Source organism: Bradyrhizobium sp. CCBAU 45321, from assembly GCF_028128975.1.
In the GTDB taxonomy this organism is placed as follows: Bacteria; Pseudomonadota; Alphaproteobacteria; order Rhizobiales; family Xanthobacteraceae; genus Bradyrhizobium; species Bradyrhizobium yuanmingense.
Genome location: NZ_LFKZ01000125.1, coordinates 1 through 56,775 on the forward strand (window position 1 = coordinate 1; position 56,775 = coordinate 56,775).

Consider the following 56,775-nt stretch of genomic DNA (forward strand, 5'->3'; position numbering starts at 1 on the left):
GAACTCCTAGGCCACATGCGATAGCCCTGCCCTGGAGGGGGAGGGTCGATCGCGCGCAGCGCGAGCGGGGTGGGGTGATCTCTCCCCTCGGGCGGTGTCGGATGTGGCGAGACCGTCACCCCACCCCGCGACGCATTCCGCTTCGCTACATGCGTAGCGATCCTCCCCCTCCAGGGGCCTGGAGGGGGAGGGTAAGTCACCTCACCTTGCCGCCCCTTCCGTGAACGCCGTCTCGATCACGTCCCCGAACGGCTGCCACGACCGCCCGTCGAACTGCACCAGCCGCATCTGCCGGATCGGCAGGTAGCGGTTGGGCGAGGTGTTCATCCTGATGTTGGGCAATGCGACCGAAGGCTGATAGTCCCTGAGCGAAGCCGCCTGGCGCATGATGTTGTCGCGTGAAAAATCGTCGCCGCATTGCTTCAGCACCTGCGTCAGCGCCTCGGCCGCGGCGTAGCCATAAACGGCCGCACTGTTGTTGGTGCTTTCGACCCGATGGTATTTGTCCATGAAGGCGAACCAGTCCTTCATGCCGGGATCGTCCTTCCAGGCGGGATCGCTCGGATCCTTCAAAAAGGCCGCCGAAATCACGCCGGCCGAGTTTTCCAGCCCCGCGGGTGCCATCGCGTTGGCGATCGAGGCGGAGGCATCGTTGACGATGAAGACGGGACGCCAATTCAGGGACGCTGCCAGCTTGATCACCTTGGATGCGGTCGAGGGCACGCCGAGGAAGACGAAGATATCGGCGCCGGCGCGCTTGAGGATCGAGACGTGCCCGTCGAGATGCTCGTCGGCAAGGTCAAAGGCGATGTCGACCAGGACGTGACGGTTGAGATCACCGAGGCCCTCCTGGATGCCCTTGTAGAGCATGCGCCCGAACTGGTCGTTCTGCCAGAGCACGACGATCTTCTTCCTGGGGTAAGAGGCCTGGATGTAGTTGGCGTAGATGCGCCCTTCCGACCGGAACGACGGCTGCCAGCCCATGGTCCAGGGAAACGCGCTCGGCTGGCTCAGCTCCTCGTCGCCGGAGGCGACGAACAGTTGCGGGATTTTCTTCTCGTTCAGGTACGAGCGCGTGACGAGATTACCGGGCGTGCCGAACGAGCCGAACATCAGGTGCACGCCGTCCTTCTCGACCAGCTTGCGCGTCAGCTCCAGCGCGGTTGCCGGATCGGAATTGTCGTCGCGGGTGATGAAGCGGATCTTGCGGCCGTTGATGCCGCCGCGCGCGTTGACCATGTCGAAATAGGCCGCTTCCGCCTGGCCGATCGCGCCGAACTCCGACAGCGGCCCCGAATACGGCATGACATTGCCGATGCGGATTTCCTCATGGCTTGCGGGTTGATCCGCGTGCTGCTGCAGCGACATCGCGCCCAGCGATGCGACGGCAATCACGGAAACGAACAGCATCCTGCCGATGAAGCGCATGTTCGACGCCTTGTGGTTGGCCCCCAACGAGGTCGGCTCAATCCCCACCAAGGCCGATTGATCTAGGTCAAGCGTTTGGCAATCGTGTGGCTGTCGCGCTTCGATGCGACGCATGGGCCGGAAGCGAAATGGCAGGCGTGTTGACGCGCTGCTTTGATTTCTGATCGAGAGTGTGTGTCGTGTGGCAACCTGCTCTTACCCTCCCCTGGAGGGGTCCGGGACGAGCGTAGCTCGCCCGTGGTCGATCGCGCGTAGCGCGAGCGGGGTGGGGTGATCTCTCGACCCGGGCAGTGTGCGACGCTGATAGACCGTCACCCCACCCCGTCTCACATTGCGCTTCGCTTCCCCCTCCAGGGGAGGGTACCGACCGCCCACGACGCGAGAAGTGTGCTCCTGCGGCGGAGGGCGGGGGATTGGCCCAGCAAACGGTCAGAGTAGAAACCGCGCTACCGCAGCCCCTACGGCAATCCCCGCGCCTCCAACTGCCGCACCAGCAGCAGCGTCGGCTCCGCCAGGCTCTCGCCGGAGCCGTCGAGGCCGAAGGCGTTCGCGATGCCGTCGCGGCTGCGCAGCAGCGTGCTGCGCGGGCAATGGCCGGCGCCGCACAGGGTCTTCTTCAGCGTCTCGCCCTGCGCCACGAGGCCGGCGGCATCGTCCGCGGCCCAGGCCAGCACGATCGGCACGTCGACATTGAGGATGCCGGGGAATACCGAGCGTTTGTCATACTGGGCGGCATCACCGCCGAGATAGGCCTTCTCGCTGTCGCTTGCGTCCTTGCCGACGCGGTAGATCCCGGACACCAGCACCACGCCCGCGACGTCGGCACCGGCGGTCTGCAGCTCGGGATGTGCCAGCATGGTCGCGACGTGGAAGGCGCCGGCGCCGTAGCCGACCGCGACGATCTCGCGGGCATCGCCGTTGAAGAGGTCGATATTGCCATGAACCCAGGACAGCGCTGCGGCCACATCGGCCGCGCCGGCCGGCCAGGTCGCCGCGGGCGCCAGGCGATAATTGACGCGCACCCCGATCATGCCGTTGCGCGCAGCAAAGCACATCGCCTGGTCCTGGATCTGGCGGGACAGCTCCGGCGCTCCGCGGTCGCCGGTGAAGGTATCTCCCGTCACGAACAGCAGCACCGGCCGCGGCGTGTCGGCCTTGGTCGCGCTGGTCGCGACATCGAGCACGTTGGCCTCGCTCTCGCCATAGCGCAGGCCGCGCGAGAAGGTGACCTGCTCGCATAGCCGTGCGGTGCCGCCTGCGGTGGTGTCGGAATCGGTGAGGCCTGCTCGCACGAGATCGGAGGGCGGCAGCCGGCCCGGCACGGGTCCGTGCGCGGAGGCCGCGGTCATGGTCAGAAACAAGAAAAATGTCAGATAATTCTTCATGGGTGTGGCGGCCTTGCGGGGCTCATCTTGGCTCGCTGATCTGGCCAGAATTCGCCTCATTAGTCAGCCGGCCTTGAGGCGAATTCGCGGCACCTTGGCGGGCAGGTCGCGCCGCCGCCGTTTTATCCCGATCCGTCATGCGGTTGTCCAGCCCAGCCGAGGCTCGCGCCGGCAACGGCTCGCTACTGTGCATGCGGTTGTTTTCGCGGTTTTGACGATTCGTCAGGCCCGCTTCATCGTTCGGAAGGTGATGGAATAGCGCCGCGCCGCGACCGGGGGGATGCTGTGCTCCCACTGCGACCGGGCCTCGCCGTCCATCATGTAGAGCGAGCGCGGCAGGGCGGCGAGCGTATGGCGCTCCCACTTGGCGCCGTTGCGGCGGCGGAAGCGGAAGTTGCACGGCGAGCCCAGCGACAGGCCGAGAACCTTGTCGAAATGCGGCTTGTCGCGATGCCAGCCGATGCCGACGCCGACCTCGTATTCAGTGCACAGCACCTGCCGGACGCTGCCCTCCGGCAGCGCCGCCCAGGCCTCGGCCTGCCGCGCGACCGGCCGGACCCAGTCCGGGATCGGATCGGCCTCGGCTAGACGCTGCAGCGTGTAGTCGTAGCGATAGCCGAACGACGCCACCCGGCGGTTGCCCTCGAACGCGCCGAACTGAAAGCGCTGGAGCGGCAATGCTGCGATGCGGCCGATCAGATCCTGCTCGGCGGCGTGATCGATAAAGTCCTCCGTGGTGCGAAGGCCGGCCGGGCCTTCCTGCGGGTCGGCGAACAAACCTAGCTGCGTCATGCCTCGCATTTCCGTGATGGAACCTCTTTGCGGCTGATGCGACTTATCTATGACGCGGGAAGAAACGTGCGAGGCTGTCATGGCAGAGAAGCATACCGCCGATCCGGTTGAGATCATGCGGGCGACCGGTCATCCTGAGTTGGAATACGCCGCCGGTTGGACCATCGCCGGTCTCGCCACCATCGGCACCATCGTCGCCGTCTGGGTCTTTGCGATCTAGGCAATCGGAAACTGGAGCTCGAAGGCTGCGCCCTCGTCGGTCGGCTTAAGCCTGATCGAGCCGCCATGGCTCGCCATCACCGCGCGCGCGATCGCCAGCCCCATCCCGGTGCCGCCCTGGTCGCGGCGGGTGGTGAAGAACGCATCGAAGATCCTGTCGCGGTTCGGCGCCGAGATCGGCTCGCCGTCATTGCTGACCGTCACAAGCACGGTCGTCCGTGCGTCGACCGCCTCCAGCCTGATCGTCCCGGCCTTGTGCCGCACCGCATTGTCGGCGATGTGCGACAGCACGATCAGCGCCTTCTCCAAGGACATTCCGATCGCCTGGTCGAGGCTGCCGCTGGCCTCGATCGAGCTTGCCGGAAACCGGCTCCTGAGATCGGCGATCACGGGCGCCAGCTCGGTGCGCTCGTTCTGCGGCAGGCTCTCGGCGCGGGCGAGTTCCCGCAGCCGCTGCGCCATCGCCTCCAGCCGCTGGGTATCAGACAGGATGTTGGCGATGAAGGTGTTCTGCTCGGCCGGCGTCAGGCCCTCGGCCTTGCCTTGCACCGAATCCTGCAACAGCTCGGCTGCGCCCTTGATCGAGGTCAGCGGCGATTTCAGCTCGTGGGTCAGATGGGCCGAGAAGGTTGCGATATAGTCGGAGCGCCGCGCCAGCTGCTCGGCCATGCCGAGAAAGCTGTGCGAGAGCTGGGCGAACTCGCGCGTGCCGTAATGCTTCAGCGGCTGGAACGCCTCCCGGTCGCCGCGGCCGATTCGGGCGGCGCGGTCGATCAGCTCGCGCATCGGCAGCGTGATGGTGCGCGAGAACACGAGGCCGATCGCGATGGTGCCGAGGATCACGGCAAGTCCCGCCAGCACGAACTTGGCGCGTTCCTGATAGAGATGGTCGAAAATGTTGTTCGGCGTCCGCGTCGTGTAGATCACCCCGGCGACGTGGTTGTTGACGATGACGGGCATCGCCGAGAACACGTGCACGCCGAGGCCGCGGCTGAAGGAATAGATCGGCGGCGGCGGCTTGTCCGGCACGCGGTTGCGTAACGTCGCGCGGTATTGCCCTTGCAGAGCGTCCGCGACTTCCTCGATATGGGCGAGCGACTGCCCGACCTCCTGCCGCGCGGCAATCACCACGCCTTGCGGATCGAGGATGCGAAAGCCGGCCAATGTCACCTTCTGGGTCTCGCGGATGATCGGCGTCAGCCTGGCCCCGATCTCGACATAGGCTGCTTGCGCCTGCCTGGGCGCGGGCAATGCGTCGGGCCGCCGCCGCAACAGGTCGTTCGCGGTGAGGTCGAGCGCGGGGCGGATCGGTGTTACCTGGTCGCCGGGATCGGGCAGCACGCCCGGCGGCACCTCGGCGCCGAGCACGAGGCCGCTGTCGAGCCGGGCCGCGACCTCCTGCGCATAGATCGTCGCCAGCACGCGGCTCTGTGCGATCAGCTCGGCCTGGGTCTGGCGGATCAGCTGGTTGTCGTAGAGACGGAAGAAGAACAGGCCGACCAGCGGCAATATGCCGACCGTCGCCAGCACCGTGAAGATCACGAGGGTGAGCGACGGCCGCCATTTGTCGGGCGCAGCGCTCATGCCTCTTTCTCGCAGCGGCCGAGCTTGAAGCCGACGCCGTGGATGGTCTCGATCACGTTGTCGCAAGCAAGCGCCGCGAGCTTGGCGCGGATGTTGCGGATATGGCTGTCGATGGTGCGGTCGGAGACCTGGATGTTGAGCTGGTAGGCCGCGCGCATCAGCTGCTCGCGGTTGAACACCGATGTCGGCCGTGACAGGAACGCGCGCAGGATGCCGAACTCGATCGCGGTCAGCTTCAGCGGCGTGCCGGCAAAGGACGCGACATGCTGTTCGGGATCGATCAGCAGCCCGCCTTGCGTCAGCGCGGTGGGCCCGGCCTTGGCCTCGCCGTTGCGCGGGCTGAGGCGGCGCAGGATGACATTGACCCGCGCCACCAGCTCGCGCGGGCTGAACGGCTTCGTGACGTAGTCGTCGCCGCCGATCTCAAGGCCCAGGATACGGTCGATCTCCTCGTCGCGCGCCGACAGGAACAGGATCGGCACGTCGGAGCCTTTGCGAATCTCGCGGCAGACGTCGAGGCCGTCGAACTCGGGCATGCCGATGTCCAGCACGATGAGATCGGGCCTGTCGGCGGCAAAGCGGAGAAGCGCCTCCTTGCCGTCGCGGGCCTCGATCACGTCCATGCCGGCCTTCTTCAGGGCGACGCGGATGACCTCGCGGATGTGGCCTTCGTCGTCGACGATGAGAATGCGATGCGCCAAGTAACTCTCCGTGTCCTCGTCAACTCGCCGGCTGGCTGCCGGCCTGAGCTTTCGCCTCGGCGTCCAGCCTGCGCTGGAGTCGCCAGTTGCGAAAGCCCCAGCTTCGCCAGGCCAGGTCCTGACGCTGCTGTTCTACAAGGCGGTCGCGGCGTGACACAAGGCAGCCCTCTTTGACCGCGGGCCGTAGCGCGATCGCCTTGTCGATGGCTGGCACCGCCTGCGGCCCGAGCGTCAGGAGATAATCGATGTCGACCTGCACGCCTTTTCCCGAAACTTCCCGGCTGTGGACGACATTGTAGTCGGCGATGAAGGCGTCGAAGTTCACGAGCGAGCAGCCATAGAGCACGATCGCCAATGCGGCGAGATTGGCGCCGATCAGCCATTGATTGGACCTGTCGAGCACGATGCGCGCGACGATCAGGATCAGGCCGAGCGCTACCAGTCCCATCCAGACGAACGCTGCAATCCGCCAATAGGTCAGCATGTAGATGTCGACATAGAGATCGAGCCGGCGGATGGAGGAGACGACCAGCAGCACGTTCTGTCCGACCCAGAGATAGACCAGCGGCCGGATCACCTTCGATTTCTCGGCCGGCCCGCCCGGACGCATCGCCACCAGCACGAAGGCAGCGGCGAGGAGGGCGGTCGCGATCAGCGGATAGGCGCCGCGATGGGAGTAGGTCGCATAAGTCATGTTGTCGGGCAGCGCCACGTGGCCCCAGAGATAAATGCCGTCGAGAATGGACTGCGCCGCGAACAGCAAGTTGAACAGGATCAGCGAGCGCAGGATGGTGGAGGGGCCGAGAAATTCCGCCGAGACCATGGGCGGCAGCGGCGGTGGCACGGGGCCCTCGGCCACGGTGGCGATGTCTATCGTCTTGCGCCGCCAGCTCACATGGATGAACGGCCAGATCAGAGCCAGCATCAAGGTCCAGAACAGAACGCGCCACATGTTGACATGGTCCAACATGACCTTGGGATTGAGCAGCGACACCCATTGCTCGATCACCGGATTGGCGGCGGCGAACAATGCGATGAAGACGGTGCCGAGCGCCGCAGGCATCAGCCAGAGCGCGATGCCGCGGGTGAACGCCGACATGTTGAAGGCCTGGGGCGCATCGAGGAAGAACCTGAAGGGACCGAGCAGGAGGAAATTGCGCAGCGCGCGGGCGCGGTCGGTGAGCCCGGTCGTATCGGGATTGGTCGCAAGCAACAGCGCAATCGTCAGCGACGCGACGAGGATCAGGAAGGACAGCGTGTTGAGCTCTTCCATGGCCGGCACAAGGCCGAGCACAAGGATCGCGCCGCTGATCATCGCCCGCCGCCAGTCCAGGGTCGCGTGATTGAACAGCACCGACACGCAGGCGGTCGCGACCGCAAACAGCGTCAGCGACAGCCCGATCCGCTGACCATAGAACAGCCAGTCGGCGAGCCCAGCCAGCAGCAGCGCCACTGCGAGCTTGGCCGACAGCGCAGAAGGCCTGATCGGTTGGATGTCCGTCGTCGAAGCCAGGCTCGTCATGTCCAGAGAGTCTCCGTGAATGGTGGCATCACGAATTCTGAACGGCATTCGTGCAGACGGCGGGATCATCGTCTGCACGGCTTCAGGAGTTTTTTGCAGTTTTCGTGCAGGCGCGCTTTTGCCTCTCGCGCAGCGTGATTCGCTTTGCTAGGTGCGAAACATTCATCGCCCATCGCACCTGGTGCATCATGCAATTGCTCAACCGCATCGGTCTCGTCCTGCTCTGGCTCGCCGCGCCGCTCGCTGCATTTGTCGCCGCGAACAAGAACGATCCCTATCTGCTCGTGCTGCGTGGCGCCGGGAACATCTCCCTTGTCGTCGCAAGCATCGCAATCGTCGCTCTTTTGCTGTGGGGAGGTCGCTGGCGCACCATCGCCGGCAAGGCGCTCGTCGTGCTCTGGTGCCTGCCGCCGCTCTTGATGTCGGCTGCGCATCTGAAGTTCGAGCTGCGCAAGCACGACGTTCTCAACGCCAGCGCCGCCGAGGCGCGGCAGCTCGGGCCGCACTTCATGGTCGGCTATTCCTCCTTTCCCGAGGTCGCGCGTCTTGCCGAGAAGGGGCTGATCGGCGGCGTCTATGTCACCCGGCACAATATACGCGGCCGCGCCATCGAGACGTTGCGGGCGGAGATCGCGGCGCTGCAGGCTCTCAGGCGCGCGGCCGGCCTGCCGCCACTGATCGTCGCCGCCGATCAGGAAGGCGGCATCGTCGGGCATCTTGCGCCGCCGCTGACGAAGGTGCCGGCGCTGGCAACGCTGACGGGGCTGGCTTCCGATGAGCAGCAGGCCAAGGCCGAGGAGTTCGGCCGCATCCACGGCCGCGAGCTCGCCCACGTCGGCGTCAACCTCAATCTCGCCCCGGTGCTCGACCTCAAGCCGCCGGCGCGGCGCAACCGTCTCGATTTCCACACGCTGATCGGCAAGCGCGCGATAGCGAGCGATCCCGCCGTCGTCAGCACCATCGCGAGCGCGTATGTGCGCGGGCTGGAAGAGACGGGCGTCGGCGCCACGCTCAAGCATTTTCCCGGCATTGGCCGCGTGCGCGCCGACACGCATCATTTCAGCGCCAATCTCGACACGCCGGTGAAGGACCTGGAGGCAACCGACTGGCTCCCGTTCCGCGAGGTGCTGTCGCGTTCGCGCAGCGCCCTCATGGTCGGCCACGTCACGCTCACAGCCGTCGATCCCGATCGCGCCGCCTCGCATTCGAAGCGCGTCGTCGAGGGGATCATTCGTGGGACGTGGGGTTACCAGGGCGTGGTGATGACCGACGACCTCATCATGGGCGCGATCTACCAGAACGACGTCTGCAAGGCCGCGGTCGAGGCGATCAATGCCGGCGTCGATCTGCTGCTGGTCGCCTATGACGGCGCGCAGTTCTACCGTGTCTTTGCCTGCGCCCTGGAAGGATCGCGACAGGGTAGGCTCGACGCGGCGATGCTGCATGCGAGCGCCGCGCGCCTGGAGCGCGGCTTTTCGACCATGCAGGCACGAGCTGCCTCACGCGCCATCAGCGTCGCCCGGCAGAACTAGCCCTTCGCAAACTGGCGGTAGTCCGGTTCACGGTGAAACCAGAATTCGTAGCCGGAGACGCTCTTTTGCATGGCAACGTCGTGGATCGGCTGGTTGAGCGGAACCACGGGGACGTCGCGCATACAGAGCGCGATGAAATCCTTCACGGTCTTGTCGTACTCGGCGGCATCGGTGGTGAAGCGCGCTTTGTCGATCAGGACGTCCATCTCCTTGTTCTTGTACGAGGAGATGTTGAAGATCGAGTTGTTGCCGTGGAAATTCCAGTAGAAGTAATATTCGGGATAATCGAGCCAGCCGCTGAAGCGGTTGAGCGCGAGCGGCAGCTCTTTCTTGTTCAGCGTCGTACGCCAGTTCGCGCCGGGAATCTTTTCGATTCCCGCCTTGATGCCGATCTTGGCGAGATTCTCCTGGATCAGGATCGTGGTCGGCTCGCCGACGGTGGCGGTGCCGGTGTCGAGCGACAGCGTCGTCTCCAGGCCGGATTCGAAGCCCGCTTCCTTCAGCAGAGCCTTGGCCTTGTCGAGATCGGTGACGTAAGGAAACGGCTGCGGCCAGACCGGCTTTGAGACTTCGGCGGCGCCGCCATACATGGGAACCGCGCGCCCGAAGAAGGCGCTGGTCTGGATCTGCTCGTAGGGCATGGCCCAGGCGATGGCCTGGCGCAGCTTGACATTGTCGAACGGCGGCTTCGCGGTGTTCAGCGCGACGTACCACAGCGCGTTCGGGATCGGCACGCCCGAGACCTTGACCTTGCCCTCCTTGATGATCTGCTCGAAATCGCGCGGGGCAAAGCCGCTGGAAATATCTGCGTCGCCCCGCTCCAGCATGGCCCGGCGCGTGCCGGCGGAGGGAACGTCGCGGGCGATCACGCGCTTCACTTTCGGCAGCGGCCCGCTCTTCCAGTCGTCGAAGCGCGTCAGCACGGTCTCGCTGCCCGGCTTCCAGCTCTCGATCTTGTAGGCGCCGCCGCCGGCCTCGTTGTTCTTCAGCCAGGCCAGCGCCCACGGGTCTTCCGGCGTCGCGTTCTTCCTGGCGAGCTCGGAATTGATGATGAAGGGCACGACGACGGCGACGTTGAACAGCAGCATCTTGTCCTTGCGGACATAGTCGATACGGAAAGTGTGGTCGTCGACCACCACGAACTGCTCCGGCTTCTCCAGCGATCCCGCCGACATCTGGAAGGTCGGAAACCCGCCGACCTTCACGGCGCGGTCAAACGACCATTTGACGTCCTTGGCGGTCACAGGCGTGCCGTCGTGGAATTTGGCGTCCCTGCGAAGCTTGAAGGTGCAGGACATGCCGTCGGCGGCGACCTCCCAGCTCTCGGCGAGCTCGGGCGCGAGCTTCTCGCGGTCATACGACAACGTGCCGTCCGGCAGTGTCTTGGAGGCGTAGGTGAGCAGGCGGTCGTAACAGTTCCAGGACAGGCCATTCACGGTCTGGTTGGAGCCGACGCCCTGCATGTCCAGCGAGTTCGGCCCGAGCTCCTGCACCACCAGCAACGTCTCGCTGCGGCCCTGCGCCCGGGCGAGACGTGGAGCAAAGGCTGCCATACCGGCGACACCGAGGCCGCCGAGCACGACGCTGCGGCGGTTCAAATCGAGGGGTGAAATGCTCAAGGGTGCCTCCCGTTCCGGAATTGTCCGGCATCGAGAGGCAAGCTGTATGCCACAGCCAGGAAGCACCAAGCCGCCCCGCGAACGCGAGGCGGCGTGGGTTGATAGGTGTTGCGCGTCGGCGCGGACTACTCGGCCTGCTCCAGCGCGGCGGGCATCTTCGCCACCGACATCAGCGATCGCGCGACCTGGTTGAGCAGGAGGTCGGCATTCTCTTCCTCGGCGAGAGATTTGGAGAGCAGGGCGACGATCGCGCTGTGGCGCAGCTGCTGCGCGAGGTTGCGCGCGGTGGTGTAGCCGGCCATCTCGTAATGCTCGACACGTTGCGCCGCAGAGATCAGCGCGAGGTCGGCGGCTGCATCCTCCTTCTCTTGGCTTTCCTTCATGACCTCCTGGCCTTCCTCGATCAGGCCCATCATGCCCTTGCAAGGCTTGGCGCGCGCGTTCTCGCCGAGCAGCTCGAAGCACTCGTTGATGCGCTCGACCTGGTTTTCGGTCTCGGCCAGATGCTGCTCGAACAGTTCCCGCAACTGGTCGAAGCGGGCGGACTGCGCCATCTTCGGGAGCGCCTTCGTCAGCTGCTTCTCGGCATGGAGGATGTCACGCAGCTCATGGAGCAGCAGATCGGTCAGGCCGGCCTCGTCGACAGGCGGTGAGCTCTCCGCGACGATCGGGGTGGCCGCGCCGGGATCGGCGGATTGCAGCGCAGGCGATTCCGTGAACACCCAGTCCTCGCCCTCGTTCCAGGGGCCGCGGGTATCGATTTCGCCGTGGTCGCCGCTGCCGGTGGAATCGTTGAAGTACTGGTTCACGAGGCCGGGCGTCGGCGCGATCCGGCCGATGCTGAAGGCCGGCTTCGACAGGCTCTCGAGTGCGCGCGCGAACGCCTTCATATGCGTGATCTCGCGCGTCATCAGGAATTGCAGCGCGTCCTTGCTGCCGGCATCGTCGCAAAAATTGATCAGGCGCTCGTAGACGATCTTGGCACGCGCTTCGGCGGCGATGTTGCTGCGGAGATCGACGTCGAGCTCGCCCGTGATCTTGAGATAGTCCGCGGTCCAGGGATTGCCTTGCGAGTTGAACAGATTGACGCCGCCTCCGCCGGCAATCGCGATCAGAGGATCGGCCTCTGCCGCCTGGCGGTCGTTCCGCGAGGGCGCAAGATGCATCCGGGCGAGGCAACCGACGACCTCGAGATGGCTGAGCTCTTCGGTGCCGATATCCATCAAGAGGTCCTTGCGGTCGGGATCCTCGCAATTCAGTCCCTGAATCGAATATTGCATCGCAGCCGCAAGTTCGCCGTTGGCGCCGCCGAACTGCTCGAGGAGCATATTGCCGAAGCGCGGATCGGGCTCGTCGACGCGCACGGTGAACATCAGCTTCTTGACGTGGTGATACATGGGAGACTCGCGTGCTGGAGAGAAACTACGCGACAACGAGGCCTCCAGCCGTTCGTTCCTAAGTCTCTCCGAGATCGAGGCTGTCGTTGCCCGGATGTCTGCCAGGGAGCGCGATGGCTTACGGCGTCACCGCACCGCGTGCGACGGCGCGCGGAGCCGTCAGTTCCTTCCAGGCCGAGTTTGCCACATGCACCGGCGAGAATGCGGGACGTTCGACGTATCGCCCATCGCCGGCCTCGGCGCGCAGATCGCCATCCTTCCAGACGATACGGCCGCGCGATAGCGTCGCGGCCGCACCGCCGGTGCAGGCAAAACCCTCGAACACGTTGTAATCGATCCGGCTCATCTGCCGCTTGGCACTGATGGTCTTGCTCGCCTTGGGATCCCACACCACGATATCGGCATCCGAACCCACGGCGATCGCGCCCTTGCGCGGATAGATGTTGAGGATGCGGGCGATGTTCGCCGAGGTCACCGCGACGAATTCCTCTTTGGTCAGCCGCCCCGTGGCGACGCCCGCGGTCCAGAGCAGCGCCAGGCGATCTTCGAGGCCGCCGGTGCCGTTCGGGATCTTCCTGAAATCGCCGCGCCCGAACCGCTTCTGCTCGGTGGTGAAGGCGCAATGATCGGTCGCAACCACCTGGAGCGAGCCGGCTTGCAGGCCGGCCCAGAGGCTGTCCTGATGCTGTTTGTCGCGGAACGGCGGCGACATCACGCGCTGTGCGGCATGATCCCAGTCCTTGTTCTGATATTCACGCTCGTCCAGCAGCAGATGCTGGATCAGGGGCTCGCCATAGACGCGCTTGCCGGCGGCGCGTGCCCGCGCGATGGCCTCATGCGCCTCGCGGCTGCTGGTATGCACGATATAGACCGGCGTGCCGGTCATGTCGGCGATCATGATGGCGCGGTTGGTGGCTTCGCCCTCGACCTCCGGCGGCCGCGAATAGGCGTGCCCTTCCGGCCCCGTGACGCCGCGCGCGATCAGGGCGTCCTGCATCAGGGCGACGACGTCGCCGTTCTCCGCATGGACAACCGGTATGGCGCCGAGATGGGCGCAACGCGCGAACGAGTTGTAGAGCTCGTCGTCGTTCACCATCAGCGCGCCCTTGTAGGCCATGAAATGCTTGAAGGTGTTGATGCCGTAGGTTTTGACCACAATCTCCATCTCGTCATGGATTTGCTTCGACCATGACGTCACCGCCATGTGGAAGCCGTAATCGCCGGCCGCTTTCTCGGATTTGTGCCGCCACTCCTGATACGCTGCCAGCATGGATTGGCCGGGATCGGGCAGGCAGAAATCCACCACCATGGTGGTGCCGCCGCTCAGCGCCGCCTTGGTTCCGGATTCGAAATCGTCGGCGGTGACGGTGCCCATGAACGGCATTTCGAGATGGGTGTGCGGATCGATCCCGCCCGGGATGACATAGGCGCCCCCTGCATCGATGACCTCGCTACCCGTCGGCGCATCGAGCGCTGCGCCGATCGCGACGATGGTCTCGCCGTCGATCAGCACGTCCGCGCGGCGCGAATGATCGTGATTGACGACGGTGCCGCCGCGGATGAGGAGGGGCATGAGGTGCTCCGAGAGGTGAGGGACGGCTCGAAGGCTAAGCGCGCGACTGGCGATGCGACAGGTGAAATTTTAGTCAGCCGCCGCCGCTCCTTTCACGTCGTGCGCGATCAGCCCGTCGATCATCGCACGCACGAGGCCCGTGATCTCCTTGCGCAGCGCCGGCAGCGGCACGGCCACCAGCTTCTGCTCCAGCCCGAGCGCCACCATGCCATGCACGGCCGAGAACAGGCTGCGTGCGGTGATGCCGAGTTCCTCCGGGCTGCGCCCAGGAAACAGCGCGGCCAGCGGCTGGTAGATATGACGGAACAGCTGCATCTGGTCGTGCACGGACCAGTCCGGCACCAGCTTGCCCGTCTCCATCCGGTGCTCGAACAGCGCGCGCCAGAGCTGGAGGTTTTCGGCGGCGAAATCGCAATAGGCGAGGGCGATGCGGACCAGGGATTCCCGTGGCGATGGCTCGCCGGCATTTGTTGCGAGAGTCAGCGCCTCGTCGAGCCGGAGCAGCGTGCGCGAGCCGACCCGCAGGATCAGTTCGTCGACATCAGCGACGAGATTATAGACCGCGCCATTGGCACAGCCGATCTCGCGGGCCAAATCGCGCGTCTTCAGACCTGCCAACCCCCGCTCGGCGATCATCTGTTCTGCCGCCTGGATCAGGGCGTCGCGCAATTTCTCTCGCCGTTCCAAGGCCTTAGTCATTCTTAATCAAGTTTGTGAGCGCCGCTCAAAATAATATTGAACGATGTTCACGTTTCCTGCTACAAAGCTTTTGTGAGCAACGCTCATAGACAGGGAGCAACCAATGTTCAAGACCGTCGTGACCCTCTTCCGCGGCAGCGTCGCCGCTGCGGGCGAGGAACTGGAAGACCGCACCGCCCTTCTGATCCTGGACCAGCAGATGCGCGATGCGGCCGCAGCCGTCGAGCGCAGCAAGCGCACGCTGGCGCTGGCGATCGCGCAGGACCAGCAGGAAGGCCGCAAGCTCGAGGCCACGAATGCGCGCATCGCCGATCTTGAAACCCGTGCCGTTGCGGCGCTGGATGGCGGCCGCGAGGACCTCGCCAAGGAGGCCGCCGAAGCCATTGCGGCGCTGGAGGCCGATCGCGATGCGGCCATGACGGCGCGCGCGCTGTTCGCGACCGAGATCGCGCGGCTGAAGCGCCACGTCGCCAACGCGCAGGCCCGCATCACCGAGCTCGATCGCGGCCGCCGCATCGCCCGCGCCTCGGAAGCGGTGCGCTCGCTTCGCCGCAGCGGCATCGAGGCCGCGCGCCCCTATGAATCGAAATTGCCGGAGGCGGAGGGGACCTTGAAGCGTCTGCGCGAGCGGCAGATGGAGGCGCAAGCGGCCGACGATGCCCTGGTCGAGCTCGACGCGGCCACCGGTCCGCTCGCCACCGCCGAACGACTCGCCGAGCAGGGCTTCGGCCCGCGGCTCAAGACGACCGCAGACGACGTGCTGGCGCGGTTGAAGTCCAGGCGCATGCCGGCGGCCTGATCTCAAGTTCGAACCCGAACACCATCATCATTCCAATCGACAGGAGACTATCATGAACCAGAACGGCCAGCCCCACAGCGGTGCCTGGGTGAGCTTCACCTACGCGTCCTTCGCAGCGTCCGCCTTCCTCGTTGCCATCGGCATCTTCTTCCTGCCGATCGACCTCTGGATGAAGGGTTATCTCACCATGGGGATCGTGATGATGATCCAGACCTGCGTCACCCTGACCAAGACCGTGCGCGACAATCATGAGAGCAGCCGCCTCGTGAACCGCATCGAGGATGCCAAGGCCGAGCGGCTGCTGATGGAGGTCTCCAAGGCGGCGTAAGGCGAACGGTCGCAGCGCGCCCTCTGGGGCGACAGGGGCGCGCGCGGCAGGCAGGGTGCATTGTGCTTCGCGTGCAGGTGCGATATGGCTCTCGCGCTTTCCAGAGGCGGAGACTAGCTTTGTCGAAACAATCCCTGCGCGAGGAGGCCGAGCGCCTGATCCGCGAATCGATGGAAAAGAAGACCATCGTGGTCAAGCAGGGCACGACCCGCATCGAGGCCGTCTGCGGCAAGTGCGGAGCGCCGAACCGGGTGCAGGCGGAGAAGGGCCAGACCCGCGTCAAGTTCGCCTGCAAGAACTGCGGGCATAAGCAAGAGACGTTGTAGGCGTCTTCACCTCATCCGGGTCGCCCCCGGCGATGCGCAGCATCGTCCGGCGCGATCCGGCTAGAGGCCCTACGGCCTCTCCCTCACATCACCTGATGCACGTCGATCACGACGCGATCCGCATGGCGCGCCGCAGACGCCACGAAGATGTGCTCCATCAGCCAGCGGTACTTTTCGTGCCCGGTCTCGAACCTCGGCACGGTGCGGAAATAGATCAGTTTCGGATCGACCGGCTCGCCGCGCTTGAGCTTTTGCAACAGCTCGACCGGGCCGAAGCGCATACCTCTGTTCTCGACGTAGACGGTCGCACCGTCCTCGGTCTCGAAGGCGTATTTCGCTTCGAGATCGATCAGCTCGTTGGGCCGGATGGTCTGGAAGTCGGCGCCGAAGGGGAGCACCTTTCCGCTGACCGCGCCCGTCACCTCGCCGCCGATGATCGGAATGATCCGGCGGACGCCGATCCCGGTCTCGCCCGCGGTCACGACGTCGCCGATCCGCGCGGTGATGGTGAAAACGTATCTTGTTTCGAGGGTCGGGGTGGTCATCGCTTCACCTCTTAATTGACCATGACGAACGATACCCGCGTCTTACCCTCCCCTGGAGGGGGAGGGTCGGCGCGAAGCGCCGGGGTGGGGTGATCTCTCCGCTCGGGCAGTCTTCAATGTGGAGAGACCGTCACCCCACCCCGCTCGCGCTATGCGCGATCGACCCTCCCCCTCCAGGGTCCCTCCAGGGGAGGGCAAGTAACGGTCTTCGCCAAGCTAATGCGCCATCATCCGCGTCGGTAGCCAGGTCGCCAGCAGCGGCAAGGCGATCAGGATCACGAGGCGCACGAGGTCCGTTGCCACGAACGGGCTTACGCCCCGGAAGATGGTGGAGAAGGAGACGTCCTTCACCACGCTTTTTATGACGAAGACGTTCATGCCCACCGGCGGAGTGATCAGGCCGAGCTCGACGGTCACGACGATGATGATGCCGAACCAGATCGGATCGAACCCCAGATGCATGATCACCGGGAAGATGATCGGCACGGTCAGGATGATCATCGCCATGGCATCCATCAGGCAGCCGAGCACGAGATACATCACCATGATCAGGGCCAGCACGCCGTAGGGGCCGAGGCCGAGCCCGGTGAGGAATTCCGTCACCTTCTGCGGCGTCTGCGTCACCGTCAGGAAATAGCCGAAGATCAGCGCGCCGATCAGCACGGTGAACACCGCAGCCGCGGTGCGCGTCGCCTGCAGCAGCGAGGCCAGCACCTTCTCGCGGTCGAGGCGGCCGGTCAGCACGCCGATGATGAAGGCCCCAGTCGCGCCGACGCCGCCGGCTTCGGTCGGCGTGAAGCGCGGCAGGAAGGGCAGTCCGTAGAGGCCGCCGATGACGAAGATGAACAGCAGCACCGGCGCCCAGATCTCCTTCAATCCGGCAAAGCGCTCGCGCCACGGCGTCACCTTGCCCTTGGGCAGGAAGTCGGGGCGGAAATAGCCGATCAGGGAGATCGTGATCATGTACATGGTCATCGCGAGCAGGCCCGGGATGATGCCGGCGATGAACAGCTTGCCGATGTCCTGCTCGGTGATGATGCCGTAGACCGCAAGAACAGTGGATGGCGGTAGCATCGCGCCCAGCGTGCCGCCGGCCGCGATGACGCCGGTGGCGAAGGACTGCGGATAGCCGAAGCGCCGCATCTCGGGATAGGCGACGGCAGAGAAGGTCGCCGCGGTCGCGACAGACGAGCCGCAGATCGCGGCAAAGCCGCCGCAGGCGCCGACGGTGGCAATGCCGAGTCCGCCGCGCAAATGTCCGACGAAACCGTTGGCGGCGCGGAATAGCTCGCGGCTCATGCCGGAATTGCTGACGAAGGAGCCCATCAGCAGGAACATCGGGATGACGCCGAAGGTGTAGTCGGTCACGGTCCGCATGGTGACCTGACCGACCATCTTCAGGGCCGGTGTCGAGCCCACGAGATAGCTGAAGCCGCACACGCCGACGAGGCCCATGGCCATGCCGACCGGCACGCGCAGCAGCATCAGGGCGAACAGGGCGACGAAGCCGATGACGGCGACGGCGTCGGTACTCATGGTCACTCCGTCACCTTGATCTTGGGTTCATGCATGTCTTCGGGGTGGAAGATCAGCCGGTACGTGCGGATCGCGATCAGCAGCACGGCGCAGACGTCGCCGATCCACGCGACGAGGAAGAACGGCCATGTCGGCATGTGCAGGTCGAAGGTCTGAACGTTGTCGTTGTAGGTCAGCCGGACCTTGTCGAACAGCGTCCAGGTCTGCACGGTGACGACGAACAGCAGCACCAGGGTCGCGAACACGTCGATCCAGCGCTGATGGCGCGGCCCGACATTGCCCCAGACCAGGTCGACCGTGATGTGGGTGCCGCGATAGGAGGTTGCCGCGATTCCCCAGAAGATGAGGATGCCGAGCAGCATTCGGCCGATGTCGAAGCTGTCGGGGATCGAATAGTTCAGCGTGTTGCGCAACAGCACCGACAGGAAGATGTCGAGCGCGACGATGCCGACGAAGCCGGCCGCGATCCATTCGATCGAGTCGATCACGCGATCCATCCAGGAGCGCTTCATGGGGGAAGATTCCTATCTAAATCCAGCGAAGCCGGGTTCAGTTTGTCCGCGAGGGAGGTGCGCTCCCTCCCCCGCTTGCGGGGGAGGGTTGGGGAGAGGGTGCTTCCACAATCGAGAACCCCCAAGAGGAGAGAGCCCTCACCCGCGCCTTCGGCGCGACCTCTCCCGCAAGCGGGAGAGGTGCAGTGAGCGCGTGCCACTGCTGGGCGTCACTCCGCCAACGCGTTGTACTTCTTCAGCGAGGCCTTGAGCTCGGCGAGCGCCGCATCCGGATCGGCACCGGCCTTCTTGGCGCCGTCGCCCCAGGTCTTGACCAGCGGCTCGGCGGCCTTCTTCCAGGCCGCGATCTGCTCGGGGGTCAGCTTGTAGACCTCATGGCTGGATTCCGCCTTCACCTTGGCGATGCCGGCGTCCTCGAACTTGCCCCAATGCTCGCCGACCGCGCCTGCCATCTCGACCGTGCAGTTCTTGTCGATCGCGGCCTTCTGCTTGTCGGACATCGCATTGTACTTGTCCTTGTTGATCACGAACACGAAGGTCGTGGTGTAGAGCGGCGCCTCCATGTCGTACTTGGTCACCTTGTCGATGCCGAACAGCACCAGGGAGCCCCAGGGGAAGGTGACGCCGTCGGCGACGCCGCGCTCGATGATGTCGCGCACTTCCGGCGCCGAGGATTGCACGTTGGTGCCGCCGAGCGAGGTGACGAAGTTCGCCATGGTGGCGTGGGCGGGGCGGATCTTCATGCCCTTCACGTCCTCAGGGTTGACGATCTTCTTGGTGCGGGAATGGAACGAGGAGGGCGAGTGGACGAAGGCGAGGCAGTATTTGACGTCCTTCATCTCCTTCTCGGCATATTTGCGATACCACGCGTCGAGCCCCATCGAGCCGCCCTTGGCATCCGAGATCAGGAACGGCAATTCCCCGGCGCCGATGATCGGGAAGCGGCCAGGCTGGTAGCCGGGATTGACATAGGTGACATCGGCGATGCCGTCGCGCGCCATGTCGTAATGGTCGAAGGCCTTGCCGAGCTGCTGGGCCGGAAACACCTTGCCGGTAATGGTGCCGCCGGAATCCTTGTTCACCGCAGCCACCCAGTCTTCCAGCGATTTCTGCAGCGGATGCGATGCCGGCACCCAGTGCGAGACCTTCAGCTCAAATGTCTTGTCCTGCGCGAGCGCAGGGCTCACGCTTGCTGCCAGCAGCAAGGCCAGACAGGCTTTCCTCATCACGCGTCTCTCCCTTTTGCGACGGCGGGCTTCGTTGGCCCGGTCTCGTTAATTAACATGTTATCTAATTCGCCGACGCATTCAAGCCGGAACTGAGGCGCGCCGTGTCGCGCCATCTACGTCAGCCATGTTGCATGGATTTGTCGCTGCTCGGGCGACCACCGCTCTCCCTTTGCGCAAACGTTATATGGTATAATTATCGCCTGCGAGCCTTTGCCACAAGCAGGCTGCGACCAAAGCCTAACAGGATCGGAAGCAGCATGTATTGCGGACAAAGGTCGCAATCGTCGGGCCGTTGCGGCGATGGCGGGGCTCGTTTCAAACATCTGCACAAATTCCGTTTAAAGCTTTGTAGGTGATGCATTCCTCGCGTCATTCGCTTCCAATGCAGCCAAGGCAATGAAGCGAGACCGCCATGACCCGCACCGACATCCCCGCCGGCTACGAGCCGCATTTCCGTAAAGCGCCGCTGACCGATCCCTGGGAGCCGCTCTATTCGAAGAAGACCGACAAGGGCGTCACCGTCGGACTGCGCCTGGCGACGCCACACACCAACGCCCGCGGACTGATCCATGGCGGGCTGATCGCGGCGCTCGCTGACGCCGCCATGGGCTACAGCTGCGCCCAGGCGACGGGCTGGACCACGTCGTTCGTCACCATCTCGCTGTCGGTCGATTATGTCGGCGCTGCCGAGATCGGCCAATGGCTCGCGGTCGAGGGCGAGGCGATCAAGACCGGGAACACGATCTGCTTCGCGCACTGCCTGGTGAAGGCCGACGACGCCGTGATCGCGCGGGCCAGCGGCACGTTCCGGGTGGTGCCGAAGAAAAGCTAGTTGGCATTCCGGGGCTGGCGAAGCGAGAACCCGGAATCTCGAGATTCCGGGTTCGGTCCTGCGGATCGTCCCGGAACGACAGTCCTCACCCAAACCTCCACTCCGCCGTCTCCACCACGAGATCGACGAACGCGCGCACCTTGGCCGAGAGCAGGCGCGAGGTCGGGTAGACGATGTGGATCGGCAGCGCCGGCTGCTCGTATTGCGCCAGCACGATCTTCAGGCGTCCGCGCTTCAGGCCCTCGGCGGCCTGATAGGCCAGCACCCGCGTCACGCCGCCGCCGGCCTCGGCATATTGCAGGGCGGCGTCGGCGCTGTTGCTGATGAAGCGAGGCGACAGCGGCAGCCCGATATCGCGGCCGTCGCGCAGGAAGCGCCATTCGGACCAGGGGCCGAACTGGATGGTCTGGTGCGTGGCGAGCGCTTCCGGCGTCTTCGGCTCGCCGTTGCGCTTGAGATAACCGGGCGCGGCCACCACGATCCGTCGCATCTCGCCGACCTGGCGTGCGACAAGCGAGGAATCGGCGAGATGGCCGATCCGCACCGCGGCATCGACGGCGTCCTCGACGAGGTTGACGAGATGGTCGGACAGCCTGAGCTCGGCCGTGACCTCGGGATAGCGCTTGAGATAGGCGGTCATGACCGGCCCGACATGCAGGCGGCCGAAGCCGACCGGCGCGGACACGACGAGGCGCCCGCTCGGCCGATGGCGTTCCTCCCGCGCCGAGCCGTCAGCCTCCTCGACGTCGGCGAGGATGCGCCGCGCGCGCTCCAGATAGCGCGTGCCGACGTCAGTCAGCGCCACCTGCCGCGTGGTCCGCTGCAGCAGCCGCGCGCCGAGATGCTCCTCCAGCGCCGCGATCATCCGCGTCACCGCCGACGGCGACAGCCGCAGTTTGCGTGCGGCCGGCGCAAAGCCGCGCAGGTCGGCGACCGTGACGAAGACTTGCATGGCTTCCAGGCGGTCCATGGGCATTATTGCATATATCGCAATGATGAAGTGTCAAGCTGCTCAATTGTTTTAGACGCCGAAGGGCCCAGATTAGGCGCGGAAGACGCAGCAATGCGCCGGAATTTCAGGAGACGTTCCGATGACGGCAATTGATACTTATGCCAGCGACGTGGCCTTTTCGCCGGCGGTGAAGACGATCCAGGCGCGCAAGGGCTCGCGCGAGGCCTATGCGCGCAGCGAGCAGCGCGGCTGGCGCACCGAGGTCGACGACAATCTCGCCGCGTTCCTGGCCGACGCCAACAGCTTCTATTTCGCCACGGCCTCAGCCGACGGCCAGCCTTATATCCAGCACCGCGGCGGCCCGAAGGGCTTTCTCAAGGTGCTGGACAAGCAGACGCTCGCCTTCGCCGACTATGCCGGCAACCAGCAGTTCATCACGCAAGGAAATCTCTCGGAGAATTCCAAGGCCTACATCTTCGTGATGGACTACGCCCACCGCCGCCGTGTGAAGATCTGGGGCGAGGCGCGCGTGGTCGAGGACGACGAAGCGCTGACCACGTCACTGATGCCGAAAGGCTACCGCGCCCGGCCCGAGCAGGTGATCCTGTTCAAGATCGCAGCCTGGGACACCAACTGCCCGCAGCACATCCCGCAGAAGTTTGATGCAGCCGATGTCGCGGCCGCGCTGGCGGCGAGGGATGCGAGGATCGCAGAGCTGGAAGCGGAGGTTGCGGCGCTGAAGGGGGAGAAGACAGCGGGTGTAGCTCCGTAACCACTTCTTCTTTTACCCTCCCCTGGAGGGGGAGGGTCGATCGCGCGAAGCGCGAGCGGGGTGGGGTGATCTCTCAACACGGGCAGTCTACGACGCGGAGAGACCGTCACCCCACCCCGCTTCGCATTCCGCTCCGCTACATGCGAAGCGACCCTCCCCCTCCAGGGGAGGGTAGGCGACACTAAATCGCACTTTCGCCTTCGTGCTGGAAGCCGAGATAGCTTGCCGCGACCCGTTCGTTGGCGGCGATGTCGCTGGCCTTGCCGCTGAGCACGAACTCGCCGAGCTCCATGACGTAGGCGTGGTCCGCGATCTTCAGCGCGGCCTGTGCGTTCTGCTCGACCAGCAGCACGGAGACGCCGGCGGCGCGGAGCTCGGTGACGATACGGAAGATGTCGGCGACGATGATCGGGGCAAGGCCCAGGCTCGGCTCGTCCAGCATCAAGAGCTTCGGCTCGCCCATCAGCGCGCGGCCCATCGCGAGCATCTGCTGCTCGCCGCCGGAGAGCGTACCGGCGAGCTGCTTGCGCCGCTCCTTCAGCCGCGGAAACAGCGCATAGACCCGCTCCATCGAGGCTTTGGCCTTGCTGCGCTCGATCCGGAACGCGCCCAGCTCGAGATTGTCCTCGACATTCATGGTCACGAACAATTCGCGATGCTCGGGAACGAGACCGAGGCCCATCGCGACACGGTCCTCGATGTCGAGGCGGGCGAGATCCTGCCCGGCAAAGGCGACGCGGCCCTTCAGCGGCAGGATGCCCATGATGGCCGAGAGAAGCGTGGTCTTGCCGGCGCCGTTGGCGCCGACGATGGTGACGATCTCGTTGGCGCCCACTTCGAGCGAGACCGAACGCACCGCCTCGACCTTGCCATAGGCGACATGCGCGTCGGTGACGGACAACAGCGTGCTCATGCCGCCACTCCGAGATAGGCCTTGATCACTTCGGGATTGGTCTTGATCGTCGCCGGCGTGCCCTCCGCGATCTTGGTGCCGAAATCGAGCACCACGATGCGGTCGGCAAGGTTCATCACGAAGCCCATGTCGTGCTCGACCAAAAGGACGGACATGCCGCCGTCGCGCAGCTCGCGGAGCAGTGCGGCCAGCCGTTGCTTTTCCATGTGGCGCAGTCCGGCTGCCGGCTCGTCGAGCAGCAGCAGCATCGGATCGACGCAGAGCGCGCGGGCGATCTCGACGATGCGCTGCTGGCCGAGCGAGAGCGAGCCTGCCAGCTGGTGCATCTGCTCGGCGAGGCCGACGCGCTCGATCTGGCGGGCGGCCTCGGCGAGAAGCTTGGCCTCGTCAGCGCGGTCGAGCCGCAGCATCGAGGAGATCGGGCCGGAATGGCCGCGCAAATGTGCGCCGATCGCGACGTTCTCCAGCACGGTCATGTCGGGGACGAGCTTGACGTGCTGGAAGGTCCTGCTGATACCGAGCTTGACGATCCCCTGCGGCGGCGCGTTGTCGACCTTCCTGCCGAGCACCGAGATCGAGCCCGAGGTTGCCGACAGCACGCCGGTAATCAGGTTGAAGGTCGTGCTCTTGCCGGCGCCGTTCGGGCCGATCAGCGCGACGATCTCGCGGGCCTGCACGTCGAAGGACACGTTGTTCACCGCGACCACGCCGCCAAACTGCTTTCGCGCCTTCTCGACCTGAAGCAGGACGCCGGTCTCGGCGGGCGCGCGGGTGCGATGCTCCAGCTTCAGCGAGGTGTCCGGCTTCTTGCCGTCGGTGCGCTCGGGGAAGAACGACATCAGCCAGGGCCAGAGGCCGCCGGGCGCAAGCTGCAGCAGCGCCACCAGCATGATGCCGAACACGATGGTCTCGACCTGGCCGGAGCCGGGCAGGATCAACGGCAGATAGCTCTGCAGCACCTCTTTCAGGATCACGACGATCGCGGCGCCCAGCACGCCGCCCCAGACATAGCCGGCGCCGCCGACCACCGCGATGAAGAGATATTCGATGCCCATATGCGCGCCGAACGGCGTCGGGTTCACCGCGCGCTGGAGATGGGCGTAGAGCCACCCGGACAGGCCCGCGAGCACCGCGGCATGGATGAACACCAGCAGCTTTGCCCGCGGCGTGTGGACGCCGAACGCTTCGGCGGCGACATGGCCGCGGCGCAGCGCGCGGATGGCGCGGCCGGTGCGGGAGTCCAAAAGGTTCATCGTCAGCAGGGCCGAGAGGATCACGGCGACCCAGATCGCGTAATAGATCGAGCCGGGCGAGAGCATCTTGAAGGCACCGATCGACAGCGGCGGGATCGCCGAGATGCCGTCGTTGCGTCCCAGAAACTCCAGCTTGCTGAACAGGTAGAACAGCCCAAGCCCCCAGGCGAGCGTGCCGAGCGGCAGGTAATGCCCCGAGAGGCGCACGGTGATCAGCCCGAGCAGCACCGCGAGCGAGCCGCTGACCACGAGCGACAGCGGCAGCGTCAGCCAGGGCGACAGGCCATAGGCCGTCGTCAGCACGGCGGTGGTGTAGGCACCGAAACCGACGAACGCGGCCTGGCCGAACGAGGTGAGGCCGCCGACGCCGGTCAGCAGCACGAGGCCCATCGCGACCAGCGCGGCAAGGCCGATATTGTCGAGCAGCACGATCCAGAACGGGGGCACGCCCGGGATGAGCGGGATCGCCGCCATGAGAATCGCAAAGACGAGGATGGGAAACCGGCTCTGCATCGGGCTCAGTCCTTCTCTTCCTCGACCGCGGGCGCGGCGAGCGAGCGCAGCAGCAGCACGGGGATCAGCAGCATGAAGACGATCACCTCCTTGTAGTTGGAGGCATAGAAGGACGAGAACGCCTCGACGATGCCGACCACCAGCGCCGCGACGGCGGTGAGGGGATAGCTGACGAGGCCGCCGATGATCGCGGCAACGAAGCCCTTCAGCCCGATCAGGAAGCCGGAGTCGTAATACAGTGTCGTGATCGGCACGATCAGGATGCCCGAGAGTGCGCCGATCACGGAGGCCAGCAGGAAGGCGATCTGGCCCGACAGCGTCGTGCGGATGCCGGCAAGCCGCGCCCCGAGCCGGTTGACCGCAGTCGCGCGCAGCGCCTTGCCGTAGAGCGTCAGGCCGAAGAACAGCCAGAGCGCGACGATGAAGGCGATGGTGATGGCATAGACGGTGATGCTCTGGCCGGTGAAGCGCAATGCGCCGGCGGTGAAGGCGCCGGACAGCACGGCAGGCCCGCGCTGGCCTTCGGCTCCGAAGAACAACAGGCCGAGGCCCTGCAGCGCGAGATGGACGCCGACGGAGGCGATCAGCAGCACCAGCACCGAGGTGTGCGCCAGCGGCTGGAAGGCGATGCGGTAGAGATAGAGGCCGATCATCGCCACGATCACCAGCGACAGCGCGATGCAGACCGCGACCGGCGGTTTCTGCGCCGCGAGCGACAGGGTCAGCGCCAGCACGATCGCCGGCAGCACGACGTTGGCGATGAAGCTGCGAACGACCAGCCGCCCGTGCAGCGCCTTGCGCGCCACGAACAGGTCGAAGCCGAACGCGCCGATGCCGAGCGCCAGCGCCAGCTTTGCCGTGCCCGGCATCTGGCCGGCGGCCAGCGAGGCATAGGTCAGCGCGCCATAGGTGACGAATTCGCCCTGGGGAATGAGGATGACCCGGGTGACGGCGAACACCAGCACCAGCGCCAGGCCGAGCAGCGCATAGATCGCGCCATTGGTGATGCCGTCCTGCACCAGGAACAGCATGATGGTGGTATTCAAGACCGGACGCTCCCCCTAATCCGGACCGGTCCCCTCGATTGCGGTGGACGGTCCGTTCACAGCCATTGAAAAACGCAGGCGATATTTGGTATGGTCCATAACAATTATCAAATATAACTTCAAGGGTGGGAACGACCCGCCCCGGAATTTAGCGGGATTACGAGCACGAGGCGATGACCGTTTCCAAAACCGCTGAAAAGTCCTCCGACAAGCCGGCCGACCCGGCCAAGGGCCGCAAGGACGCAGGCGAGCCGCAGGCGGAGGCCCTCCAACTCGGCGAGCTTTCCGAGCAGCTGGGCTATGTCCTGAAACGTGCACAGCTCAAGGTGTTCGAGAATTTCCTGCGCTGCATGGCCTCGCTCCAGCTGACGCCGGCGCAGTTCTCGGTGCTGCTGCTGGTCGAGAAAAACCCCGGCCGTAACCAGACCGAGATCGCCTCCACGCTCGGCATCCTCAGGCCGAACTTCGTGGCCATGCTCGACAATCTGGAGAGCCGCGACCTCTGCGCGCGGATCCGCTCCACCAACGACCGGCGCTCGCACATCCTGGTCTTGACCGACAAGGGCAAGGCCGTGCTGGCGCGCGCCAAGAAGCTCGTCGCCACCAAGCACGAGGCCCGGCTGAACGACTTGCTCGGCCAGGCCAACCGCGAAGCCCTGATCGGGATGCTCGCGAAGATCGCCAACGAGTTTTGACTCTTACCCTCCAGGGGAGGGTAAGCGAACGTCAATCCACCAAAATCACCCTGATGTCGTTCACGTTGGTCAGCGTCGGTCCAGGCCGCAGCAGGTCGCCGGTCGCCTCGAAGAACGTGGTGGCGTCGTTGTTGTCGAGATAGGCCTGCGGCTCGAGCCCCAGCGCCTTCATCTTCGCGAACGTCGCCGCATCGATCAGCGCGCCGGCGGGGTCGGTCGGGTGGCCCGCGCCGCCATCGGCGCCGTCGGTGTCGCCGGCCAGCGCGGCGATGCCGGAAGTGTCCTTCAAGAGCGAGGCCAGCGCCAGCGCGTATTCCTGGTTCGGCCCGCCGCGCCCGTTGCCGCGCACGGTGACCGTGAGCTCGCCGCCGGAGAGAATCGCGACGCGCTTGCCCTGGCTGCGTGCCTGAAGCGCCAGCCTGGCGTGATCGGCGGCGACCTCGCGCGCCTCGCCTTCGAGATCGGCGCCGAGATCGATGGTCCCGTAGCCGGCCTCGCGCGCGAGCTTGACCGCAGCGTCCAGCGACTGCTTGGGCCGCGCGATCAGCTCGAACGAGGCGCGCGCAAAGGCGGCGTCGCCCGGCTTGCAGCTCTCGTTGTTGGGATCGTTGAGCGCGCGGCGTACCGCATCGTCGATGTCGAGCCTGTATTTCGCCACGATCGCGCGCGCATCCGCCAGCGTGGTCGGATCGGGCACGGTGGGGCCGGAGGCGATCGCGGACGGATCGTCATGCGGCACGTCAGAGATCGCGAGCGTCACGATCTCCGCGGCGTTGCTGCCGGCGCGGGCGAGACGGCCGCCCTTGATCCGCGACAGGTGCTTGCGCACGACGTTCATCTCGCCGATCGGCGCGCCCGAGCGCAGCAGCGCCTTGTTGACCGCCTGCTTCTGCGCGAAGCTGATGCCGTCCACCGGCGCGATCCAGTTGGCCGAGCCGCCGCCGGTGAGCAGCACCAGCAGCAGGTCGTCCGGCCCGGCCTCGCCCGCGAGCGCGAGCGTGTCGGCCGCGCCCTTCAGGCCCGCTTCGTCAGGCACGGGATGACCGGCCTCGACCAAGCGAATGCTGCGCGTCGGCACGCCGTAGCCGTGGCGCGTGGTGGCGATGCCGACGAGGCGCTCCGGCGCCAATCCCAGCGCATCGAGATAATGCCGCTCCGCGGCCGCAGCCATCGCGCCGGCGCCCTTGCCGGCCGCAAGGCAGATCACGCGCCCCCTGGGCGCAGGCCGCAGGTGAGGGGTCAGCACCACGCCCGGATGGGCGGCAGCAACGGCAGTGTCGTAGAGCGCGCGGAGCAGGGGACGTCGGTCGGTCATGGACAATGGCCTTGCGCAAACTGGACTGGCGGCGACGAGGTCGCCGCCATCTGCCTACCGCATCGTGTGCCGAAGCGTAAGCGCCTTCGCCGTCATTCGATTGTGCAATCGCGTGATCATAATTGCCACCCAAAGGAGAAGCCCCCTGCGCGATCAGCGCAGGGGGCTCGTCCTCCGCGCGTTGCAGTTTCTAGCCGCCGGCGTCGGCGCTGATCACCTCGCCGAACAGATCCCACTTGTCGCCCTTGAACTTCATCAGCTGCAGCGAGCTGATCGGCGCGAAGTCGTTCGGCCCGGTACTGATCTTGATGCCGGGCAGCAGCACTTCGGTGCGGAAGTCCTTCAGGCTCGCCGCCTGCTTCATGACGTTCTCGCGCGTGAGATTGTCACCGCACTTCTTCAGCACCTCGACCAGCGTCTGTGCGACGCCGTAGCCGACGATGGTGCCGCCGTCGAGCTTGTCGCCCTCGGGGAAGTACTTCGTCATGAATTCCAGGAACGCCTTCATGCCGGCGTCGTCCTTCCACTGCGGATCGGAGACGTCCTTCAGATAGGCGGCCGAGATGATGTCCTGCGAATTCTCGAAGCCGGCGGGCTTGATCACGCTGCCGACCGAGGCCGAGACGTTGTTGAGGAAGTGGGTCGGCTTCCAGCCGATCTCGGAAATCTTCTTGATCGCCTGCGCCGCGAACTTCGGCGTGGTGATGTTGATGAAGACGTCGGCGCCGGTGGCTTTCAGCTTGACGATGTGGTTGTCGATGGTCGGCTCCGACGTCTCGTAGCTTTCCTCCAGCACGATCATGCTCGCGGCCTTGGCCCCCAAGCCGTCCTTCAGGCCCTTCAGGTAATCCTTGCCGTAGTCGTCGTTCTGGTAGAGCACGCCGATCTTGGCGTTCGGCATAGCCTTGAGGATGTATTTCGCGTAGATCTGCGTCTCGCTCTGGTAGTTGGGTTGCCAGCCCATGGTCCACGGGAAGTTCTGCGGATCGTTCCACTTGGTGGCGCCGGTGGCGACGAACAGCTGCGGCACCTTCTTCGAGTTCATGTATTTCTGGATCGCGGAGTTCGGCGGCGTGCCGAGCGAGTTGAAGACGAGCAGCACCTCGTCGCTCTCGACCAGCTTGCGCGCCTGCTCCACCGTCTTCGGCGGCGAGTAGGCGTCGTCGTAGGAGACGAAATTGATCTTGCGGCCGTTGATGCCGCCCTCTTCGTTGATCTTCTTGAAATAGGCGGCTTCGGTGCGACCGATGATGCCGTAGGCGGAGGCCGGTCCGCTGTAGGGCATGATGTTGCCGATCTTGATCTCGGTGTCGGTCGCACCGGTATCGTATTTCTTCTGGGCCGTTGCGGTTGAGGCCGAGGCCGCGATGAGCGCGAGCGCCAATGATGCGGCCGCAAGCTTGCCGGTGACAGCAGGCATTCCAATCTCCCTGTTTTTTCTTTGTGTGTGCGTCCCTTTTCTTGTCTCGTTTTTCTTCGCGACGCGAGCGCAATTCAATACGATTTGCCCGAAAGCTTCAAGGAAAAGCCCCTGCGGCATGGCCGCAGGGGCTGCGTCTTTCGTCGGTTTGGCTACATCTTGAGCAACTGGTTGATGGTCAGCCGCCGACGTCGCCGCTCAGCACCTCGCCAAATGGCACCCAATGCTCGCCCTTGAACCGGATCAGCTGCAGTTGCGAGAGCGGCGCGAAATCGGTCGCCGAGGTGTTGACCTTGATGCCCGGCAACAGGCCCGCCGGCTCGAAGTCCTTGATGTTGGCGGCCTGCTTCATGATGTTCTCGCGGGTGAGATTGTCACCGCATGCCTTGAGCACGTGAACGAGGCCTTGGGCGACGATATAGCCGTACATCACCGAGGCGTCGGCGCGGTTGGCTTCCGGATAATACTTATCCAGAAATTCGTTCCAGGCGATCATCGCCTTGTCGTTTTTCCACTGCGCGTCGGTGGGATCCTTGAAATATTGCGACGAGATGATGTCCTGCGCGTTCTCGAAGCCGGCCGGCTTGATCACGCTGCCGATCGAGGCCGAGACGTTGTTGAGGAAGTGCAGCGGCTTCCAGCCGATCTCGGCGTTCTTCTTGATCGCCTGTGCGGCGAATTTCGGCGTCGTGATGTTGAAGAACACGTCGGCGTTGGTCGACTTCATCTTGACGATGTGGGAGTCTATGGTCGGCTCGGAGACTTCGTAGCTGTCCTCGATGACGATCATCGAGGCGGCCTTAGCGCCGAGCCCGTCCTTGAACCCCTTCAGATAGTCCTTGCCGTAATCGTCGTTCTGGTAGAGCACGGCGATCTTGGCGTTCGGATGGTTCTTCAGGATATACTTGGCGTAGATGATCGACTCGATCTGGTAGTTGGGTTGCCAGCCCATCGTCCACGGGAAGGTCTGCGGGTCGTTCCACTTCGTGGCGCCGGTGGCGACGAACAGCTGCGGAACCTTCTTCTGGTTCATGTACTTCTGGATCGCCGAGTTCGGCGGGGTGCCGAGCGAGTTGAAGATCAGCAGCACCTCGTCGCTCTCGACCAGCTTGCGCGCCTGCTCCACGGTCTTCGGCGGGGAATAGGCGTCGTCATAGGTGATGAAGTTGATCTTGCGGCCGTTGATGCCGCCTTCTGCGTTGATCTTGCGGAAATAGGCCTCTTCGGTCTTGCCGATCACGCCGTAGGCGGACGCGGGACCGCTATAGGGCATGATGTTGCCGATCTTGATCTCCGTGTCGGATGCGCCGGTGTCGTATTTCTTCTGCGCGAGCGCTGTCGTGGACAGCGTGGCGGCCAGCACGAGGGCAGCCGAGAAGGCCCCCAATCGCACATGCATTGCAGGCATTTTGATCTCCCTGGACAGGATTGAATGTGTCGTTTGTTCTTATTGGGAGCGATCGTTGCGCGTCGCTCCGTCACGCATTCAATACCTATCCACGGCCGTCAGCAAGAAGAACGCCTGCACGGGCCTCGCGCGGGCGGCGATCTCGTCGAAGGCTGTGCTGAATATTCCGGCGCGTGAGATTCTTTTTGCGGGGCAAACTCGCCGCTTGAGTTGCTTTACGGGAAAGCGGCTATTTTGAATTGCGTCGTTCAGTGGCTCATCTCGCTCGAGATGATGTCACCGAACAGCTCCCATTTCCTGCCCTTGAAGCGCATCATCTGCAGCTGCTCGATCGGGGCGAAATCGTCGGGCGCGGTGTTGATCTTGATGCCTGGCAGCAGCGTGTCGGGTGCGAAGTCCTTCAGGCTGGCGGCCTGCTTCATGACGTTCTCGCGGGTGAGATCGTCGCCGCACATCTGCAGCACCTTCACGATGGTCTGTGCGGCGGCATAGCCGTACACGACGCCGGCATCGAGCTTGTTGGCCTTGGGCTCGTATTGCGCGAGGAAACTGTAGAACTTCTTCATGCCGTCGTCGGCATTCCACTGCGGGTCGGAGCCGTCCTTGGTGTAGGTCGCCGACAGGATGCCTTGCGAGACTTCAATGCCCGCTGGCTCCAATACGCCGCTGACCGAAGCCGAGACATTGGAGATGATGTGCATCGGATGCCAGTTGATCTCCGCGGCTTTCTTGATTCCCTGCGCGGCGAATTTCTGGTTTGTGAGGCTGATGAAGATATCGGCGCCGGCCGCCTTCAGCTTCACGACTCGCTCGTCGATTGCGGGCTCGGAAGTGTCGTAGGCTTCCTCCCGCACGATCATCGAAGCCTTGGCGCCGAGGCCCTCCTTCAACCCGTTTAGATAATCCTTGCCGAAATCGTCGTTCTGGTAGAGCACGCCGATCTTTCCGTTTGGCTTCTCCTTCATGATGTATTTGGCATAGATCCGGGCCTCGCTGACGTAGCTCGGCTGCCAGCCCATGGTCCAGGGATATTGCTTGGGGTCGTTCCATTTCGAGGCGCCGCTCGCCACGAACAATTGCGGCACCTTCTTCTCGTTCATGTACTTGCGGATGGCGCTGTTGGTGGAAGTGCCGAGCGAGCCGAAGATCAGCAGCACGTTGTCGCTCTCGACCAGTTTTCGCGCCTGTTCCACCGTCTTTGGCGGCGAATAGCCGTCGTCATAGGAGATGAATCTGATCTTGCGGCCATTGATGCCGCCCTCGGCATTGATCTTGTTGAAGTAGGCTTCCTCGGTTCTGCCGATCGCGGCATAGCCGGAGGCCGGACCGCTGTAGGGCATGATGTTACCGATCTTGATCTCAGTATCGGACGCGCCGCTGTCGTATTTCTTCTGCGCCAGCGCCTCGCCGCTCATTGCAGTGCACAAGGCAAGCGCGGCCCAGAGCGGCGCAACCTGGGAACGAACGGCGGCCATTGTTCTCCTACCCCGGGATGGATCGATCGCATTGAACAAGATTGGCGCCTGTCGTCAACAAAAAGCCCCCGCGACTGTCCGCGGGGGCTCCTCGTCCTCGATCATCGCGTCACGCGTCACTCGGAGGCGACGTCACCGCTGATGATCTCGCCGAACAGTTCCCACTTCTCGCCCTTGAAGCGCATCATCTGCAGCTGCGCGATCGGAGCGAAGTCGGTGGCGCTGGTGTTGATCTTGACGCCGGGCAGCAGCGTATCCGGAGCAAAGTCCTTCAACGAGGCGGCCTGCTTCATGATGTTGGCGCGGGTGAGATCGTCACCGCACATCTCCAGCACCTTGGCCAGCGTCGAGGCGGCGCCATAGCCATAGACCATGCTGGTGTCCGACTTGTCGGCACCCGGCATGTACTTGTCGACGAACTCGTTCCACTTCTTCATGCCTGGGTCGTTGGCCCATTGCGGATCCGTGGAGTCCTTGGCGTAGGCAGCCGACAGCACGCCCTGCGCGTTCTCGAAGCCGGCCGGCTTCATCACGCTGCCGACCGAGATCGACACGTTGGTGAGGATCTGGAGCGGCTTCCAGCTGAGCTCGGCGGTCTTCTTGATGGTCTGGGCCGCGAACTTCGGCGTGGTGTAGATCAGCAGCACGTCGGGATTGGCGGCCTTGATCTTGACGATATGGCCGTCGATCGACGGCTCGGAGACCTCGTAGCTCTCCTCCATGACGATCATGGAGGAGGCCTTGGCGCCGAGGCCGTCCTTGGTGCCCTTGAGGTAGTCTTTGCCGAAATCGTCGTTCTGGTAGAGGATCGCGATCTTGGCGTCCGGCTTCTCCTTCATCAGCCACTTCGCGTAGATCTGCGCTTCGCTCTGGTAGGAGGGCTGCCAGCCCATGGTCCAGGGGAAGTTCTTCGGGTCGTTCCACTTGGTGGCGCCGGTCGCGACGAAGAGCTGCGGGATCTTCTTGGAGTTGAGGTACTTCTGGATCGCACTGTTCGAGGGCGTGCCGAGCGGGTTGAAAACGACCAGCACCTCGTCGCTCTCGACCAGCTTGCGAACCTGCTCGACGGCCTTTGGCGGCGAATAGCCGTCGTCATAGGTGACGAAGTTGATCTTGCGGCCGTTGATGCCGCCCTTGTCGTTGATCATCTTGAAATAGGCTTCTTCGGTCTTGCCGATGATGCCATAGGCCGACGCCGGACCGCTGTACGGCATGATGTTGCCGATCTTGATCTCGGTATCGGACGCGCCGGTGTCGTATTTCTTTTGGGCGAGTGCAGCGCCGGAGGTGAGAGTGATGGCCGCCGTTGCCGTGACCAGCGCGGCGGCTCGCAGTGTTCTTCCAAAATACAATTCAGTCTCCTTGGTTAATTCAACGGGTCTTCAGTTCTTTCTGAGCTTGCCGACGAGTTGCTGGCCCAGGATCGCGACCTGCCTTGCGCCATGCGGCACGAGGTAGATGACGAGGAACAGCAGCACGCCGAACACCGCGCCGGAGAGGCCCTTGGAGATGCTCTCCGCCATGTTCGGCACGAAGATGATGAAGGCCGCACCGACGAACGAGCCGGGTAGCCAGCCGACGCCGCCGACGACCATGCCGAGGAACAGCGAGATCGCGAGCGTGATGGTGTAGCTGTCGGGTGCGACGAACTGCACCGCGATGGCGCCGAGCGAGCCCGCAACGCCGGTGATGCCGGCGGACACGCCGAACGCCAGCGTCTTGTACAGCGCGACGTTGACACCCATGGAGGAGGCCGCGATCTCGTTGTCGCGGATCGCCATGAAGGCGCGGCCGGAGCGGGAACGCAACAGGTTCACCGAGAAGATGTAGATCGCGACCGTCACGGCGAGCGTGAAGTAGTACAGCCACATGTCCTGCGACATCGGCAAGCCGAACGGTGCGTCCGGCTTGGTGACGACGAGGCCCTGCACGCCGCCGGTCCAGTGCTCGAGGAAGTTCAGCTTGAGCAACTGCGGCATCGCGGTCGCGAGCGCAAAGGTCGCGAGCGCGAGATAGATGCCCGACAGCCGCAGCGCCGGCTTGCCGAACAGGTAACCGAATCCGAAGCAAATCACGGCGGAGATCGGAATGGTCAGCGCGTAGTTGACGTTGGCATGCTCCATCAGCACCGCAGACACATAGGCGCCGACGGCGTAGAACGCGCTCTGGCCGAGCGAGAACTGGCCGCTTCCGCCGGTCAGGATGTTCAGCGCCAGCACCGCGAGCCCGTAGATCAGGAGCATCGTCATCTGGAAGATGATGAAGTTCTTGACGAACATCGGCACGATCAACAGCGCCGCCAGCACCACCAGCGAGGTGCCGGTGCCCAGCGTCATGGCCCGCTTCGGAACCGCCTCGACCGCCTCGTGGCCCTCGGCGACGACTTCTTCTGCTGCGCTCATGATCAAACTCGCTTGACGATATGCCGGCCGAATAGACCAGCGGGTTTGACGACCAGGACGGAGATGATCAGCGCGAGCGCGATCGGGAGTTTCAGCTCATTGCCGACGCCGGGGATGTAGGTACCGGCGAGATTCTCGAACACGCCGACCAGGAAGCCGCCGACCACGGCGCCGAACGGGCTCGACAGCCCGCCGAGCACCGCCGCGGCGAAGCCGTAGATCAGCACGCCGCCCATCATGTTCGGCTCGAGGAATACGACGGGCGCGATCAGCATGCCGGCGATCGAGCCGATCGCGGTCGCCATGCCCCAGCCGAGCGCGATCATCCAGCTCGTGTTGATGCCGACGAGGCGGGCCGATTCCGGCACCGACGCTGCGGCTCGCATCGCAAGGCCGATGCGCGTGTACTGGAAGAAGAAATAGAGCGCGAGCAGCAGCGCCACGGTGACGCCGATCATGCCGGCCTGGTGCGTCGAGATCAGCTGGCTGCCGAGGAACGGTGCGGAGCCGAACGGGGTCGGATATTGCTTGATCGTGAAGTCCCAGATCAGGCCCGCCGAGGAGTTGATGATCGCAAACAGCGCGATGAAGCCGGCGACGTTGGTGAGCACCGGCGCCTTGACGAGCGGCTTGAACAGGATGCGCTCGATCGCGATGCCGGCGACGAAAGAAAATGCCAGCGTGATCAGGAAGGCAGCCCAATAAGACACGCCCCACTGCATCAGCTGCCATGAGATGAAGGTCGAGAACATCGCCATCTCGCCTTGCGCGAAGTTGAGATGGTCGATGGCCTGGTAGATCATGACCACGGCGAGCGCCATGCAGGCATAAATCGCCCCCGTGGCGATGCCGGCCAGGACCTGGTTGGTGAACAGCTCCATTGTGCCGGCTCCCTCAGTAACCCAGATAGGATTTGCGGATTTCTTCGTTGTTCGCGATGTCCTTGGCCTTGCCCGACATCACGATGCGCCCGGTCTCGATCACATAGGCCTGGTCGGCGAGCTCGAGCGCGAGCTGGGCGTTCTGCTCGACCACCAGGATCGAGACCTTGTCCTCGCGGTTGATCTTGCCGAGGATGCCGAACAGGTCGCGCACCACCAGCGGCGCGAGGCCGAAGGAGGGCTCGTCGAGCAGCATCAGCCGCGGCCGCAGCATCAGCGCGCGGGCGACCGCGAGCATCTGCTGCTCGCCGCCGGAGAGCGTGCCGGCCTGCTGGGTATGGCGCTGCTTCAACACCGGGAAATGTGCGTACATGCGCTCGATGTCGGAGACGATGCCGGCGCGGTCCTTGCGGGTGATGGCCCCGAGCTGGAGGTTCTCCTCCACCGTCATGTTGGTGAAGGTGCCGCGGCCCTGCGGCACGTGGGCGATGCCGAACCGCACGATGCTCTCGGTCGAACGGTTGTTCAGCGGCTTGCCTTCGAACTCGACGCCGCCGGTGGAGCGCACCATGTTGCAGATCGCGCGCAGTGTGGTGGTCTTGCCGGCGCCGTTGGCACCCAGCAGCGTCACGAGCGAGCCCTCGTTGAGCGAGAAGGACAGGCCATGGAGCGCCTGGACCTGGCCGTAATAAGCGCGCAGGTCCTTGACGTTGAGCAGTGGCGTCATTGATCCTTGCTCCCGAGATAGGCCTTGATGACGTCCGGGTCCGCCTGCACCTGGGCGGGCGTGCCTTCCGCGAGCTTCTTGCCGAAATTCAGCGCGACGACATGGTCGGCGATCGACATCACGAGGCCCATGTGATGCTCGACCAGGAGCACGGTCATATGGCGCTCGTCGCGGATTTTGCGGATGAGGTCGCCGAGCACATGAACTTCCTCGTGGTTGAGGCCGCCGGCGGGTTCGTCGAGCAGCAGGATCTTCGGATCGGCCGCCAGCGCACGCGCCAGCTCGACCCGCTTCTGCGTACCGAACGGTAGGCCGGACACGACGGTATGGGCGACGTCCTCGAGGTCGAGGTAAGCAAGGATCTCGTGCACCTTCTTGTTGATGCTTGTCTCGCTGCGCCGGACCCAGGCAAGCTTCAGGGAGTCGCTGATAATGTCGCTCGAGGTCTTCGAATGGGCGCCGACGCGGACGTTGTCCATCACCGAAAGGTTGGGAAACAGCGCCACGTTCTGGAAGGTGCGGCCGATGCCGATCTCGGCGATCCGGTGCGGCGGCCGCGTCAGGATGCTCACGCCGTCCATCAAGATGTCGCCGGACGACGGCTGATAGAGGCGCGAGAGGCAATTGAAGAGCGTGGTCTTGCCGGCGCCGTTCGGGCCGATCAAGCCGAGGATCTGGCCCTTGTGCATGTCGAAGGACACGCCGTTGAGCGCGACGATGCCGCCGAACACGACGCTGACGTCGCGAACCGCGAGCAGGGGCGATGTACCCTGCGCGAGCTGTGCCTGCGTCATCTCGTCTCGCTCACGTCGTTCAGTGAGCGATGGGGCGATGCGAGCCGCTCCCGATGATGACAAAGGCTATCTGAATCCCTCGGCCACACGCGCAACTTTTCCTCCTGATTTCAGCTTTTTGCTGCTGTCTTTTTTTGAATGCGGCATCAGACCCCCGAGCGCCGCTTCGATGTTCCTTACCATCGCTAAGAGACGCGGTCCAATGTCGTTGATCAAACGCTCTTCCGTGAAACGGAATGCGGGCGCGCCGCAATTGAATGCGTAAGGTCCGGTTCCGTCGTTGAGCTTGAGCGCGACGCCGGCCGCGCCGATGTCGTCGTGCCAATCGCCGACCGAAATCGCAAAGCCGTATTTCGCGACCGTCTCGCCGGAACGTTCCAAGCCCTCGCGCATCTTCGGCCAACGGCTGCCGTAATGTTCGCGCAGGATGCGCGACACTTCGGCGCGACCTTCGTCATCGAGTGCCCAGAAATAGGCGCGGCCCATCGCGCTGGTTGCAATCGGCACGCGCGAGCCGACGTCAAGTTGAACGCCGACGGTCTCGCTGCCGCGGCTCTGCCCGAAATAGATCATGCTGTGGCGGTCACGGCCGCCGACGGCGACGGCGCCGCCGGTCGCGCGCATCACCTCTTCGCGGAACGGCTCGGACAAATGCCGAACGCCCAGATTGGCCAGCGCCGCGTAGCCGAGCGACATCGCTGCCGGGGCGAGCTGGTACTTCTCGAAGCGGGGAACCGGCGTGAGATAACCGAGCTTGGTCAGCGTGTAGGTCAGCCGCGACACGGTGGGCTTGGGCAGATTGGTACGGGACGCAATCTCCTGATTGCCGAGCAGGCCGTCATTGGGGTGGAACGCGCGCAATACTTCCAGTCCGCGGGAAAGCGCGACGACGAAATTCCGATCGGTCGCGGTCTTCTTTCCTGTACGCTTCATCCCTGATCTGCTTCTTGCGCGGAGTCGTTGACAACGTCCGTGCTTCAAAATAACCCTGCCGTCAAGATGCGGAATTAAATTCCGCAATGCGAAATCGAAACAAAAGTAAATCCCCATCAAGGAGGGACACCGTGAGCGAAGTGGTCAAGCTTGAGCGTCATGACGAAGTCGGGATCGTCACGGTCAACAGCCCGCCGGTCAATGCGCTGAGTGCCGCAGTCCGAGGTGGGATCCTCGAGTGCATCAAGGCCGCGATCGCCGATCCCGCCATCAAGGGCATCGTGCTGACCTGCGCCGGTCGCACCTTCATTGCCGGTGCCGACATCACCGAGTTCGGCAAGCCGCCGAAGCCGCCCGCGCTCAACGACGTGCTGTCCGAGATCGAAAACTCGCCCAAGCCGGTCGTTGCCGCGATCCACGGCACCGCGCTCGGCGGCGGCCTCGAGGTCGCGCTGGCCTGCCATTTCCGCGTCGCGGTGAAAGAGGCCAAGCTCGGCCTGCCCGAGGTGAAGCTCGGACTTCTGCCCGGTGCCGGCGGCACCCAGCGCCTGCCCCGTGCGGTGGGCCCGGAGCTCGCCGTCAAGATGATCGTCGGCGGCGACCCGATCGGGGCTGCGGAAGCGCTGAGGAACGGCCTGATCGAGGAGATCGTCGAGGGCCCGGCCTCCGGTGGCGAAGCCTTCGTGCGCAAGCTGCTCGCGGAGAAGCGCCCGCTGCGTCGCCTGCGCGACGACGATTCCAAGCTCGCCGCCGCCAAGGCCGACCGCTCCATCTTCACCAATGCGGTCGCGGCCATGACCAAGAAGTCGCGCGGCCTCGAGGCGCCCTTCGCCGCCGCCGATGCCGTCGGCTACGCCATCGACCTGCCGTTCGACGAAGGCCTGAAGAAGGAGCGCGAGGGCTTCCTCAAGCTCGTCGCCAGCGACCAGTCCAAGGCGCAGCGCTACGCCTTCTTCGCCGAGCGCGAGGCCAACAAGATCGCCGGCGTGCCTGAAGGCACCAAGCCGCGGCCCGTGAACCGCGTCGCCATTCTCGGCGCCGGCACCATGGGCGGCGGCATCGCCATGTCCTTTGCCAATGCCGGCATTCCCGTCACCCTGATCGAGACTGGCGATGAGCAGCTCAAGCGCGGCATGGGCGTGATGCAGAAGAACTGGGAGGCGACCGCCGCGCGCGGCGGCATCCCGGCCGATGCGCCCGCCAAGCGCATGGCGCTGATCGACGGCAAGGTCGGCATCGAGAATGTTGGCGATGCCGACCTCGTCATCGAGGCCGTGTTCGAGACCATGGCGGTCAAGAAGGAGGTGTTCGGCAAGCTCGACCAGTACGCCAAGCCGGGCGCCGTGCTCGCCTCCAACACCTCCTATCTCAACATCGACGAGATCGCGAAGTCGACCAAGCGTCCGCAGGACGTGCTCGGCATGCACTTCTTCTCGCCGGCCAACGTCATGAAGCTGTGCGAGATCGTGCGTGCCGACAAGACCGCGCCGGATGCGCTGGTGACTGCGGTGACCATCGCGCGAAAAATCGCGAAGGTGCCGGCCGTGGTCGGCGTCTGCGACGGCTTCGTCGGCAACCGCATGTTGGCCCAGCGCGGCAAGCAGTCCGAGAAGCTGCTGTTCGAGGGCGCGCTGCCGCAGCAGGTCGATGCCGTCGTCACCAAGTTCGGCATGCCGATGGGCCCGTTCGCGATGAGCGATCTCGCCGGCCTCGACATCGGCTGGCGCTCGCGGAAAGATCGCGGCATCAAGTCGGAGATCGCGGACGCGCTGTGTGAGGCCGGCCGCTTCGGCCAGAAGACCGGCAAGGGCTATTACAAGTACGAGCAGGGTTCTCGTGCGCCGCTGCCCGACCCCGACGTCGAGAAGCTGATCGACGAGACCTTGCTGCGTCTCGGCCGCAAGAAGCGCGTCGTCAGCGACGAGGAGATCCTCGAGCGCATGATGTATCCGATGATCAACGAGGGCGCGAAGATCCTGGAAGAGGGTATCGCCGCGCGTCCCAGCGACATCGACGTGGTCTGGCTCTACGGCTATGGCTGGCCGATCTACCGTGGCGGCCCGATGTTCTGGGCCGACAGCGTCGGCCTCAAGCACATCGCCGATCGCCTGGCCTTCTACGCCAAGGAGACCAATGACCCCAGCCTCGAGCCCGCCCCGCTGCTGAAGAAGCTCGCCGCGGAGGGCAAGACGTTTGCGTCGCTGGCTGCGGAGTCGAAAGCAGCGTGATGGGAGCTTGCACTCTCGGTGTCATTCCGGGATGGCCCGCAGGGCCAGGCCCGGAATCCATCTCGCCTCTGAGTGCGCTGCCCGATGGATTCCGGGTTCGCCCTTCGGGCGCCCCGGAATGACGGTTTGTGCGGTTTAAGGATTCCATGACCCATCCCGGCGAACAGTTTTACCCCGAGGGCGTGCGGTGGGACGACACCATCGTCCAGGGCACGCTGCCGGACCTCCTCTCTAAGGCTGCCGCCGATTTCGGCACGCGCATCGCGCTGGAATTCCGCGACCGACCGATCAGCTACACCGAGCTCGCAAGCTTGGCCGATCGCGCAGCGGCGGCGTTCCTGCGCGCTGGCTGCGGTAAGGGCGCCTCGGTCGCGCTGTTCCTCGGCAACACGCCCGATCACCCCGTCAATTTCTTCGGCGCGCTGAAGACCGGCAGCCGCGTCGCGCATCTGTCGCCGCTCGACGGCGAGATTGCGCTGACGCACAAGATCACCGATTCCGGCTCGCGCCTGCTCGTCACCTCCAACCTCCGGGCCCTGCTGCCGACCGCCCTGAAATTCCTGGAGAAGGGACTGATCGACAAGCTCGTCGTCTGCGAGGACGATCATTGGGGCAAGGTCGGCACACCGCAGGCGGCGATCCCCGACGATCCCCGCATCGTCACCTTCAAGGCGTTCGTCGAGGGCGCCACAGCGCCCGCGCAATGGCCTGTCGTCGCGGCCGACGACGTCGCGCTGCTGCAATATACCGGCGGCACCACCGGCCTGCCCAAGGGCGCGATGCTCACCCACGGCAATCTCACCTCGGCGGTGTCGATCTACGACGTCTGGGGCAGGCCGGCCCGCGCCGCCCGGGGCGAGGCAATCGAGCGCGTGATCTGCGTGCTGCCGCTGTTCCACATCTACGCGCTCACCGTGGTGCTGCTGTCCTCGCTCCGCCGCGGCAATCTGATCTCGCTGCATCAGCGCTTCGACGTCGAAGCCGTGATGCGCGACATCGAGGTCAAGCGTGCGACGTATTTCCCCGGCGTGCCGACGATGTGGATCGCGATCGCCGCGTTGCCCGATCTCGACAAGCGCGACTTCTCCTCGCTCAATGCCATCGGCTCCGGCGGCGCGCCGCTGCCGGTGGAGATCGCGAGCTTCTTCGAGCGCAAGGTCGGCAAGAAGCTGAAGAGCGGCTGGGGCATGACCGAGACCTGCTCGCCCGGCACCGGCCATCCGCCCACGGGCCCGGAGAAGCCCGGCTCGATCGGCCTGATGCTGCCCGGCATCGAGCTCGACGTCGTCGCGCTGGACGATCCCAGGCGCGTGCTGCCGCCGGGCGAAATCGGCGAGATCCGCATCAAGGGCCCGAACGTCACCAAGGGCTACTGGAACAAGCCGGCGGGATCGACCGAGGCCTTCGTCGACGGCCGCTTCCTCACCGGCGACATCGGCTATGTCGATGCCGACGGCTATTTCTTCCTGGTCGACCGCAAGAAGGACATGATCATCTCCGGCGGCTTCAACGTCTATCCGCAGATGATCGAGCAGGCGATCTACACCATCCCGGGCGTGCACGAGGTGATCGTGCTCGGCATTCCCGACCCCTATCGCGGCGAGGCCGCAAAGGCCTTCATCAAGCTGAGGCCCGAGGCAAAGCCGTTCACGCTCGACGAGCTGCGCGCGCAGCTTGCCGGCAAGCTCGGCAAGCATGAGCTGCCGGCGGCTGTCGAGTTCGTCGATGACCTGCCGCGCACGCCGGTCGGGAAATTGTCGCGCCACGAACTGCGCCAGCAGCAGAAATCGTCTTCCGGGATTCGCGCTGCTGACGCCGCCGTAATGACGAAATGAAGTAACGTTTCACAGGAGGATCCAATGGATCTCGCATTCACGAAAGAAGAGCAGGCGTTTCGCGACGAAGTGCGGCAGTTCTTCCGCGACAACGTGCCGCCGGATACGCGGCGCAAGCTGGTCGAGGGCCGTCACCTCTCCAAGGACGAGATGGTGACGTGGTGGCGCATCCTCAACAAGAAGGGCTGGGGTGTCAGCCATTGGCCGAAGGAATATGGCGGCACCGGCTGGACCAGCGTGCAGCACTACATCTTCAACGAGGAGCTGCAGTCCTATCCGGCGCCGCAGCCGCTCGCCTTCGGCGTCAGCATGGTCGGCCCCGTCATCTACACCTTCGGCAACGAGGAGCAGAAGAAGAAGTACCTGCCGCGCATCGCCAATGTCGACGATTGGTGGTGCCAGGGCTTCTCCGAGCCCGGCTCCGGCTCCGACCTCGCCTCGCTCAAGACCAAGGCCGAGCGCCGTGGCGACAAATGGATCATCAACGGCCAGAAGACCTGGACCACGCTCGCCCAGCACGCCGACATGATCTTCTGCCTCTGCCGCACCGACAACAACGCCAAGAAGCAGATGGGCATCTCCTTCATCGTGTTCTCGATGAAGTCGAAGGGCGTCACCGTGCGCCCGATCCAGACCATCGATGGCGGCCGTGAGGTCAACGAGGTCTTCTTCGACGACGTCGAGGTTCCCTACGAGAACCTGATCGGCGAGGAGAACAAGGGTTGGGATTACGCCAAGTTCCTGCTCGGCAATGAGCGCACCGGCATCGCCCGCGTCGGCGTCTCCAAGGAGCGCATCCGCCGCATCAAGGATCTGGCGTCCAAGGTCGAATCCGCCGGCAAGCCGATCATCCAGGATCCCGCCTTCCGAGAGAAGCTGGCGGCCTGCGAGATCGAGCTGAAGGCGCTCGAGCTCACCCAGCTCCGCGTCGTCGCCGACGAAGGCAAGCACGGCAAGGGCAAGCCCAATCCGGCCTCGTCGGTGCTGAAGATCAAGGGCTCGGAGATCCAGCAGACCACCACCGAGCTTCTGATGGAAGTGATCGGCCCGTTCGCCGCGCCCTATGACGTGCATGGCGACGACGGCTCGAACGAAGCCATGGACTGGACCGCCCAGATCGCGCCGAGCTACTTCAACAACCGCAAGGTCTCGATCTACGGCGGCTCCAACGAGATCCAGCGCAACATCATCGCCAAGGCGGTGCTGGGGCTGTGACCATAGCCAGTCACCACACACTCGGCGTCATGGCCGGGCTTGACCCGGCCATCCACGCCTCGCGGCACGAAGAGCGTGGATGCCCGGCAAAAGGCCGGGCATGACGACATCAGATACCGGGAGAGTAGAGAAACATGGATTTTGATCTGAACGAGGAGCAGCGGCTTCTCAAGGAAAGCATCGACGGCCTCTTGACCGATTCCTACGATTTCGAGCAGCGCAAGAAGTACATGGCGGAGAAGGGCGGCTGGAGCAAAACGGTCTGGCTCAAGCTCGCCGAGCAGGGCCTGCTCGGTCTGCCCTTCAGCGAGGCCGATGGCGGCTTCGGCGGCGGCGGCGTCGAGACCATGATCGTGATGGAGGCGCTCGGCAAGGCGCTGGTGCTGGAGCCGTATCTCGCCACCGTCGTGATCGGCGGCGGCTTCCTGCGTCATGCCGGCACCGATGCGCAGAAGGCCGCGCACGTGCCCGGCATCATCGACGGCAGCAAGACGCTGGCCTTCGCCCAGCTCGAGAAGAACTCGCGCTACGATCTGTTCGACGTCACCACGACCGCGAAGAAGAAGGGTGATTCTTACGTGATCGACGGCGAAAAATTCGTCGTGCTCAACGGCGAGAACGCCGACACCCTGATCGTCACCGCGCGGACCAAGGGCGACCGCCGCGACAAGTCAGGCATCGGTGTGTTCCTGGTCCCGGCCAATGCCAAGGGCGTCGCCAAGAAGTCCTATCCGACCCAGGACGGCCTGCACGCCGCCGACATCACCTTCACCGGTGTCGAGGTCGGTCCCGACGCCGTGCTCGGCAATCCCGAGGATTCGCTCGCGCTGATCGAGCGCGTGGTGGACGAAGCCCGCGTCGCGCTCTGCGCCGAGGCGGTCGGCCTGATGGACGAATCGCTCAAGACCACGGTCGAGTACATCAAGACGCGCAAGCAGTTCGGCGTCGCGATCGGCTCGTTCCAGTCGCTGCAGCACCGCGCCTCCGACATGTTCGTCGCCACCGAGCAGGCGCGCTCGATGTCGATGTTCGCGACCATGGCGAACGACTTCGAGGACGCCAAGGAGCGCAGCAACGCGATCGCCGCGGCCAAGGTGCAGATCGGCAAGTCGCTGAAGTTCGTCGGCCAGCAGTCGATCCAGCTCCACGGCGGCATCGGCATGACCATGGAGGCCAAGATCGGCCACTACTTCAAGCGCCTCACCATGATCGAGAACACCTTTGGCGACACCGACTACCACCAGCGCCGCGTCGCGGACGCGGGCGGGTTGATCTGATCTGTCATCCCGGGGCGCGCGAAGCGCGAGCCCGGGATCTCTCTCCACATCGTCATTGCGAGCGAAGCGAAGCAATCCAGAATCTTTCCGTTGAGGCAGTCTGGATTGCTTCGTCGCTTCGCTCCTCGCAATGACGTAGGCCGTTGAATCAGCGGAGCAACACCCATGCAAAACACCCCGTTCGATCTCACTGGCAAAGTCGCCGTCGTCACCGGCTCCAGCCGCGGCATCGGCCGCTCCTCGGCCGAACTCCTGGCGAAACTCGGCGCCAAGGTCGTGGTCTCCTCCCGCAAGGCCGACGCGTGCAAGGAAGTCGCTGACGGAATCATTGCGGCCGGCGGTGACGCCACCGTCATCCCCTGCAACATCGCGCGCAAGAACGAGGTCGAGGCGCTGATCGCGGGCGCGACCAAGCATTACGGCAAGATCGACATCCTCGTCTGCAACGCCGCGGTGAACCCCTATTACGGCCCGCTGCTCGACATATCAGACGAAGCCTTCGACAAGATCATGGGCTCGAACGTCAAGAGCAACATCTGGCTCTCCGCGCTCGCGATCCCTCAGATGGCCGAGCGCGGCAAGGGCTCGGTGATCATCATCTCCTCGATCGGGGGCCTGCGCGGCTCCACCGTGATCGGCGCCTACGGCATCTCCAAGGCCGCCGATTTCGCGCTGTGCCGCTCGCTCGCCGGCGAATGGGGCCCGAAAGGCGTCCGCGTCAACTGCATCGCGCCCGGCCTCGTCAAGACCGACTTCGCCCGCGCCCTCTGGGAAGACGAAGCCAACCTGAAGCGCCGCACCGCCACCACGCCGCTCCGCCGCATCGGCGAACCCGACGAAATCGCCGGCGCCGTCGCCTACCTCGCCTCCGATGCCTCGAGCTTCATGACCGGCCAGACCATCGTCATCGACGGCGGCGTGACCACCGCGGCGGTGTAGCGTCACACCGCTTGCAATTGTAACGCGTGCACGCTTCACTTCACCCCTGGAGGGGGAGGGTCGATCGCGCGAAGCGCGAGCGGGGTGGGGTGAAGCCGCAACAATGGTCTCAACATCAATCCGACGCGCCGCCGCGAAGAGGCTGCGAGCCAACACCACGCCGCACGAGCGGGCTTTGTGGCGTGCTCTCAAAGACCTTCCGATGGACGGCTCGCACTTCCGCCGCCAAGCACCGATCGGCCCCTACGTGGTCGATTTCTTCCTGCCAGCCAAGCGCCTCATCATCGAGCTCGACGGCGGCCATCACAACGAAGACGGTGTGGCCAAACGAGATATCGAACGCCAACGCTGGCTCGAGAACGAAGGCTACCGCGTCATCCGGTTCTGGATTCGGCGCTCTCAAACGATCTGGCCGCGGTGATGGAGCGGATCTATGTTGAGCTCTATGGCTCGCGCGAGGCGGAAACCACGCACCTCGCTCACCGGCGCAAGCGAAAAACGCCAACGTAATCGAGAAGCGCCCTTTCTTACCCTCCCCTCCAGGGGAGGGTAAGAAGGCGCCGGCCGCGCACGCCTTGACCTCTGGCCGGCAATCCCGTCTTCTCTGCCTCAATCAACGTGCCCCCCGGGGAACAACGCCAAGGTAAGCCGCCATGTCTTTTGTCCTCGCCATCGACCAGGGCACCACCTCTTCGCGCGCGATCGTGTTTCGCGGCGATATTTCCATTGCGGCGAAGGCGCAGGCCGAATTTCCGCAGCATTTTCCGGCCTCCGGCTGGGTCGAGCACGAACCGGAGGACATCTGGACCTCGACCGTGATGGTCTGCCGCGAGGCGATCGAGCACGCCGGCATCAGCGCAAAGGATATCGCCGCGATCGGCATCACCAACCAGCGCGAGACCACGGTGGTGTGGGACCGTGCCACCGGCCAGGCCGTGCATCGCGCCATTGTCTGGCAGGACCGCCGCACCGCCGACATCTGCGCAAAATTGAAAGCAGACGGCCGCGAGCCGGTGATCTCGCAAAAGACCGGCCTGATCATCGATCCCTATTTTTCCGGAACCAAAGTCGCCTGGATCCTCGACCACGTTCCCGGCGCCCGGGCCCGCGCCGCGCGCGGCGAATTGATGTTCGGCACCATCGACTGCTATCTGCTGTGGCGCCTCACCGGCGGCAAGGTGCACGCCACCGACGCCACCAATGCCTCGCGCACGCTGCTGTTCAACATCCACACCGGCGATTGGGACAACGAGCTCCTGGAGATCATCGGCGTGCCGCGCTCGATGCTGCCCGAGGTGAAGGATTCCTCCGCCCGCTTCGGCGAGAGCACGCCCGATTTGTTCGGCGGCCCGATCGTCATTGCCGGCATCGCCGGCGACCAGCAGGCCGCTACCATCGGCCAGGCCTGCTTCCGCCCGGGCATGATGAAGTCGACCTACGGCACCGGTTGCTTCGCGCTGCTCAACACCGGCATGACGCCGGTCGTCTCCAAGAACAAGCTGCTAACCACCGTCGCCTATCAGCTCGAGGGCAAGCGCACCTACGCGCTGGAAGGCTCGATCTTCGTCGCCGGCTCCGCCGTGCAATGGCTGCGCGATGGCCTCGGCATCATCAAGCACGCCGCCGAGACCGGACCGCTTGCCGATCAATCGGACTCCATGCAGAGCGTCTATCTGGTCCCCGCCTTCGTCGGCATGGGCGCGCCTTACTGGAATCCGCGTGTCCGCGGCGCGCTGTTCGGCCTCACCCGCAACACCGGCCCCGCCGAGCTTGCCCATGCCGCGCTGGAAAGCGTCTGTTACCAGACCTTCGACCTCTGGGCCGCGATGCGCGCGGACTGGCCGAGCTCGGAAACCGCCAGCGTCGTGCTCCGAGTCGACGGCGGCATGACGGCGTCGGACTGGACCATGCAGCGCCTCGCCGATCTCCTGGACGCGCCGGTCGATCGCCCGGTGATCCAGGAGACCACGGCCCTCGGCGCCGCCTATCTCGCCGGCCTCCAGGCGGGCGTCTATCCCGAGCCGACCAAATTCGCCGACAATTGGCGCCTCGAGCATCGCTTCAAGCCCAGCATGAGCCAGGCCACGCGCCAGCGGAAACTCGCGGGCTGGGCGCGCGCGGTGAAGGGCGTGCTGGCGAGCGACGAGGGGGAGGGGTAGCACGGACTCCTAGCTCCAACCTCGCGAGGCGCATTCCACTGTCTCGACCGTCATTGCGAGGAGCTCTTGCGACGAAGCAATCCAGACTGCCTCTGCGGAAAGACTCTGGATTGCTTCGCTGCGCTCGCAATGACGGAGTGTGGCGCTGCCGTGGTGCCTCAAACGGCGCCGCCCGCTAGCCCACAACAAAAGAAGCAAGAAACATGATCGTCCCCGACGGCTATTCCGACGTCCCGAACGGCAAGATCGCCGCAATCGTCACCCATCTGGAGATGACCACTCGCCCCGCGCGCCGCGATGATCCGCCCGGCGCCTGGACCTTGCGCAAGGTCGATGCGCCCGCGCTTCCCTGGTACCGCGACCTCTTCCGCCGCGTCGGCGAAGACTGGCTGTGGTTCTCCCGCGCCCGCATGCGCGACGCCGAACTCGCCGCAATCATCCACGCGCCCGGCATCGAAGTCTACGCCCTCGCCCTCGACGGCCGCGACGAAGGCCTGCTCGAGCTCGACTTCCGCGAGGCCGGCCAGTGCGAGCTGACCTATTTCGGCGTCACCGCCGGCCTCATCGGCACCGGCGCCGCCCGTTTCCTGATGAACCGTGCTCTGGAGCGCGCTTGGTCACACGACGTCCGCCGTGTCCGGGTCCACACTTGCACCCTCGACCACCCCTCGGCCGTCGCCTTCTACCAGCGCTCCGGCTTCCGCCCCTTCCGCCGCCAGATCGAAGTGGCGGATGATCCGCGCCTTGACGGCACGGCACCGCGCGATGCGGCGAGACATGTGCCGATCATTGAATAACGCGCGGCCGCTCCCTCACCGTCATTGCGAGGAGCCCTTGCGACGAAGCAATCCAGAATGTCTGTATGGAGAGATTCTGGATTGCTTCGCTTCCCTCGCAAGGAAGGAGTGCTGCGCTGCTGTCAATCTTCCAATTAGCGGCCGTGGATGGGGTAACGGGCTGACCCATTCGGATTGGTGCGCTCCGGACTACTGGAATGCACGAACACTCGGCTCCGGAAGCTCATAAGGAGCGAGACGCCATAATCGCTCGGGGAGCGGCTGCACGGGAGGAGCCTGAAGCTCTCCGTAGCTGGAAAGCAGTGGGAGGCTAGGCATCCACCGATGGATGACGAACACCACGCGATATTGCTTGGCCGCAGGCAGCCTTTGCCTGTAGTCGGTCCTGATCTCCGTCTCGCCGTCTGCCGTCAGGAACATCTCGTTCCACGTCATCTCCGAGTGGTCCTTGGGGTTGGCCGGGTCAATCTGAGCGAAGTCATGGGGATTAAATCGTGGGTCCGGATTCTTCACCAGCACCTCGAGAACCGCGGCGTCGTCCATATAGAAGCGCAGCTCGCTTTCCAGATCCTGTCGCTCCTCAGGAGTCAACGGCACCATCTCGTCACCCCTGCCGCCGAGACGGAGGATATCCTTAACTTCTTCGCTGAAATTAGGCGGATCGTGCGAATCGATCAGCTCCCGGATGAAGCGGGCATAGGTGGCCTTGTCGGCGCTGAACGAGTAGACGCCCAAGATACTGAGCGATGGATTCTCGTCGGCATTCTTGTTGTTCTGGTCGAGCATGCTCAAAACACATCCTGCTTCCCTCGCGCCAGCGAAAACCCCCGCTGCATGGCGTTGAAGCACGTCAGCCCGGTCTGCTCCGACCGGCACGTAAGTCCCCCGCGCTGCCACACTTCGCCATAGGCCAGCACCGGCAGCGAGGGGTCCATCACGGTGTCGCCGGCGCAGATGCGGCCGGCAGCGCCCTTCGCGCTCATCTCGAAGGCGTGGCCCCAGTCGAGCTCGCAATCGGCCGGCCGGCGCGGGCGCGCGTCCATGTTCATGATGTCGCAGCGGAGCACGCCCTGACCGTTGTCGGTGAAGAACTGGCAGGCGATGTTCTTCGACGGCGTCAGAAAGCCGATCGGACGGTCCTGCGCGTGACCAGCGCCGATCATCGGCAGCAGGATGGAGAGCAGGATCAGCCCGCGCGGTCCCGTCATGTCATTTCCCGCTCAGCTGTCGAGATTCACCGCCGTCGTATTCGCCCCGCAGACAAGAATCGCGACGCGTTCGCCGGCCGAGGGACGATAGCGGCCGGAGAGCACCGCGGCAAAGGCAGCGGCGCCGCCGGGCTCAGCGACGAGGCGCAAGTGCGACCACAGCGCGGCCTGCGCCTGGCGGATCGCATCGTCGCTGACCAGGACGACACGCTCCACATGGGCCCGCGCGAGCGGAAACATCAGCTCGCCGACCCGGCGCGGCGCCAGGCTGTCGGCGGCGAGACCGCCGGCCGGCGCATCGACCGGCGCGCCCGCCTCGAACGCGGCGTGCAGCGTTGGCGATTGCTCCGGCTCGACCGCGACGATGCGCGTCCTGCCGGCGTACCACGCCGCAATGCCGCCGATCAGCCCGCCGCCGCCGACGGCCACCAGCAGCGTGTCGATGCCGGGAGCATCCTGCTCCAATTCCAATCCGACGCTGCCCTGGCCGAGCAGGGTTTCGGCCTGATCGAAGGCATGGACGGCCAGCGCGCCGGTCTGCGCGACATGCGCCTCGCTCGCGGCGAGCGCATCGGCGTAGCGGCTGCCTGCGATCACGAGCTTTGCGCCATAGTTCCTGATCCGCTCGGCCTTGGCCGGCGAGGTGATGTCGGGCACGAAGATCGTGGCGGGAACGCCGAGTCGCTGCGCCGCATAGGCGACCGCCGCGCCGTGATTGCCGCCGGATGCGGCGACGACACCTGACTGCGGCACCTGCCGCAGCAACAGATTGGCGAAGGCGCCGCGCGCCTTGAACGATCCGGAATGCTGCAGCATCTCGAGCTTGAACGTGACCGGCGCGGCCGGCAGGCCGAAATCGGCGAGGTCGGCCTGAAGCAGCGGCGTGCGCCTGATATGCGGACGGATGACCGGCTCGGTCGCCGCGATCCGCTCCCGTGTGATGGCCATTGTCGCTGTCATGATGCCGTCCAGGATAGCCCAAGTGAGAGTTGACATCAATTAGGTAATTAGCAAAATGGCTAAATGAAGTTTGCCCTCGCATTGCGCGCGCTCGCCAACGAACGCCGCCTGCAGATCCTGGAATGGCTGCGGGATCCGCGGCGGCATTTTCGCGAGCAGGAAGACGGCGATCTGGTCGAGGACGGCGTCTGCGGATTGCTGATCGCCGAGAAGCTCGGGGTCAGCGCGCCGACATTGAGCGAGCACATGCGGGTGCTGACAGCGGCCAAGCTGGTGCGTGCCAAGCGCATCAAGCAATGGACGATGTACAAGCGCAACGAGACCGCCATCGCCGCGATCAAGCGCTCGATCCAGGACGGCCTTTGAGCGCAATGCCATCGCGGGCGTCGTTGCGGCAGGCGCAATGCTCCCTTTCCGAGATTTTTGTTGCGCCGCGCCGGGCTGGTCGTGGAGACTGATCGGCCCTGCGGTGTTCAATGATCGAGAAGAGCGAGAACCATGTTCCTGATCGGCCAATATGATTCCCCCTTCGTCCGCCGCGTCGCGATTGCGCTCCGGCTTTACGGGCTGGCCTTCGAGCACAGGCCATGGTCGACCTTCGGCGATGCCGACAAGATTGCGCCGTACAATCCGCTCCGCCGCGTGCCGACCCTGGTGCTCGACGACGGCGAGGCGCTGATCGAGAGCATGATCATCCTCGATTATCTCGACGACCTCGTCGGGCCTGAGAAGGCCATGCTGCCACGCGGCGGCACCGACCGGCGCAGGCATTTGCGCATCTGCGCGCTCGCTTCCGGCCTCGGCGACAAGGCGGTGAGCCTGCTCTACGAACGCGTGCTGCGGAAGGAGCAGCTCGCGCTCTGGGTCGAGCGTTGCCAGGCGCAGATCGCGGACGTGCTGAACGTGCTCGAAGCCGAGCGCGCCAAGGTGGCGACACCATACTGGCTGGGCGACCGCATCGGCCACGCAGACGTTGCCGTCGCCTGCGTCGTCCGCTTCACCCGCGAAGCGCATCCGCAGCTGTTCGACGCCGCGCGCTATCCGGCGCTCGCGGCCCATAGCGAGCGTTGCGAGGCACTGGCCCCGTTCAAGGAGATCGCGCAGCCGCTATCCCCGCCGAAGGGATGAGCCCCTCCGTCATTCCGGGGCGCGCCTCTTGGCGCGAGCCCGGAATCCATCGTGCAGCGGATAACGTGGAGAAATGGATTCCGGGCTCGCGCTACGCGCGCCCCGGAATGACGGCGCTGGACTTGGCGAGCTTTGTCAGTCCGCCACAACAGTCCGATGTTGCAATACTACCCCTGTTTTGCCCGACGCCGCAACGAAAGTTCGCCAAAACAGAAATAACTCAGCTTTTTCAACCCCATCGCTACTGTGCATGGGGTTGTTTTCCAACTTTCGGTTTTGAACGCCCGCTTAACCCGCCCCCGCGCGCTTCTTCTGCCAGACCAAGTGCACCGCGCAGGTGCAGCCCGGCGGATGCGAGGCGAGGTCTTTCGGCATCTCGTCGTTCGCGGGCGTCGCCGCGAAGGCCTTGTCCTGCGAGGGGATGTAGTTCAGCACCGGCGCGAGCCAGCGCTCGGCTTCGGCAAGGCTCATGCCCTTGCGCGCGGCGTAGTCTTCGACCTGGTCGCGCTCGATCTTGCCGACGCCGAAATAATAGCTTTCGGGGTTTGCAAAATAGAGGCCGGAGACGGACGAGCCCGGCCACATCGCAAAGCTCTCGGTCAGCTTCACGCCGGCGGTGGCCTCCGCGTCGAGCAGCTCGAACAGCGTCGCCTTCTCGGTGTGATCGGGCTGCGCGGGATAGCCGGGCGCCGGGCGGATCCCAGAGTACTTCTCCAGGATCAGCTCCTCGTTGGAGAGCGCCTCATCCGGCGCATAGGCCCAGAACTCACGCCGCACGCGGGCGTGCATGCGCTCCGCAAACGCCTCGGCGAGACGGTCAGCCAGCGCCTTGCACAGGATCGAGGAGTAATCGTCGTTCGCCATCTTGAAGCGGTCGGCAACGGCATCCTCGCCGATCCCTGCGGTGACGACGAAGCCGCCGATATAATCGGGCACGCCGGCCGGCGCGATGAAGTCGGAGAGCGCAGCGTTGAAGCGGCCCTCGCGCTTCTCCAGCTGCTGGCGCAGCGTGTGCAGCGTCGCGATGCACTTGGTGCGGCTCTCGTCGGCATAGAGCACGATGTCGTCGCCTTGCGCGTTCGCCGGCCAGAAGCCGATCGTCGCGCGCGCCCGGAACCACTTCTCCTTGACGATCGTGTCGAGCATCTTGCGCGCATCGTCATAGAGCGAACGCGCGACCTCGCCGACCTTGGCGTCGTCGAGGATGGCGGGGAATCGTCCGGCGAGCTCCCAGGTCTGGAAGAACGGCGTCCAGTCGATGCAGTCGACGAGCTCGGCGAGATCGTAATCGTCGAAGCTCCTAATACCGAGGAAGGTCGGCTTCACCGGCTTGTTCGCGGCAAAGTCGACCGGCACGCGGTTGGCACGCGCGTCGGCCAGCTTCAGCCGCTTCTTGTCGGCCTGCGCGCGCAGATGCGCCTCCGAGATCTTGGCGTATTCGGCGCGCACCTCGGCGGCATAGGCCTCGCGCTTCTCCGGCGAGAGCAAGGCGGAGGCGACGCCGACAGCGCGGCTGGCGTCGTTGACATGCACGACGGGACCGGCGCGATAGCTCGGGTCGATCTTGACGGCCGTATGCACGCGGCTGGTGGTGGCGCCGCCGATCAGGAGCGGCAGCCTCAAGCCTTCGCGCTGCAATTCGCCGGCGAAGAACGCCATCTCGTCGAGCGAGGGCGTGATCAGGCCTGACAGCCCGACGATGTCGGCCTTCTCCGCCTTCACCGTCTCGACGATCTTGGCGGCCGGCACCATCACGCCGAGATCGATGACCTCGAAATTGTTGCACTGGAGCACGATGCCGACGATGTTCTTGCCGATGTCGTGGACGTCGCCCTTCACCGTCGCGAGCACGATCTTGCCGGCGGACGAGGAGCCCTCGGTGCCGATGCCGCTCGCAAGGTTGCGCGCCTTCTCCTCCTCCATGAACGGCATGAGGTAAGCGACAGCCTGCTTCATCACGCGCGCGGATTTCACCACCTGCGGCAGGAACATCTTGCCGTCGCCGAAGAGATCGCCGACCACGTTCATCCCGGCCATCAATGGTCCCTCGATGACGTCGAGCGGGCGCGAGGATTTCTTGCGGGCTTCTTCCGTGTCCTGCTCGATGAATTCGGTGATGCCATGCACCAGCGAATGCGACAGCCGCTTCTCCACCGGCCATTCGCGCCAGGCGAGATCGGCTTCCTTGCCTTCGGTCTTCTTGCCGCGGAACTTCTCCGCGAGCGCAAGCAGCCGCTCGGAGGCGCCCGCGTCGCGGTTGAGGACGACGTCCTCGCACACTTGCCGCAGCTCCGGATCGATGTCGTCATAGACGATCATCTGCCCGGCATTGACGATCCCCATATCCATGCCGGCCTTGATGGCGTGATACAGGAACACCGAGTGCATGGCTTCGCGCACCGGCTCGTTGCCGCGGAACGAGAACGACAGGTTGGAGACGCCGCCCGAGACATGCGCGCCCGGCAGGTTCTGCCGGATCCAGCGCGTCGCCTCGATGAAGTCGACGCCGTAATTGTTGTGCTCCTCGATGCCGGTCGCGATCGCGAAGATGTTCGGATCGAAGATGATGTCCTCAGGCGGGAAGCTGACCTTGTTGACCAGGATGTCGTAGGCGCGCTTGCAGATCTCGGTCTTGCGCGCGAACGTGTCGGCCTGGCCGACCTCGTCGAACGCCATGACGACGACGGCCGCGCCGTGGCGACGGGCGATCTGCGCCTCGTGGATGAACTTCTCCTCGCCTTCCTTCATCGAGATCGAGTTGACGACCGGCTTGCCCTGCACGCATTTCAGGCCGGCCTCGATCACCGAGAATTTCGAGGAATCGACCATCACCGGCACGCGCGCGATGTCGGGCTCGGCGGCGAGGAGATTGAGGAACGTCACCATCGCCGCTTCGGAATCGAGCAGGCCCTCGTCCATGTTGACGTCGATGATCTGGGCCCCGTTCTCGACCTGGTCGCGCGCGACCTGGAGCGCGGCGGTGTAATCGCCTGCCGTGATCAACTTGCGGAAGCGCGCCGAGCCCGTGACGTTGGTGCGTTCGCCGACATTGACGAAGGGGATCGCGTCGGTCAGCACGAACGGCTCGAGTCCGGAGAGCCGCAGGCGCGGGGTGATCTCCGGCACGATGCGCGGCTTGTGCGGCGCCACTGCGGCAGCAATCGCCGCGATATGGTCCGGCGTCGTGCCGCAGCAGCCGCCGACGATGTTGACGAGCCCGTCGCGCGCGAACTCGCCGATCAGCCGCGCCATGTATTCGGGCGTCTCGTCATACTGGCCGAACTCGTTCGGCAGGCCGGCATTGGGATAGGCGCAAACCAGCGTGTCGGCGACGCGGCCGATATCGGCGATATGCGCGCGCAGGTCTTCCGCGCCGAGCGCGCAGTTGAAGCCGATGGTAACGGGCTTGGCGTGCCGCACCGAATTCCAGAACGCTTCCGGCATCTGGCCCGACAGCAGGCGGCCGGATTTGTCGGTGATGGTGCCCGACACCATCACGGGCACGTCGATGCCGAGCTCTTCGGTGATCTCGGCGATCGCATAGAGCGCTCCCTTGGCGTTGAGCGTGTCGAAGATGGTCTCGACCAGCAGGAGATCGACGCCGCCGTCGATCAGGCCGCGGATCTGCTCGCCATAGGACTTGCGCAGATCGTCGAAGGTGACGGCGCGGTAACCGGGATTGGAAACATCGGGCGAGATCGAGGCCGTGCGGTTGGTGGGGCCGATGGCGCCGGCGACGAAGCGCGGCTTGCCGTCCTCGGCCGCGACGCGCCGTGCGGCGTTGCCGGCGAGGCGGGCGCCTTCACGCGCCATCTCGTAGACGATGTCGGTGAGGTCGTAATCGGCCTGCGCGATCGAGGTCGTCGAGAACGTGTTGGTCGCGACGATGTCGGCGCCGGCGCGCAAATAGGCGGCGTGGATGTCCTCGATCGCCTGCGGCTGGGTCAGGATCAACAAATCGTTGTTGCCGCGCAGGTCGCGATGGAAGTTCTTGAAGCGCTCGCCGCGGAAGGCTTTCTCGTCGAGCTGCAGATTCTGGATCATCGTGCCCATGGCGCCGTCGAGCACCAGGATGCGCTCGCGCGCGGCAGCGAGGAGGGCGGTTCGCTTGGGCGAAGTGGTCACGGTCATTTTCTCTTACGCCGCCTTCTGCGCGCTCTTGGCGCGAATGCCGAGCAAATGGCTGATCGCGAACACGAGATCGGCGCGGTTCATGGTGTAGAAATGGAAGGTGTCGACGCCGTGCTTGGCGAGCTTCTGCACCTGGCCGGCCGCAACGGTCGCGGCCACCAGCTTGCGCGTTTCGGCATCGTCATCGAGGCCCTCGAACTTCGCCGCGAACCAGTCCGGCACCGTGGTGCCGGCACGCGTCACGAAATTGCGCGCCTGCTTGAAATTGTGCATGGGCATGATGCCCGGCACTACGGGGATGTCGATGCCGCGCGCACGCACGCGGTCGAGATAGCGGAAGTAGAGATCGTTGTCGAAGAACACCTGCGTGATCGCGCGCGTCGCGCCCGCATCGACCTTGGCCTTGAGCGTGTCGATATCGGCATCGAAGTCGCGCGCTTCGGGGTGCTTCTCGGGGTAGGCGGAAACGGAGATTTCGATATCGCCGTGCCGCTTCTTGATCCCCGCCACGAGTTCGGCCGAGCTCTGATAACCCTCGGGATGGCTCGAATAGGGCGTGCCGATGCCACCGACGGGATCGCCGCGCAAGGCCACGATGTGGCGGACGCCGACCTCGTGATAGCGGTCGACGATCTCGTCGATTTCGCCGCGCGAAGCACCGACGCAGGTCAGATGCGCCGCCGGCAGCAGCGCGGTTTCTTTCAGGATGCGCGTGATCGTCGAATGGGTGCGCTCGCGGGTCGAGCCGCCGGCGCCATAGGTCACCGAGACGAACTTCGGCTCGAGCGGGGCCAGCCGGTTGATGGTCTCCCAGAGATTGCGCTCCATCTCTTCCGTCTTC

General features: G+C 64.7%; 51 protein-coding genes (1 of these 51 only partly in view). 18 read left to right on the top strand and 33 right to left on the bottom strand.

Annotated features, from left to right (window positions below; all coding sequences use genetic code 11):
- Positions 1-201 precede the first annotated feature (201 nt).
- The 3 genes from ACM43_RS21705 to ACM43_RS21715 all read right to left on the bottom strand — a co-directional run bounded on the left by ACM43_RS21705 (position 202) and on the right by ACM43_RS21715 (position 3,605).
- The gene (locus tag ACM43_RS21705; RefSeq protein ID WP_271543080.1) at positions 202-1,428 is read right to left on the bottom strand and encodes an ABC transporter substrate-binding protein; all 1,227 of its coding nucleotides are present in this window, start codon (positions 1,426-1,428) and stop codon (positions 202-204) included.
- 458 nt (positions 1,429-1,886) lie between these two features.
- Positions 1,887-2,813 (bottom strand): alpha/beta hydrolase, encoded by a 927-nt coding sequence (locus tag ACM43_RS21710; RefSeq protein ID WP_271542793.1) that lies wholly within the window; start codon positions 2,811-2,813, stop codon positions 1,887-1,889.
- 222 nt (positions 2,814-3,035) lie between these two features.
- The gene (locus ACM43_RS21715; RefSeq protein ID WP_271542795.1) at positions 3,036-3,605 is read right to left on the bottom strand and encodes an alpha-ketoglutarate-dependent dioxygenase AlkB; all 570 of its coding nucleotides are present in this window, start codon (positions 3,603-3,605) and stop codon (positions 3,036-3,038) included.
- Positions 3,606-3,684: 79 nt separating this feature from the next.
- On the opposite strand from ACM43_RS21715, the gene ACM43_RS21720 reads away from it, so the two are divergent.
- Positions 3,685-3,825: a hypothetical protein gene (locus tag ACM43_RS21720; protein WP_167361649.1), complete on the top strand. Its 141-nt coding sequence runs from the start codon at positions 3,685-3,687 to the stop codon at positions 3,823-3,825.
- On the opposite strand, the gene ACM43_RS21725 is transcribed toward ACM43_RS21720, so the two are convergent.
- The 3 genes from ACM43_RS21725 to ACM43_RS21735 are packed head-to-tail and all read right to left on the bottom strand — an operon-like array spanning position 3,822 to position 7,631.
- On the bottom strand, positions 3,822-5,408 hold the full coding sequence (locus ACM43_RS21725; protein ID WP_271542798.1) for an ATP-binding protein: 1,587 nt from the start codon (positions 5,406-5,408) through the stop codon (positions 3,822-3,824). The two genes, ACM43_RS21720 and ACM43_RS21725, sit on opposite strands and share 4 nt — an antisense overlap.
- The gene (locus ACM43_RS21730) at positions 5,405-6,109 is read right to left on the bottom strand and encodes a response regulator transcription factor (protein WP_109142397.1); all 705 of its coding nucleotides are present in this window, start codon (positions 6,107-6,109) and stop codon (positions 5,405-5,407) included. Before ACM43_RS21730 ends, ACM43_RS21725 begins: the two co-directional genes overlap by 4 nt.
- 19 nt (positions 6,110-6,128) lie before the next feature.
- Positions 6,129-7,631 (bottom strand): DUF4153 domain-containing protein, encoded by a 1,503-nt coding sequence (locus ACM43_RS21735; protein ID WP_271542801.1) that lies wholly within the window; start codon positions 7,629-7,631, stop codon positions 6,129-6,131.
- 188 nt (positions 7,632-7,819) lie between these two features.
- Between ACM43_RS21735 and ACM43_RS21740 the strand changes: the two genes are divergently transcribed.
- On the top strand, positions 7,820-9,163 hold the full coding sequence (locus tag ACM43_RS21740) for a glycoside hydrolase family 3 N-terminal domain-containing protein (RefSeq protein WP_271542802.1): 1,344 nt from the start codon (positions 7,820-7,822) through the stop codon (positions 9,161-9,163).
- Here the strand turns inward: ACM43_RS21740 and ACM43_RS21745 are convergent.
- The 4 genes from ACM43_RS21745 to ACM43_RS21760 all read right to left on the bottom strand — a co-directional run bounded on the left by ACM43_RS21745 (position 9,160) and on the right by ACM43_RS21760 (position 14,451).
- The gene (locus ACM43_RS21745) at positions 9,160-10,782 is read right to left on the bottom strand and encodes an ABC transporter substrate-binding protein (RefSeq protein ID WP_271542803.1); all 1,623 of its coding nucleotides are present in this window, start codon (positions 10,780-10,782) and stop codon (positions 9,160-9,162) included. The genes ACM43_RS21740 and ACM43_RS21745 overlap by 4 nt on opposite strands.
- A gap of 125 nt (positions 10,783-10,907) precedes the next feature.
- Positions 10,908-12,179, bottom strand: coding sequence for a DUF892 family protein (locus tag ACM43_RS21750; RefSeq protein ID WP_157282801.1), 1,272 nt, complete (start codon positions 12,177-12,179; stop codon positions 10,908-10,910).
- Between the two features lie 118 nt (positions 12,180-12,297).
- Positions 12,298-13,752, bottom strand: coding sequence for a dihydropyrimidinase (hydA, locus tag ACM43_RS21755; protein WP_271542804.1), 1,455 nt, complete (start codon positions 13,750-13,752; stop codon positions 12,298-12,300).
- Between the two features lie 69 nt (positions 13,753-13,821).
- Entirely contained in the window at positions 13,822-14,451 is a 630-nt protein-coding gene (locus tag ACM43_RS21760) for a TetR/AcrR family transcriptional regulator (RefSeq protein WP_271542805.1), read from the bottom strand.
- A 103-nt stretch (positions 14,452-14,554) separates the two neighbouring features.
- Between ACM43_RS21760 and ACM43_RS21765 the strand changes: the two genes are divergently transcribed.
- The 3 genes from ACM43_RS21765 (at position 14,555) to ACM43_RS21775 (ending at position 15,904) form a co-directional block, all read left to right on the top strand.
- The gene (locus ACM43_RS21765; protein ID WP_271542806.1) at positions 14,555-15,250 is read left to right on the top strand and encodes a PspA/IM30 family protein; all 696 of its coding nucleotides are present in this window, start codon (positions 14,555-14,557) and stop codon (positions 15,248-15,250) included.
- Between the two features lie 52 nt (positions 15,251-15,302).
- Positions 15,303-15,578 carry a YiaA/YiaB family inner membrane protein gene (locus ACM43_RS21770; RefSeq protein WP_035997898.1) on the top strand — a complete coding sequence of 92 codons (276 nt, stop codon included), beginning with the start codon at positions 15,303-15,305 and terminating at the stop codon, positions 15,576-15,578.
- A gap of 119 nt (positions 15,579-15,697) precedes the next feature.
- The gene (locus ACM43_RS21775; RefSeq protein ID WP_025033895.1) at positions 15,698-15,904 is read left to right on the top strand and encodes a hypothetical protein; all 207 of its coding nucleotides are present in this window, start codon (positions 15,698-15,700) and stop codon (positions 15,902-15,904) included.
- Positions 15,905-15,987: 83 nt separating this feature from the next.
- On the opposite strand, the gene ACM43_RS21780 is transcribed toward ACM43_RS21775, so the two are convergent.
- The 4 genes from ACM43_RS21780 to ACM43_RS21795 form a co-directional block, all read right to left on the bottom strand.
- Positions 15,988-16,449, bottom strand: coding sequence for a DUF3237 domain-containing protein (locus ACM43_RS21780; protein WP_271542807.1), 462 nt, complete (start codon positions 16,447-16,449; stop codon positions 15,988-15,990).
- 216 nt (positions 16,450-16,665) lie between these two features.
- Entirely contained in the window at positions 16,666-17,985 is a 1,320-nt protein-coding gene (locus tag ACM43_RS21785; protein WP_157283672.1) for a TRAP transporter large permease, read from the bottom strand.
- Between the two features lie 2 nt (positions 17,986-17,987).
- Complete coding sequence (locus tag ACM43_RS21790) at positions 17,988-18,497, bottom strand: TRAP transporter small permease (protein ID WP_035997911.1); 510 nt, start codon at positions 18,495-18,497, stop codon at positions 17,988-17,990.
- A gap of 209 nt (positions 18,498-18,706) precedes the next feature.
- Positions 18,707-19,723 (bottom strand): TRAP transporter substrate-binding protein, encoded by a 1,017-nt coding sequence (locus tag ACM43_RS21795; protein ID WP_271543082.1) that lies wholly within the window; start codon positions 19,721-19,723, stop codon positions 18,707-18,709.
- Positions 19,724-20,138: 415 nt separating this feature from the next.
- Between ACM43_RS21795 and ACM43_RS21800 the strand changes: the two genes are divergently transcribed.
- A complete protein-coding gene (locus ACM43_RS21800; RefSeq protein WP_271542808.1) occupies positions 20,139-20,558 on the top strand; it encodes a PaaI family thioesterase in 420 nt (139 codons plus the stop codon).
- An 85-nt stretch (positions 20,559-20,643) separates the two neighbouring features.
- On the opposite strand, the gene ACM43_RS21805 is transcribed toward ACM43_RS21800, so the two are convergent.
- Positions 20,644-21,528 carry a LysR family transcriptional regulator gene (locus ACM43_RS21805; protein ID WP_271543084.1) on the bottom strand — a complete coding sequence of 295 codons (885 nt, stop codon included), beginning with the start codon at positions 21,526-21,528 and terminating at the stop codon, positions 20,644-20,646.
- 121 nt (positions 21,529-21,649) lie between these two features.
- Here ACM43_RS21805 and ACM43_RS21810 point away from each other — a divergent pair, with 121 nt between their 5' ends.
- Positions 21,650-22,282 carry a pyridoxamine 5'-phosphate oxidase family protein gene (locus ACM43_RS21810; RefSeq protein ID WP_271542809.1) on the top strand — a complete coding sequence of 211 codons (633 nt, stop codon included), beginning with the start codon at positions 21,650-21,652 and terminating at the stop codon, positions 22,280-22,282.
- Between the two features lie 181 nt (positions 22,283-22,463).
- Here ACM43_RS21810 and ACM43_RS21815 read toward each other — a convergent pair whose 3' ends face one another.
- Genes ACM43_RS21815 through ACM43_RS21825 form a run of 3 tightly spaced genes read right to left on the bottom strand, consistent with a single transcriptional unit; the run spans position 22,464 to position 26,007 of the window.
- Positions 22,464-23,195, bottom strand: a complete 732-nt coding sequence (locus ACM43_RS21815) for an ABC transporter ATP-binding protein (protein WP_225111652.1) — start codon at positions 23,193-23,195, stop codon at positions 22,464-22,466.
- Positions 23,192-24,961 carry a branched-chain amino acid ABC transporter ATP-binding protein/permease gene (locus ACM43_RS21820; protein WP_271542810.1) on the bottom strand — a complete coding sequence of 590 codons (1,770 nt, stop codon included), beginning with the start codon at positions 24,959-24,961 and terminating at the stop codon, positions 23,192-23,194. The genes ACM43_RS21815 and ACM43_RS21820 overlap by 4 nt, the downstream gene beginning before the upstream one ends.
- A gap of 5 nt (positions 24,962-24,966) precedes the next feature.
- Complete coding sequence (locus ACM43_RS21825; protein ID WP_271542811.1) at positions 24,967-26,007, bottom strand: branched-chain amino acid ABC transporter permease; 1,041 nt, start codon at positions 26,005-26,007, stop codon at positions 24,967-24,969.
- A 173-nt stretch (positions 26,008-26,180) separates the two neighbouring features.
- Between ACM43_RS21825 and ACM43_RS21830 the strand changes: the two genes are divergently transcribed.
- Positions 26,181-26,702 carry a MarR family winged helix-turn-helix transcriptional regulator gene (locus ACM43_RS21830; protein ID WP_157283677.1) on the top strand — a complete coding sequence of 174 codons (522 nt, stop codon included), beginning with the start codon at positions 26,181-26,183 and terminating at the stop codon, positions 26,700-26,702.
- 31 nt (positions 26,703-26,733) lie between these two features.
- Here the strand turns inward: ACM43_RS21830 and ACM43_RS21835 are convergent, their stop codons facing one another.
- The 10 genes from ACM43_RS21835 to ACM43_RS21880 all read right to left on the bottom strand — a co-directional run bounded on the left by ACM43_RS21835 (position 26,734) and on the right by ACM43_RS21880 (position 38,057).
- Positions 26,734-28,017, bottom strand: coding sequence for a glycerate kinase type-2 family protein (locus ACM43_RS21835; RefSeq protein WP_271542812.1), 1,284 nt, complete (start codon positions 28,015-28,017; stop codon positions 26,734-26,736).
- A gap of 190 nt (positions 28,018-28,207) precedes the next feature.
- Complete coding sequence (locus tag ACM43_RS21840; protein ID WP_035997932.1) at positions 28,208-29,437, bottom strand: ABC transporter substrate-binding protein; 1,230 nt, start codon at positions 29,435-29,437, stop codon at positions 28,208-28,210.
- Between the two features lie 178 nt (positions 29,438-29,615).
- On the bottom strand, positions 29,616-30,845 hold the full coding sequence (locus ACM43_RS21845) for an ABC transporter substrate-binding protein (RefSeq protein WP_035997935.1): 1,230 nt from the start codon (positions 30,843-30,845) through the stop codon (positions 29,616-29,618).
- Positions 30,846-31,093: 248 nt separating this feature from the next.
- Positions 31,094-32,320, bottom strand: a complete 1,227-nt coding sequence (locus ACM43_RS21850; protein ID WP_157283679.1) for an ABC transporter substrate-binding protein — start codon at positions 32,318-32,320, stop codon at positions 31,094-31,096.
- A 116-nt stretch (positions 32,321-32,436) separates the two neighbouring features.
- Positions 32,437-33,672 (bottom strand): ABC transporter substrate-binding protein, encoded by a 1,236-nt coding sequence (locus tag ACM43_RS21855; protein WP_035997943.1) that lies wholly within the window; start codon positions 33,670-33,672, stop codon positions 32,437-32,439.
- A gap of 30 nt (positions 33,673-33,702) precedes the next feature.
- Positions 33,703-34,722 (bottom strand): branched-chain amino acid ABC transporter permease, encoded by a 1,020-nt coding sequence (locus ACM43_RS21860; RefSeq protein WP_036021517.1) that lies wholly within the window; start codon positions 34,720-34,722, stop codon positions 33,703-33,705.
- 2 nt (positions 34,723-34,724) lie between these two features.
- Positions 34,725-35,603, bottom strand: coding sequence for a branched-chain amino acid ABC transporter permease (locus tag ACM43_RS21865; RefSeq protein ID WP_035997949.1), 879 nt, complete (start codon positions 35,601-35,603; stop codon positions 34,725-34,727).
- A 13-nt stretch (positions 35,604-35,616) separates the two neighbouring features.
- On the bottom strand, positions 35,617-36,330 hold the full coding sequence (locus ACM43_RS21870; protein ID WP_035997952.1) for an ABC transporter ATP-binding protein: 714 nt from the start codon (positions 36,328-36,330) through the stop codon (positions 35,617-35,619).
- Positions 36,327-37,124, bottom strand: a complete 798-nt coding sequence (locus ACM43_RS21875; RefSeq protein WP_157283681.1) for an ABC transporter ATP-binding protein — start codon at positions 37,122-37,124, stop codon at positions 36,327-36,329. The genes ACM43_RS21870 and ACM43_RS21875 overlap by 4 nt, the downstream gene beginning before the upstream one ends.
- A gap of 66 nt (positions 37,125-37,190) precedes the next feature.
- The gene (locus ACM43_RS21880) at positions 37,191-38,057 is read right to left on the bottom strand and encodes an IclR family transcriptional regulator (RefSeq protein ID WP_271543085.1); all 867 of its coding nucleotides are present in this window, start codon (positions 38,055-38,057) and stop codon (positions 37,191-37,193) included.
- 131 nt (positions 38,058-38,188) lie between these two features.
- Between ACM43_RS21880 and ACM43_RS21885 the strand changes: the two genes are divergently transcribed.
- The 8 genes from ACM43_RS21885 to ACM43_RS21920 all read left to right on the top strand — a co-directional run bounded on the left by ACM43_RS21885 (position 38,189) and on the right by ACM43_RS21920 (position 48,507).
- Positions 38,189-40,285, top strand: a complete 2,097-nt coding sequence (locus ACM43_RS21885; protein ID WP_271542813.1) for a 3-hydroxyacyl-CoA dehydrogenase NAD-binding domain-containing protein — start codon at positions 38,189-38,191, stop codon at positions 40,283-40,285.
- 146 nt (positions 40,286-40,431) lie between these two features.
- Complete coding sequence (pimA, locus tag ACM43_RS21890; protein ID WP_271542814.1) at positions 40,432-42,120, top strand: dicarboxylate--CoA ligase PimA; 1,689 nt, start codon at positions 40,432-40,434, stop codon at positions 42,118-42,120.
- A gap of 24 nt (positions 42,121-42,144) precedes the next feature.
- Positions 42,145-43,335, top strand: a complete 1,191-nt coding sequence (gene pimC / locus ACM43_RS21895) for a pimeloyl-CoA dehydrogenase large subunit (RefSeq protein ID WP_172784944.1) — start codon at positions 42,145-42,147, stop codon at positions 43,333-43,335.
- Positions 43,336-43,469: 134 nt separating this feature from the next.
- Positions 43,470-44,612, top strand: coding sequence for a pimeloyl-CoA dehydrogenase small subunit (pimD, locus tag ACM43_RS21900; protein ID WP_271542815.1), 1,143 nt, complete (start codon positions 43,470-43,472; stop codon positions 44,610-44,612).
- A 165-nt stretch (positions 44,613-44,777) separates the two neighbouring features.
- Positions 44,778-45,551 (top strand): SDR family NAD(P)-dependent oxidoreductase, encoded by a 774-nt coding sequence (locus tag ACM43_RS21905; RefSeq protein WP_271542816.1) that lies wholly within the window; start codon positions 44,778-44,780, stop codon positions 45,549-45,551.
- A 103-nt stretch (positions 45,552-45,654) separates the two neighbouring features.
- Positions 45,655-45,972 carry an endonuclease domain-containing protein gene (locus ACM43_RS21910; protein WP_271542817.1) on the top strand — a complete coding sequence of 106 codons (318 nt, stop codon included), beginning with the start codon at positions 45,655-45,657 and terminating at the stop codon, positions 45,970-45,972.
- A gap of 232 nt (positions 45,973-46,204) precedes the next feature.
- Positions 46,205-47,710 (top strand): glycerol kinase GlpK, encoded by a 1,506-nt coding sequence (gene glpK, locus ACM43_RS21915; protein ID WP_271542818.1) that lies wholly within the window; start codon positions 46,205-46,207, stop codon positions 47,708-47,710.
- 203 nt (positions 47,711-47,913) lie between these two features.
- Positions 47,914-48,507: a GNAT family N-acetyltransferase gene (locus tag ACM43_RS21920; protein WP_271542819.1), complete on the top strand. Its 594-nt coding sequence runs from the start codon at positions 47,914-47,916 to the stop codon at positions 48,505-48,507.
- Positions 48,508-48,696: 189 nt separating this feature from the next.
- Here the strand turns inward: ACM43_RS21920 and ACM43_RS21925 are convergent, their stop codons facing one another.
- The 3 genes from ACM43_RS21925 to ACM43_RS21935 are packed head-to-tail and all read right to left on the bottom strand — an operon-like array spanning position 48,697 to position 50,711.
- Positions 48,697-49,293 (bottom strand): hypothetical protein, encoded by a 597-nt coding sequence (locus ACM43_RS21925; RefSeq protein WP_271542820.1) that lies wholly within the window; start codon positions 49,291-49,293, stop codon positions 48,697-48,699.
- Between the two features lie 2 nt (positions 49,294-49,295).
- Positions 49,296-49,715: a DUF6636 domain-containing protein gene (locus tag ACM43_RS21930; protein WP_271542821.1), complete on the bottom strand. Its 420-nt coding sequence runs from the start codon at positions 49,713-49,715 to the stop codon at positions 49,296-49,298.
- Positions 49,716-49,727: 12 nt separating this feature from the next.
- On the bottom strand, positions 49,728-50,711 hold the full coding sequence (locus ACM43_RS21935; protein ID WP_271542822.1) for a threonine/serine dehydratase: 984 nt from the start codon (positions 50,709-50,711) through the stop codon (positions 49,728-49,730).
- Between the two features lie 27 nt (positions 50,712-50,738).
- Here ACM43_RS21935 and ACM43_RS21940 point away from each other — a divergent pair, with 27 nt between their 5' ends.
- On the top strand, positions 50,739-51,041 hold the full coding sequence (locus tag ACM43_RS21940) for an ArsR/SmtB family transcription factor (RefSeq protein ID WP_271542823.1): 303 nt from the start codon (positions 50,739-50,741) through the stop codon (positions 51,039-51,041).
- A 132-nt stretch (positions 51,042-51,173) separates the two neighbouring features.
- Positions 51,174-51,803 carry a glutathione S-transferase family protein gene (locus ACM43_RS21945; RefSeq protein WP_271542824.1) on the top strand — a complete coding sequence of 210 codons (630 nt, stop codon included), beginning with the start codon at positions 51,174-51,176 and terminating at the stop codon, positions 51,801-51,803.
- A gap of 288 nt (positions 51,804-52,091) precedes the next feature.
- On the opposite strand, the gene metH is transcribed toward ACM43_RS21945, so the two are convergent.
- Complete coding sequence (metH, locus tag ACM43_RS21950) at positions 52,092-55,934, bottom strand: methionine synthase (RefSeq protein WP_271542825.1); 3,843 nt, start codon at positions 55,932-55,934, stop codon at positions 52,092-52,094.
- Positions 55,935-55,940: 6 nt separating this feature from the next.
- Positions 55,941-56,775 carry the 3' portion of a methylenetetrahydrofolate reductase [NAD(P)H] gene (metF, locus tag ACM43_RS21955; protein ID WP_271542826.1) on the bottom strand. Its footprint extends 86 nt past the window's final position, so only the last 835 of its 921 coding nucleotides appear in the window; its start codon lies off the right edge, out of view; it ends in the stop codon at positions 55,941-55,943.

Coding starts and splice junctions, on each gene's coding strand:
- ACM43_RS21705 (WP_271543080.1), bottom strand. CDS start 1,428: ATGCGCTTCATCGGCAGGATGCTGTTCGTTTCCGTGATTGCCGTCGCA.
- ACM43_RS21710 (WP_271542793.1), bottom strand. CDS start 2,813: ATGAAGAATTATCTGACATTTTTCTTGTTTCTGACCATGACCGCGGCC.
- ACM43_RS21715 (WP_271542795.1), bottom strand. CDS start 3,605: ATGACGCAGCTAGGTTTGTTCGCCGACCCGCAGGAAGGCCCGGCCGGC.
- ACM43_RS21720 (WP_167361649.1), top strand. CDS start 3,685: ATGGCAGAGAAGCATACCGCCGATCCGGTTGAGATCATGCGGGCGACC.
- ACM43_RS21725 (WP_271542798.1), bottom strand. CDS start 5,408: ATGAGCGCTGCGCCCGACAAATGGCGGCCGTCGCTCACCCTCGTGATC.
- ACM43_RS21735 (WP_271542801.1), bottom strand. CDS start 7,631: ATGACGAGCCTGGCTTCGACGACGGACATCCAACCGATCAGGCCTTCT.
- ACM43_RS21740 (WP_271542802.1), top strand. CDS start 7,820: ATGCAATTGCTCAACCGCATCGGTCTCGTCCTGCTCTGGCTCGCCGCG.
- ACM43_RS21750 (WP_157282801.1), bottom strand. CDS start 12,179: ATGTATCACCACGTCAAGAAGCTGATGTTCACCGTGCGCGTCGACGAG.
- hydA (WP_271542804.1), bottom strand. CDS start 13,752: ATGCCCCTCCTCATCCGCGGCGGCACCGTCGTCAATCACGATCATTCG.
- ACM43_RS21760 (WP_271542805.1), bottom strand. CDS start 14,451: ATGACTAAGGCCTTGGAACGGCGAGAGAAATTGCGCGACGCCCTGATC.
- ACM43_RS21765 (WP_271542806.1), top strand. CDS start 14,555: ATGTTCAAGACCGTCGTGACCCTCTTCCGCGGCAGCGTCGCCGCTGCG.
- ACM43_RS21770 (WP_035997898.1), top strand. CDS start 15,303: ATGAACCAGAACGGCCAGCCCCACAGCGGTGCCTGGGTGAGCTTCACC.
- ACM43_RS21780 (WP_271542807.1), bottom strand. CDS start 16,449: ATGACCACCCCGACCCTCGAAACAAGATACGTTTTCACCATCACCGCG.
- ACM43_RS21785 (WP_157283672.1), bottom strand. CDS start 17,985: ATGAGTACCGACGCCGTCGCCGTCATCGGCTTCGTCGCCCTGTTCGCC.
- ACM43_RS21790 (WP_035997911.1), bottom strand. CDS start 18,497: ATGAAGCGCTCCTGGATGGATCGCGTGATCGACTCGATCGAATGGATC.
- ACM43_RS21795 (WP_271543082.1), bottom strand. CDS start 19,723: ATGAGGAAAGCCTGTCTGGCCTTGCTGCTGGCAGCAAGCGTGAGCCCT.
- ACM43_RS21800 (WP_271542808.1), top strand. CDS start 20,139: ATGACCCGCACCGACATCCCCGCCGGCTACGAGCCGCATTTCCGTAAA.
- ACM43_RS21805 (WP_271543084.1), bottom strand. CDS start 21,528: ATGGACCGCCTGGAAGCCATGCAAGTCTTCGTCACGGTCGCCGACCTG.
- ACM43_RS21810 (WP_271542809.1), top strand. CDS start 21,650: ATGACGGCAATTGATACTTATGCCAGCGACGTGGCCTTTTCGCCGGCG.
- ACM43_RS21815 (WP_225111652.1), bottom strand. CDS start 23,195: ATGAGCACGCTGTTGTCCGTCACCGACGCGCATGTCGCCTATGGCAAG.
- ACM43_RS21820 (WP_271542810.1), bottom strand. CDS start 24,961: ATGCAGAGCCGGTTTCCCATCCTCGTCTTTGCGATTCTCATGGCGGCG.
- ACM43_RS21830 (WP_157283677.1), top strand. CDS start 26,181: ATGACCGTTTCCAAAACCGCTGAAAAGTCCTCCGACAAGCCGGCCGAC.
- ACM43_RS21835 (WP_271542812.1), bottom strand. CDS start 28,017: ATGACCGACCGACGTCCCCTGCTCCGCGCGCTCTACGACACTGCCGTT.
- ACM43_RS21840 (WP_035997932.1), bottom strand. CDS start 29,437: ATGCCTGCTGTCACCGGCAAGCTTGCGGCCGCATCATTGGCGCTCGCG.
- ACM43_RS21845 (WP_035997935.1), bottom strand. CDS start 30,845: ATGCCTGCAATGCATGTGCGATTGGGGGCCTTCTCGGCTGCCCTCGTG.
- ACM43_RS21850 (WP_157283679.1), bottom strand. CDS start 32,320: ATGGCCGCCGTTCGTTCCCAGGTTGCGCCGCTCTGGGCCGCGCTTGCC.
- ACM43_RS21860 (WP_036021517.1), bottom strand. CDS start 34,722: ATGAGCGCAGCAGAAGAAGTCGTCGCCGAGGGCCACGAGGCGGTCGAG.
- ACM43_RS21865 (WP_035997949.1), bottom strand. CDS start 35,603: ATGGAGCTGTTCACCAACCAGGTCCTGGCCGGCATCGCCACGGGGGCG.
- ACM43_RS21870 (WP_035997952.1), bottom strand. CDS start 36,330: ATGACGCCACTGCTCAACGTCAAGGACCTGCGCGCTTATTACGGCCAG.
- ACM43_RS21875 (WP_157283681.1), bottom strand. CDS start 37,124: ATGACGCAGGCACAGCTCGCGCAGGGTACATCGCCCCTGCTCGCGGTT.
- ACM43_RS21880 (WP_271543085.1), bottom strand. CDS start 38,057: ATGAAGCGTACAGGAAAGAAGACCGCGACCGATCGGAATTTCGTCGTC.
- pimA (WP_271542814.1), top strand. CDS start 40,432: ATGACCCATCCCGGCGAACAGTTTTACCCCGAGGGCGTGCGGTGGGAC.
- pimC (WP_172784944.1), top strand. CDS start 42,145: ATGGATCTCGCATTCACGAAAGAAGAGCAGGCGTTTCGCGACGAAGTG.
- pimD (WP_271542815.1), top strand. CDS start 43,470: ATGGATTTTGATCTGAACGAGGAGCAGCGGCTTCTCAAGGAAAGCATC.
- ACM43_RS21905 (WP_271542816.1), top strand. CDS start 44,778: ATGCAAAACACCCCGTTCGATCTCACTGGCAAAGTCGCCGTCGTCACC.
- ACM43_RS21910 (WP_271542817.1), top strand. CDS start 45,655: ATGGTCTCAACATCAATCCGACGCGCCGCCGCGAAGAGGCTGCGAGCC.
- glpK (WP_271542818.1), top strand. CDS start 46,205: ATGTCTTTTGTCCTCGCCATCGACCAGGGCACCACCTCTTCGCGCGCG.
- ACM43_RS21920 (WP_271542819.1), top strand. CDS start 47,914: ATGATCGTCCCCGACGGCTATTCCGACGTCCCGAACGGCAAGATCGCC.
- ACM43_RS21925 (WP_271542820.1), bottom strand. CDS start 49,293: ATGCTCGACCAGAACAACAAGAATGCCGACGAGAATCCATCGCTCAGT.
- ACM43_RS21930 (WP_271542821.1), bottom strand. CDS start 49,715: ATGACGGGACCGCGCGGGCTGATCCTGCTCTCCATCCTGCTGCCGATG.
- ACM43_RS21935 (WP_271542822.1), bottom strand. CDS start 50,711: ATGTCAACTCTCACTTGGGCTATCCTGGACGGCATCATGACAGCGACA.
- ACM43_RS21940 (WP_271542823.1), top strand. CDS start 50,739: ATGAAGTTTGCCCTCGCATTGCGCGCGCTCGCCAACGAACGCCGCCTG.
- ACM43_RS21945 (WP_271542824.1), top strand. CDS start 51,174: ATGTTCCTGATCGGCCAATATGATTCCCCCTTCGTCCGCCGCGTCGCG.
- metH (WP_271542825.1), bottom strand. CDS start 55,934: ATGACCGTGACCACTTCGCCCAAGCGAACCGCCCTCCTCGCTGCCGCG.